The 55,033-nt window shown below is 71.9% G+C and carries 50 protein-coding genes and 8 pseudogenes (1 of these 58 cut by a window edge); 35 read left to right on the top strand and 23 right to left on the bottom strand.

Going from position 1 to position 55,033, the window contains the following annotated elements; genetic code table 11:
- Together ACIGHB_RS32425 and ACIGHB_RS32420 are read right to left on the bottom strand one after the other, a co-directional pair.
- A protein-coding gene (locus tag ACIGHB_RS32425) for an aldehyde dehydrogenase family protein (protein WP_399918154.1) crosses the window boundary here: on the bottom strand, nt 1–749 show its beginning. The gene continues 754 nt to the left of window position 1, outside the view; the window shows 749 of its 1,503 coding nt (coding positions 1–749); its start codon is at nt 747–749; its stop codon lies off the left edge, out of view.
- Between the two features lie 801 nt (nt 750–1,550).
- Nucleotides 1,551–2,570, bottom strand: coding sequence for a sporulation protein (locus tag ACIGHB_RS32420; protein WP_399918151.1), 1,020 nt, complete (start codon nt 2,568–2,570; stop codon nt 1,551–1,553).
- Between the two features lie 547 nt (nt 2,571–3,117).
- Here ACIGHB_RS32420 and ACIGHB_RS32415 point away from each other — a divergent pair.
- The 3 genes from ACIGHB_RS32415 to ACIGHB_RS32405 all read left to right on the top strand — a co-directional run bounded on the left by ACIGHB_RS32415 (nt 3,118) and on the right by ACIGHB_RS32405 (nt 5,592).
- Nucleotides 3,118–4,116, top strand: a complete 999-nt coding sequence (locus ACIGHB_RS32415) for a PP2C family protein-serine/threonine phosphatase (RefSeq protein ID WP_399918202.1) — start codon at nt 3,118–3,120, stop codon at nt 4,114–4,116.
- Nucleotides 4,117–4,248: 132 nt separating this feature from the next.
- Nucleotides 4,249–4,776 (top strand): MarR family winged helix-turn-helix transcriptional regulator, encoded by a 528-nt coding sequence (locus ACIGHB_RS32410; RefSeq protein WP_399918148.1) that lies wholly within the window; start codon nt 4,249–4,251, stop codon nt 4,774–4,776.
- Nucleotides 4,777–5,103: 327 nt separating this feature from the next.
- On the top strand, nt 5,104–5,592 hold the full coding sequence (locus tag ACIGHB_RS32405; protein ID WP_399918146.1) for a nitroreductase family deazaflavin-dependent oxidoreductase: 489 nt from the start codon (nt 5,104–5,106) through the stop codon (nt 5,590–5,592).
- 3 nt (nt 5,593–5,595) lie between these two features.
- Here ACIGHB_RS32405 and ACIGHB_RS32400 read toward each other — a convergent pair whose 3' ends face one another.
- Nucleotides 5,596–6,048, bottom strand: a complete 453-nt coding sequence (locus ACIGHB_RS32400; RefSeq protein WP_399918144.1) for a CBS domain-containing protein — start codon at nt 6,046–6,048, stop codon at nt 5,596–5,598.
- Nucleotides 6,035–7,282 (bottom strand): cation:proton antiporter, encoded by a 1,248-nt coding sequence (locus tag ACIGHB_RS32395; protein ID WP_399918142.1) that lies wholly within the window; start codon nt 7,280–7,282, stop codon nt 6,035–6,037. The genes ACIGHB_RS32400 and ACIGHB_RS32395 overlap by 14 nt, the downstream gene beginning before the upstream one ends.
- Nucleotides 7,283–7,579: 297 nt before the next feature.
- On the opposite strand from ACIGHB_RS32395, the gene ACIGHB_RS32390 reads away from it, so the two are divergent.
- Entirely contained in the window at nt 7,580–8,641 is a 1,062-nt protein-coding gene (locus ACIGHB_RS32390; protein WP_399918140.1) for a PucR family transcriptional regulator, read from the top strand.
- A gap of 105 nt (nt 8,642–8,746) precedes the next feature.
- Nucleotides 8,747–9,055, top strand: a complete 309-nt coding sequence (locus tag ACIGHB_RS32385; RefSeq protein ID WP_399918138.1) for a DUF3040 domain-containing protein — start codon at nt 8,747–8,749, stop codon at nt 9,053–9,055.
- Nucleotides 9,056–9,111: 56 nt separating this feature from the next.
- Here the strand turns inward: ACIGHB_RS32385 and ACIGHB_RS32380 are convergent, their stop codons facing one another.
- The 3 genes from ACIGHB_RS32380 to ACIGHB_RS32370 form a co-directional block, all read right to left on the bottom strand.
- Nucleotides 9,112–9,411, bottom strand: coding sequence for a hypothetical protein (locus ACIGHB_RS32380; RefSeq protein WP_399918136.1), 300 nt, complete (start codon nt 9,409–9,411; stop codon nt 9,112–9,114).
- A gap of 395 nt (nt 9,412–9,806) precedes the next feature.
- The gene (locus ACIGHB_RS32375; protein ID WP_399918134.1) at nt 9,807–10,484 is read right to left on the bottom strand and encodes a hypothetical protein; all 678 of its coding nucleotides are present in this window, start codon (nt 10,482–10,484) and stop codon (nt 9,807–9,809) included.
- Nucleotides 10,485–10,878: 394 nt separating this feature from the next.
- Entirely contained in the window at nt 10,879–11,466 is a 588-nt protein-coding gene (locus tag ACIGHB_RS32370; protein WP_399918132.1) for a DM13 domain-containing protein, read from the bottom strand.
- Nucleotides 11,467–12,091: 625 nt separating this feature from the next.
- Here ACIGHB_RS32370 and ACIGHB_RS32365 point away from each other — a divergent pair.
- From ACIGHB_RS32365 to ACIGHB_RS32350, 4 genes and pseudogenes are all read left to right on the top strand, one after another.
- Nucleotides 12,092–12,799, top strand: a complete 708-nt coding sequence (locus ACIGHB_RS32365) for an alpha/beta fold hydrolase (RefSeq protein WP_399918130.1) — start codon at nt 12,092–12,094, stop codon at nt 12,797–12,799.
- Nucleotides 12,800–12,808: 9 nt separating this feature from the next.
- Nucleotides 12,809–12,982 (top strand): winged helix-turn-helix transcriptional regulator, encoded by a 174-nt coding sequence (locus tag ACIGHB_RS32360; RefSeq protein ID WP_399918128.1) that lies wholly within the window; start codon nt 12,809–12,811, stop codon nt 12,980–12,982.
- Nucleotides 12,943–13,068, top strand: a pseudogene (locus ACIGHB_RS32355) (transcriptional regulator); the annotation flags it as partial. The gene ACIGHB_RS32360 and the pseudogene ACIGHB_RS32355, both read left to right, overlap by 40 nt.
- Before the next feature lie 54 nt (nt 13,069–13,122).
- Nucleotides 13,123–13,485 carry an alkyl sulfatase C-terminal domain-containing protein gene (locus tag ACIGHB_RS32350; RefSeq protein ID WP_399918126.1) on the top strand — a complete coding sequence of 121 codons (363 nt, stop codon included), beginning with the start codon at nt 13,123–13,125 and terminating at the stop codon, nt 13,483–13,485.
- Between the two features lie 341 nt (nt 13,486–13,826).
- Here the strand turns inward: ACIGHB_RS32350 and ACIGHB_RS32345 are convergent, their stop codons facing one another.
- Both ACIGHB_RS32345 and ACIGHB_RS32340 read right to left on the bottom strand, forming a co-directional pair.
- Nucleotides 13,827–14,828, bottom strand: a complete 1,002-nt coding sequence (locus tag ACIGHB_RS32345) for a hypothetical protein (RefSeq protein ID WP_399918124.1) — start codon at nt 14,826–14,828, stop codon at nt 13,827–13,829.
- Between the two features lie 427 nt (nt 14,829–15,255).
- Complete coding sequence (locus ACIGHB_RS32340; RefSeq protein ID WP_399918122.1) at nt 15,256–15,639, bottom strand: hypothetical protein; 384 nt, start codon at nt 15,637–15,639, stop codon at nt 15,256–15,258.
- A gap of 683 nt (nt 15,640–16,322) precedes the next feature.
- Between ACIGHB_RS32340 and sigK (ACIGHB_RS32335) the strand changes: the two genes are divergently transcribed.
- Both sigK (ACIGHB_RS32335) and ACIGHB_RS32330 read left to right on the top strand, forming a co-directional pair.
- Nucleotides 16,323–16,889, top strand: coding sequence for an ECF RNA polymerase sigma factor SigK (sigK, locus tag ACIGHB_RS32335; protein ID WP_399918120.1), 567 nt, complete (start codon nt 16,323–16,325; stop codon nt 16,887–16,889).
- The gene (locus ACIGHB_RS32330) at nt 16,886–17,647 is read left to right on the top strand and encodes an anti-sigma factor domain-containing protein (protein WP_399918118.1); all 762 of its coding nucleotides are present in this window, start codon (nt 16,886–16,888) and stop codon (nt 17,645–17,647) included. The genes sigK (ACIGHB_RS32335) and ACIGHB_RS32330 overlap by 4 nt, the downstream gene beginning before the upstream one ends.
- 123 nt (nt 17,648–17,770) lie before the next feature.
- Here ACIGHB_RS32330 and ACIGHB_RS32325 read toward each other — a convergent pair whose 3' ends face one another.
- The 3 genes from ACIGHB_RS32325 to ACIGHB_RS32315 all read right to left on the bottom strand — a co-directional run bounded on the left by ACIGHB_RS32325 (nt 17,771) and on the right by ACIGHB_RS32315 (nt 21,317).
- The gene (locus tag ACIGHB_RS32325) at nt 17,771–18,643 is read right to left on the bottom strand and encodes a DUF4394 domain-containing protein (RefSeq protein WP_399918116.1); all 873 of its coding nucleotides are present in this window, start codon (nt 18,641–18,643) and stop codon (nt 17,771–17,773) included.
- Between the two features lie 222 nt (nt 18,644–18,865).
- Entirely contained in the window at nt 18,866–19,519 is a 654-nt protein-coding gene (locus ACIGHB_RS32320; protein WP_399918113.1) for a fasciclin domain-containing protein, read from the bottom strand.
- 139 nt (nt 19,520–19,658) lie between these two features.
- A complete protein-coding gene (locus tag ACIGHB_RS32315) occupies nt 19,659–21,317 on the bottom strand; it encodes a sulfite oxidase (protein WP_399918111.1) in 1,659 nt (552 codons plus the stop codon).
- A 426-nt stretch (nt 21,318–21,743) separates the two neighbouring features.
- On the opposite strand from ACIGHB_RS32315, the gene ACIGHB_RS32310 reads away from it, so the two are divergent.
- The 5 genes and pseudogenes from ACIGHB_RS32310 to ACIGHB_RS32290 all read left to right on the top strand — a co-directional run bounded on the left by ACIGHB_RS32310 (nt 21,744) and on the right by ACIGHB_RS32290 (nt 24,953).
- Entirely contained in the window at nt 21,744–22,154 is a 411-nt protein-coding gene (locus tag ACIGHB_RS32310; RefSeq protein ID WP_399918109.1) for an ATP-binding protein, read from the top strand.
- 172 nt (nt 22,155–22,326) lie between these two features.
- Nucleotides 22,327–22,992, top strand: coding sequence for an ECF RNA polymerase sigma factor SigK (gene sigK / locus ACIGHB_RS32305; RefSeq protein WP_399918107.1), 666 nt, complete (start codon nt 22,327–22,329; stop codon nt 22,990–22,992).
- Nucleotides 22,989–23,738, top strand: a complete 750-nt coding sequence (locus tag ACIGHB_RS32300) for an anti-sigma factor domain-containing protein (protein ID WP_399918105.1) — start codon at nt 22,989–22,991, stop codon at nt 23,736–23,738. The genes sigK (ACIGHB_RS32305) and ACIGHB_RS32300 overlap by 4 nt, the downstream gene beginning before the upstream one ends.
- Nucleotides 23,739–24,091: 353 nt before the next feature.
- Nucleotides 24,092–24,316: pseudogene (locus ACIGHB_RS32295) on the top strand (transposase); the annotation flags it as partial.
- Nucleotides 24,317–24,617: 301 nt separating this feature from the next.
- Complete coding sequence (locus ACIGHB_RS32290; RefSeq protein ID WP_399918103.1) at nt 24,618–24,953, top strand: YnfA family protein; 336 nt, start codon at nt 24,618–24,620, stop codon at nt 24,951–24,953.
- 178 nt (nt 24,954–25,131) lie between these two features.
- On the opposite strand, the pseudogene ACIGHB_RS32285 reads toward ACIGHB_RS32290, so the two are convergent.
- Nucleotides 25,132–26,495: pseudogene (locus tag ACIGHB_RS32285) on the bottom strand (universal stress protein); the annotation flags it as partial.
- 77 nt (nt 26,496–26,572) lie between these two features.
- The gene (gene kdpF / locus ACIGHB_RS32280) at nt 26,573–26,662 is read right to left on the bottom strand and encodes a K(+)-transporting ATPase subunit F (RefSeq protein WP_399918101.1); all 90 of its coding nucleotides are present in this window, start codon (nt 26,660–26,662) and stop codon (nt 26,573–26,575) included.
- An 874-nt stretch (nt 26,663–27,536) separates the two neighbouring features.
- On the opposite strand from kdpF, the pseudogene ACIGHB_RS32275 reads away from it, so the two are divergent.
- From ACIGHB_RS32275 to ACIGHB_RS32265, 3 genes and pseudogenes are all read left to right on the top strand, one after another.
- Nucleotides 27,537–27,775, top strand: a pseudogene (locus tag ACIGHB_RS32275) (potassium-transporting ATPase subunit B); the annotation flags it as partial.
- 261 nt (nt 27,776–28,036) lie between these two features.
- On the top strand, nt 28,037–28,846 hold the full coding sequence (locus ACIGHB_RS32270) for an SDR family NAD(P)-dependent oxidoreductase (protein ID WP_399918099.1): 810 nt from the start codon (nt 28,037–28,039) through the stop codon (nt 28,844–28,846).
- Between the two features lie 203 nt (nt 28,847–29,049).
- Nucleotides 29,050–29,844, top strand: coding sequence for a GNAT family N-acetyltransferase (locus ACIGHB_RS32265; protein WP_360316441.1), 795 nt, complete (start codon nt 29,050–29,052; stop codon nt 29,842–29,844).
- Nucleotides 29,845–30,074: 230 nt separating this feature from the next.
- Here ACIGHB_RS32265 and ACIGHB_RS32260 read toward each other — a convergent pair whose 3' ends face one another.
- Entirely contained in the window at nt 30,075–31,469 is a 1,395-nt protein-coding gene (locus ACIGHB_RS32260; RefSeq protein WP_399918095.1) for a serine hydrolase domain-containing protein, read from the bottom strand.
- 103 nt (nt 31,470–31,572) lie between these two features.
- Between ACIGHB_RS32260 and ACIGHB_RS32255 the strand changes: the two genes are divergently transcribed.
- Nucleotides 31,573–32,250, top strand: coding sequence for a TetR/AcrR family transcriptional regulator C-terminal domain-containing protein (locus ACIGHB_RS32255; RefSeq protein ID WP_399918093.1), 678 nt, complete (start codon nt 31,573–31,575; stop codon nt 32,248–32,250).
- A 4-nt stretch (nt 32,251–32,254) separates the two neighbouring features.
- Here ACIGHB_RS32255 and ACIGHB_RS32250 read toward each other — a convergent pair whose 3' ends face one another.
- On the bottom strand, nt 32,255–34,111 hold the full coding sequence (locus ACIGHB_RS32250) for an APC family permease (protein ID WP_399918091.1): 1,857 nt from the start codon (nt 34,109–34,111) through the stop codon (nt 32,255–32,257).
- 203 nt (nt 34,112–34,314) lie between these two features.
- Between ACIGHB_RS32250 and ACIGHB_RS32245 the strand changes: the two genes are divergently transcribed.
- From ACIGHB_RS32245 to ACIGHB_RS32215, 7 genes are all read left to right on the top strand, one after another.
- Nucleotides 34,315–34,497 (top strand): hypothetical protein, encoded by a 183-nt coding sequence (locus ACIGHB_RS32245; RefSeq protein ID WP_360316449.1) that lies wholly within the window; start codon nt 34,315–34,317, stop codon nt 34,495–34,497.
- Between the two features lie 15 nt (nt 34,498–34,512).
- On the top strand, nt 34,513–34,782 hold the full coding sequence (locus ACIGHB_RS32240) for a hypothetical protein (RefSeq protein ID WP_399918087.1): 270 nt from the start codon (nt 34,513–34,515) through the stop codon (nt 34,780–34,782).
- Between the two features lie 376 nt (nt 34,783–35,158).
- Nucleotides 35,159–37,144 carry an ABC transporter ATP-binding protein gene (locus ACIGHB_RS32235; protein WP_399918085.1) on the top strand — a complete coding sequence of 662 codons (1,986 nt, stop codon included), beginning with the start codon at nt 35,159–35,161 and terminating at the stop codon, nt 37,142–37,144.
- On the top strand, nt 37,141–37,689 hold the full coding sequence (locus ACIGHB_RS32230) for a hypothetical protein (protein WP_399918083.1): 549 nt from the start codon (nt 37,141–37,143) through the stop codon (nt 37,687–37,689). The genes ACIGHB_RS32235 and ACIGHB_RS32230 overlap by 4 nt, the downstream gene beginning before the upstream one ends.
- Nucleotides 37,673–39,151: an NUDIX domain-containing protein gene (locus tag ACIGHB_RS32225; RefSeq protein ID WP_399918081.1), complete on the top strand. Its 1,479-nt coding sequence runs from the start codon at nt 37,673–37,675 to the stop codon at nt 39,149–39,151. Before ACIGHB_RS32230 ends, ACIGHB_RS32225 begins: the two co-directional genes overlap by 17 nt.
- On the top strand, nt 39,148–39,939 hold the full coding sequence (locus ACIGHB_RS32220; RefSeq protein WP_399918079.1) for a class I SAM-dependent methyltransferase: 792 nt from the start codon (nt 39,148–39,150) through the stop codon (nt 39,937–39,939). Before ACIGHB_RS32225 ends, ACIGHB_RS32220 begins: the two co-directional genes overlap by 4 nt.
- A 41-nt stretch (nt 39,940–39,980) precedes the next feature.
- Nucleotides 39,981–41,225, top strand: coding sequence for an MFS transporter (locus ACIGHB_RS32215; protein WP_399918077.1), 1,245 nt, complete (start codon nt 39,981–39,983; stop codon nt 41,223–41,225).
- A 125-nt stretch (nt 41,226–41,350) separates the two neighbouring features.
- On the opposite strand, the gene ACIGHB_RS32210 is transcribed toward ACIGHB_RS32215, so the two are convergent.
- Both ACIGHB_RS32210 and ACIGHB_RS32205 read right to left on the bottom strand, forming a co-directional pair.
- Nucleotides 41,351–42,601, bottom strand: a complete 1,251-nt coding sequence (locus ACIGHB_RS32210) for an MFS transporter (RefSeq protein ID WP_399918075.1) — start codon at nt 42,599–42,601, stop codon at nt 41,351–41,353.
- Nucleotides 42,598–43,686: a hypothetical protein gene (locus ACIGHB_RS32205; protein ID WP_399918073.1), complete on the bottom strand. Its 1,089-nt coding sequence runs from the start codon at nt 43,684–43,686 to the stop codon at nt 42,598–42,600. The genes ACIGHB_RS32210 and ACIGHB_RS32205 overlap by 4 nt, the downstream gene beginning before the upstream one ends.
- A gap of 116 nt (nt 43,687–43,802) precedes the next feature.
- Here ACIGHB_RS32205 and ACIGHB_RS32200 point away from each other — a divergent pair.
- A pseudogene (locus ACIGHB_RS32200) lies at nt 43,803–44,162 on the top strand (ArsR/SmtB family transcription factor); the annotation flags it as partial.
- 424 nt (nt 44,163–44,586) lie between these two features.
- Here ACIGHB_RS32200 and ACIGHB_RS32195 read toward each other — a convergent pair.
- Nucleotides 44,587–45,018: an arsenate reductase ArsC gene (locus tag ACIGHB_RS32195; RefSeq protein WP_399918071.1), complete on the bottom strand. Its 432-nt coding sequence runs from the start codon at nt 45,016–45,018 to the stop codon at nt 44,587–44,589.
- Between the two features lie 169 nt (nt 45,019–45,187).
- Here ACIGHB_RS32195 and ACIGHB_RS32190 point away from each other — a divergent pair, with 169 nt between their 5' ends.
- The 3 genes from ACIGHB_RS32190 to ACIGHB_RS32180 all read left to right on the top strand — a co-directional run bounded on the left by ACIGHB_RS32190 (nt 45,188) and on the right by ACIGHB_RS32180 (nt 47,812).
- Nucleotides 45,188–45,493 carry an ArsR/SmtB family transcription factor gene (locus ACIGHB_RS32190; RefSeq protein ID WP_399918070.1) on the top strand — a complete coding sequence of 102 codons (306 nt, stop codon included), beginning with the start codon at nt 45,188–45,190 and terminating at the stop codon, nt 45,491–45,493.
- A complete protein-coding gene (arsB, locus tag ACIGHB_RS32185; RefSeq protein ID WP_399918068.1) occupies nt 45,490–46,575 on the top strand; it encodes an ACR3 family arsenite efflux transporter in 1,086 nt (361 codons plus the stop codon). The genes ACIGHB_RS32190 and arsB overlap by 4 nt, the downstream gene beginning before the upstream one ends.
- Nucleotides 46,576–46,654: 79 nt before the next feature.
- Nucleotides 46,655–47,812, top strand: coding sequence for an ArsO family NAD(P)H-dependent flavin-containing monooxygenase (locus tag ACIGHB_RS32180; RefSeq protein WP_399918066.1), 1,158 nt, complete (start codon nt 46,655–46,657; stop codon nt 47,810–47,812).
- Here the strand turns inward: ACIGHB_RS32180 and ACIGHB_RS32175 are convergent.
- Nucleotides 47,809–48,036, bottom strand: a pseudogene (locus tag ACIGHB_RS32175) (GNAT family N-acetyltransferase); the annotation flags it as partial. The gene ACIGHB_RS32180 and the pseudogene ACIGHB_RS32175 sit on opposite strands and share 4 nt — an antisense overlap.
- Nucleotides 48,037–48,263: 227 nt before the next feature.
- Here ACIGHB_RS32175 and ACIGHB_RS32170 point away from each other — a divergent pair.
- On the top strand, nt 48,264–48,533 hold the full coding sequence (locus ACIGHB_RS32170) for a DUF1905 domain-containing protein (RefSeq protein WP_360316509.1): 270 nt from the start codon (nt 48,264–48,266) through the stop codon (nt 48,531–48,533).
- A gap of 120 nt (nt 48,534–48,653) precedes the next feature.
- Here ACIGHB_RS32170 and ACIGHB_RS32165 read toward each other — a convergent pair whose 3' ends face one another.
- On the bottom strand, nt 48,654–49,841 hold the full coding sequence (locus ACIGHB_RS32165; protein ID WP_399918064.1) for a serine hydrolase domain-containing protein: 1,188 nt from the start codon (nt 49,839–49,841) through the stop codon (nt 48,654–48,656).
- A gap of 195 nt (nt 49,842–50,036) precedes the next feature.
- Here ACIGHB_RS32165 and ACIGHB_RS32160 point away from each other — a divergent pair.
- A pseudogene (locus ACIGHB_RS32160) lies at nt 50,037–51,400 on the top strand (MFS transporter).
- A 591-nt stretch (nt 51,401–51,991) separates the two neighbouring features.
- On the opposite strand, the gene ACIGHB_RS32155 reads toward ACIGHB_RS32160, so the two are convergent.
- On the bottom strand, nt 51,992–52,267 hold the full coding sequence (locus ACIGHB_RS32155) for a hypothetical protein (protein WP_360316485.1): 276 nt from the start codon (nt 52,265–52,267) through the stop codon (nt 51,992–51,994).
- A 666-nt stretch (nt 52,268–52,933) separates the two neighbouring features.
- Here ACIGHB_RS32155 and ACIGHB_RS32150 point away from each other — a divergent pair.
- Together ACIGHB_RS32150 and ACIGHB_RS32145 are read left to right on the top strand one after the other, a co-directional pair.
- Entirely contained in the window at nt 52,934–53,935 is a 1,002-nt protein-coding gene (locus tag ACIGHB_RS32150; protein WP_399918061.1) for a hypothetical protein, read from the top strand.
- A gap of 16 nt (nt 53,936–53,951) precedes the next feature.
- Entirely contained in the window at nt 53,952–54,533 is a 582-nt protein-coding gene (locus ACIGHB_RS32145) for a GNAT family N-acetyltransferase (RefSeq protein ID WP_399918059.1), read from the top strand.
- 277 nt (nt 54,534–54,810) lie between these two features.
- Here the strand turns inward: ACIGHB_RS32145 and ACIGHB_RS32140 are convergent.
- Nucleotides 54,811–54,936: pseudogene (locus tag ACIGHB_RS32140) on the bottom strand (IS5/IS1182 family transposase); the annotation flags it as partial.
- Between the last annotated feature and the right edge of the window lie 97 nt (nt 54,937–55,033).

Below are 55,033 nucleotides of genomic sequence, written 5' to 3'. Positions count from 1 at the left end.
GCCACCTTCTTGACGCCGGGCGCCGCGGCCTGCGCGACCTTCACTCCGCTGGTGAGACCGCCGGTGAAGGACACCAGGTCGACGTCGGGGTGCTCGGCGAGGCGGGCGCCGACCGTGTGGCCGGGGCCCGTGACCAGGTTCGCGACACCGGGCGGGAGCCCCGCCTCGGCGAGCAGTGCGACGAGTGCCACGGTGCTGAGCGGGGTGATCTCGCTCGGCTTGATCACGAAGGTGTTGCCCGCTGCCAGAGCGGGGGCCATCTTCCAGCTCGCCTGCAGCAGCGGGTAGTTCCAGGGGGTGATCATCGCGCACACGCCCACCGGCTCGTGGACGACGACGCTGTGCACGGTGTCGCTGCCCGCGTCGACGACGCGGCCCGCGCCCTCCGCCTGGACCAGGTCGGCGAAGTAGCGGAAGGCTTCCGCGACGCAGTCGACGTCGACGCGCCCTTCCTTGAGGGTCTTGCCGGCGTCGCGGCTTTCCAGCAGGGCCAGGTCCTCCCGGTCGCGGACCAGGAGCGCGGCGACGCGGCGCAGCAGCGATGCCCGCTCGACCACCGAAGTGCCGGGCCAGGCACCGGAGTCGAAGGCGGCACGCGCCGCGGCCACGGCGGCATCGGCATCGGCAGCGCCGCCCTCGGCCACCACCGCGAACGGTCGGCCGTCCGCGGGGTCGAGGACGTCTCGCGTCTCGCCGTTCAGCGCGGCACGCCAGGTGCCGTCCGTGTGAATGGTCGTTCGTGTCAACAACAGTCAGGGCTTTCTGCTTCGGATGGGTCCACGCCGACGTCCCTGCGCTTGAGGGGGTCGGGTTCGCACGTGCCGGGACGCCGCCAGGAGAGTCACTGGAGGAGAGGGCGGCCGGAAACGCGGGGCGGATCGCCGGTGCGAGACGGCAGCGGGCCGCGGGGTTCACCAGGACAGGACCTCCCCCAGGGCCGGCACCGTCGGTCGGTCGGAGGGCAGGTGCTGGTCATGCGGGCCGAAGTTACCGACCAGAAAGCGAAAACGCATGAGCCGGATGCCTTGCACGGGGCTCATGGGGAGTGCTATCGCCAGAGTCGCCTTCACACCTCGCAAAGTGACAAGGTCAACAAGATGTTTGAGCAAATGGGTTCAAGACGATGTAAATGCCCGTCAGATAACGAATTCATAACGTCTTTGCACAGTGCCATGTTCGCGATCGGAACGTTATGCCATCGACGATGAGTTGTGGGTTTGACTGCGTGGAATGCGGAAATGCCGGCTCAGGACTCGCGATCGTGATGGTCCGGCTGCAGGGAACGCCTCCGGGGCAGAGGAGAAACCCCTCTGCCCCGGATGTTGGACCGTATCGGCTCGCATGCCGCGGCGTTGACGGATCGTGGACAGCTGATGGCGGCGTCGGCGATGGTGGACGCGTCCTTCATTTCCGGCTTCCCGCTGCCCCGGCGGGCCGCTGAGGCGTGGTGCGCGGTCCACCCTCAGAGCGCCCTCAGGTCGTGGCCGACCAACAGCGCGAGCCACAAGGAGGCCCCGCCGGCGTCCGGGTCGACGGCGGCCCTTCGCCCCTCAGCCCTCGTCGCCCTCGTCGTCGCCCTCGAAGAAGTCGCCCACCTCGTCGACGACCTCAGCCGCCACCATGCCGCCCACCACACCGGCGGCCAGACCCGCGGCGCCGGCGGCGATCGCCGTCCCCGCACCCGGGCCGGAACGGTGACCGTCGCCGTGGTGACCGCCGTGGTACTGGTCGCCGTGACCGCCCTGGGTGAAGAGCGCGCCCCCGGCCTGCCCGTACTCGCCGTGGGAACCGTACGAGGCTTGGTGCTCGACGAGCTGCCGCATCCAGCCCTCGACCTCGGTGTTCCACTCCGTCTGCTCGACGTCATGGTGGCCTACCGTGAAGCGCGCCAGGGCGTCGTGGCCCTCGGAGAAGGAGCCACCGCGCTTGTCGGCCTCAAGGACCACTTCCACTCCGGTGGGGCCGGCGAGGAAGGTCACCTCGATCTCCTGGACCTGATGGGCGTACCGCGGCGCCGGTGTCAGCTCGACCTCCTGGTAGAAGGGGAGCTGCTGACCCGTCCCCTTGATGCGGCCGAGCTCCAGGTCCACCGACTTGAAGCCGAAGCCGAGCTGCCCGAAAGCCTCCAGGACGGCCTCCTGAGCCGGCAGGGGGCGTACGGCGAGCGGGTCGAGGTCACCCTTGTCCTTGGCGCCGGCGACGCCGAGTTCGGTACGGACACCGAGGACGATGCCGAGGTCCTGCCCGTACAGCTCGGTGATCGGCGTCTCCCACGGCAGTGCGAGAGAGAACGGCACGCTGCGGTGCTCCCCTTCTACGAGGCGGAAGCCTCCCGCGACGACGTGCCGATGGAAGGCCACCATGCCCTCCGCATCGCCGTCGCCGTACTCCGCCTCGACCCGGGCGACGAGCTCCAGGGTGATGTGCTCGATCGTGAAGTCGGCACCTCCTCCCTGGAGGTGTACCTGGCCGGTGACGACTCCACCGGGCGCCACGGCGGCCGGATCGAGCACCGTGTCCACCGAGGGGCCCCCTACGCCGAGCGAGCCGAGCAGACGCTTGAACACCATCAGGCGTTCACTCCTTCATATGGCTTGTGCGGTCCGGCACTTCGGCCGCGGATCGACCGGCCGTCTACACTCGTGTAGAAGCATAGGAGGATCGGCGGCCGGATCGGTGCCGGTCGCCACGGCTACCTGAAGTCGGATCGGCCAGCCAGGCGGCCCAGGACGTCGCCGAGGCGTTCCCGGCCGTAAACGCGAATACCGGCCGTGCACGTCTACGACCACACGGCGGTCGGTGTCCTGGTCGACGGCTGGAACTCACGCCCACGCTCGGTGAATCGGCCCAGCGGTCCGGACCGGACGTCGGCTCAGGCTCCCCCAGGGGGCGAGGCCGGCCCGACCGATACCGATTCGATTCGGTAACCGGAAGGCGAAGCCCTCCACGCACACAGAATCATTGCATAGGCTAAACATAAGCTGGGCGCCTCCGTCGTCCGCCCGCCCCCATACAGGCCGGACGGAAGGCGCACACGGATCGGAACCATCGGGGAGCACCTTGTCCAACCAACAGCCCGCCGGCACCCGTGCGCTGTCCTTGCTCCCCTATGTCGTCATGGCCGTCACGGCGGTCGCGGACGTCACCGCCGGCCCGACGGTCGGTCTTCTCCCCCTGGTGGCCCTGGGCCCCGCGTTCGCGGGGCTCACCGGCGGCCCACGCCGTACGGCGCTGATCGGGCTGCTCGCGGTGGTGCTCTGCCTCGCTCTCGGCCGGTACGACGGGCTGTTCCCCGGGCGGCGGGGCACGACGGCCCTGGTCTCGGTCGTCGGGGTCACCGCGGCCGGGCTGGTGGCCGCCGTGATGCGCCAGCGGCGTGAGGCGGAACTCGCCAGCGTCCGCTCGATCGCCGAGGTGGCCCAGCGGGTTCTGCTGCGCCCGGTGCCACGGACCGCGGGCGGGCTGAGCGCCGCCGTCTCCTACACGGCTGCCGTGGCGGAGGCCCGCATCGGCGGGGACCTCTACGAGGTGGTCACCTTCCCCGGTGGCGTACGGGTCATCGTCGGCGACGTGCAGGGCAAGGGCCTCGACGCGGTGGAGACGGCCGCCGACGTGCTCGGAGCCTTCCGGGAAGCGGCTCACGACGAGCCCGATCTCGCTGGTGTGAGCGCCCGGCTGGAGCGGGCCATGAACCGGAGCCTGGACGGCGAGCGTTTCGTCACGGCGGTCGTGGCCGAGATCCGGGAGGACCGGAGCGTGGCCCTGCTCAACTACGGCCACCCGGCTCCTCTGCTCGTCCACGCCGACGGCACGGCCCGCTTCCTCACGCCGCCGACGCGGGCACTGCCGCTCGGGCTCGGTGTGTACGGCGCGGAGGGCCCCGAGACGCTGACGGCGGCGTTCCACCCGGGCGACCAGCTGCTGCTCTACACGGACGGGGTCAGCGAGGCCCGCGACGGACGAGGGGAGTTCTACCCCCTGGACTCCCGGCTCCATCTCCTGCGGGTCGACAGCCCGGAGCGTGCCCTCGACGCCCTCCACCGGGACATCGTCGAGCACGCCGGCGGGCCGCTCGGGGACGACGCGGCGATGCTGCTCCTGCGGTACCGCTCCTGACGAGGTGGCGGCCGGAGAAACCGGACGGCTCGTGGCCATGGCCGACGAGGCTTGTCCTGCCGCGGACGGCGGCGTGCCGTTCCCCGGCCCCAGTCGCGTACGCCGGGGGCGGCACGCGGTACAAAGGTCCTCATGGGAGAGCAGGAGCAGACCGAACCCGTCGCCGACGACATCGAGGCGGTCACCCGGGCCGTCATGACGGCGTCACGGCTGCTCGTCGCGGTCTCTGCCAGGTCGCTCGCGACCGTCGAGGAGAGCATCACCCTGCCCCAGTTCCGGATGCTCGTCGTCCTCTCCACGCACGGCCCGTCGAAGCTGGTGGCGCTCGCCGACCACCTCGGTGTCCAGCCGTCCACCGCCATGCGCATGGTGGACCGGCTGATCGCCACCGGTCTGATGAGCCGGCGCACCAACCCGGGCAACCGCCGCGAGACCGTGCTGAGCCTCACGGAGGAGGGAAGCCGTGTCGTCCAGGACGTCACGGCCCGTCGGCGCAACGAGATCACGGCCGTGCTGCGCCGTCTGGTACCCGCTCAGCGCAGCGCCCTCATCGCAGCGCTCGACGCCTTCAACACGGCGGGGCAGGAACCGGCGTTCGACACCGGCGCCCCGGACCCGCACCCGCTGGGCTGGTCGGACCCGGCGGACGGCACCCGATAGGACCGTACGACGGCGACGAAGCAGAGCAGGGCGAACACGAGCAGCATGATCGCCGTCCCGGCGAGTCCGCGCAGCAGGGGCCCGGGGCCGGCCGGCAGGTAGTACGCGGGGTTCCCGGCGGAATCGTGCGCGACCGCCGAGACGACCTGGGGCCGGCCCGTCCCGATCAGGCGGCGCCGAGAAGCCTCTCGCTCAGTCGTGCTCTCGGCCCCACATTTAGACTATGCAATGGTTCTGTATGTATCGGCGAGGAGCACTTGCGCCGAGCTGTTGTCGAACCGCAGCCGCCCGGTCCCCCGCCCACGGTCGCGTCAGGAGAACCGCCGCATGCATCCCGCACCCCAGCGCCCTCCCTCCCCCGTCGGCTGGAGACGCCGCCTCCTCCGGCTGCCGATCCACCTCTTCCGCGCCGGCCTGGGTCCCCTGTTCGGGGGGCGGCTCCTCCTGCTCATCCATACCGGCCGGACGTCCGGCAGGTCCCGCGAGGTGGTCCTGGAGGTGGTCGCCCATGACAGCGACCGGCTCTCCTGGACCGTGGCCTCCGGCTTCGGACCGGACGCTCAGTGGTACCGCAACCTCCGCCAGACACCACAGGCCACGATCCAGTCGGGGCGCCGCTACCGGGTGGTGACGGCCCGCTTCCCCAGCCCCGAGGAAGGGGGGATGATCATGGCCGAGTACGCCCGGCGTCACCCGCGGGCCGCCAGGGCGCTCTGCCGCTTCATGGGCTTCGGCGCCGGGCGGAACGCCGACGACTACCGCTCGGCGGGCGAGCGGATCCCCTTCGTGCGGCTGGAGGCCGACGACCTGCCCTGAGCCTCAACGGAAGTGGGCGAGTACGGCGTCCGCCGTCACCGTCCCCAGCAGGTGCGGGCGGTCGTCGGCGTCGTACGAGACCACCACGGCGACAGGGCTGCCGGTCCGCGTCATGACGGATGCCAGTTGCAGGGGCGAGGCGTGCGGGCTGACCACGGCCGGTGCGCGGCGGGGGCGTGGCAGGACGTCGGCGACCGTCAGGGAGGTCAGGTTCTCGCGGACGTCCTGGTCGAAGCGGTCTCCCGCGACGGCTGCCCGCAGTTCGTCCTCCCGTACGAGGCCGGGGAGGCTGCCGGCGAGGATCTCGCGCGCGTCCAGGCACGCGAGGGGGTGGCCGCCGCGGGACACCACCACGACGGCGTCGGCCTCGCCGTCGGCCAGGAGTTCGGCGGCCCGGGCTGCCGGGGCGTCGGCGTGCAGGGTCGCGCACGGCCGGGCGAGGTCACGTGCGTGCATGGGCGCGGGCCTCCTCGGCTGCCGGACCACCGGTCGTCGGCCGGCGCTCGGTTCCGGCCTCGACCAGGTCCTCTACGTGGAAGAGGCGGGCGATCGGAACGTCGGTGCTGCTGTGGGCGATGATCGAGAAGGCGATGCAGACGGCGATGAGTGTGTACGCCTCCTGTCCCTGCGGGATGCCGGCCTGGAGGACCAGCAGGCCGTAGACGACCGAGGCGAAGCCCTTCGGTCCGAACCAGGCCGCCACCAGCTTCTCCCGGCGGTCGATCCGGGTCCCCCACAGCGACAGCAGCAGCGAGCCCGGCCGGACCAGGACGATCGCGAGGACGACCGCCAGGTAGCCGCCGAAGGAGAGGTCTCCGAACAGCTGCGGTGTCAGCAGGGCACCGAAGACGAGCAGGGCGGCGAACTTGGCGAGCTCCGCGAGCGACTCGCCCAGCGGCTCGAACACCTTGTGGGACTCGGGCGAGACGGCGGCGAGGACCGCGCCCGCGGAGAAGGCGGCGAGGTACGGGTTGGCGTGGGTGAGGTGGCAGGCCGCGTAGAGGATCACTCCGGTGGCCAGCGTCAGAAGCGGCTGGAGCTTGGGTTCCGCGCCGAGGAACCGCACCCGGACCAGCAGGCTGACGAGCAACGGGAGCATCACGCCGAAGAGGAGGCCGAGCCCCAGCTCCAGGCCGATCTTGCCGAAAGACGCCTCGGCGTGCGGTGACGTCGGTCCGGCGGCGGCGATGAGGATCAGGACCACCGGCAGGGCGAGCCCGTCGTTGATGCCGCTCTCCACGTTCAGCAGCTCGCGGAGGCGGGCCGGTACCTCCTTGCGGCCCACGATCGCGGAGGCGAACACCGGGTCGGTGGGCGCGAGGACGGCGCCCACGAGGAAGGAGGTCGTCCAGTCCAGACCGACCAGGTAGTGGGTGACCAGCGCCATCCCGACGCATGCGAGCGGCATCCCCACGCCCAGGGCCCGTGCCGGGTTGCGCCAGTTGGCCCGCAGCTTGGCGAAGGAGACGTGCATGCCGTCGGTGAACAGCACGGCGAACAGCGCGAGGTCGGCGGTGACCGCGACGATCTCGCTCTCGGGTGTGATGTGGATCAGGCCGAGGAACCCGTCGCTGACGAGGGCCCCGCCGAGCAGGAAGAGCAGCGAGGTCGACAGGACGGTGCGGGCCGCGAGCCCGGACAGCAGGACCGCGACGAGCAGCGCGGCTCCGAAAACGGCGACGAGCACCATGGCGGAAGTCCCCCGATCGGCAGAGAAGACACGTGTCCCTTGCTCGCCGACCAGACTTCCCGGCACACCGCTACGAACCTTATACGTTCCTTACGCAACATTGACAGGTCCTTGACGGGCACCCGGCGGATCTCCCGGCTGCCGGGGTCCGGCAATGTCCAGGATTCCGTCTCGCCCTCACGGTGTACGGAAGGCATGTCCACGATGCCGGTGACGATCACGCCGCAGCCTCGTGTCAGTCTTGGTCGGCACGCGTCAGGAACTCGTCAAGGGCGCGTCGTCATCCGGGGAGGGGCCGTGACAGAGCGAGAGACCGCCGAGCAGTATCTGGAGGGGTACACCGAGATCCTGGCCAGTGTGTGCGCGACGCACCGCAGGCTCTCCCGCGACGAACTGGAGGCCCTCAGGTCACGCGGAGAGCGGGCGGCGGAGGCCGGCATCGGGCTACGGACGCTCATCCGGTCCCACCTCTCCGCCGCGCAGCGTGTGCAGCCCGCGCTGTCCTCCGCGGCCGCCGCCCATCTGCTGACCGCCGTCGGCCAGGCCGTGGACGCCTTCGCCGAGGGGCACGAGCGGGCACAGCACCTGGCGATGCGTCAAGAGGAGGCGGCACGACGGGAGTTCATCGACGACCTGCTCTACGGTCGGAGCGACCTCGGCAGGCTCGCCGAGCGAGCGGAACGCTTCGGGCTGCTCCTGTCGCATTCTCACGCCGTCGCGGTGGCGCAGGGGCCGGAGCCGTACGACGACGGCTACGCGGTCACCCGCGCGGTAGAGACCTCGCTCGTCGCCCGCTTCGGGAACCGCCGGATCCTGCTGACCACCAAGGACGGCCGGCTCATCTGCGTCGCCCCGGCGGACGAGCCCGAGGTGCTGGCCCACTTCGCCAAGCAGGCGTACGCCGCCACCGACGGCGGCCAGGTCGCCATCGGCCGGTCCCACGCCGGCGCCGGCGGCGTGGTCCACTCCTACGAGGAAGCCCTGAACGCCCTCGACCTCGCCGCCCGCATGGACCTGAACGAGCCGGTCCTGCACGCAGCCGACCTGCTCGTCTACCCCGTCCTCACGCGCGACCGCCAGGCCATGGCCGATCTGGTCCGCAGCGTCCTCGGCCCGCTCCAGCAGGCCCGGGGAGGCGCGCAGCCCCTCCTCGACACCCTCGCCGCCTACTTCGACAGCGGCTGCGTAACCGCGCAGGCGGCCCGGCACCTGAACCTGAGTGTGCGGGCCACGACGTACCGCCTCGCCCGCATCCAGCGTCTGACGGGCGCCGATCCGGGCGATCCGGTCCAGCGCTACACGCTCCAGACCGCCGTCATCGGCGCCCGGCTGCTCGGCTGGCCCGGCGAGCACCTCTGACGGCAAGGCGCGTCGGTACGGACCGATACGGGGATACTGGTATCGAAGGCGGAACGCGGAAGCCCGACGCCCGCCGCCCTCGTGCAAGGCCCTGAGGCGGTCGCCATGAGTCACCCCGGAGATGACCAGCGCATGCTCACCGAGATCGAGCGGGGCCTCACCCGCGACGATCCCGACCTGGCCACCCTGATGGCCACGCTGAACCAGCGGTTTCCGGAGAAGCCGGAAGCCGCCAGGCACGCCCGGTCCTGGAAACACGATCCTCGCCTCGTGGTCGTGGTCGTACTGACCGTCATCGCCGTGGTGGCCCTGGTCGTCACGGCGGCCCTGGGTACGTCCCCCGGACCGCCCGCCGGGGAAGACGGACGACCTGCCGCGCTCTCCGTCGCCACGGCCCCGTACTCGCCATGGTGATCTCCCGGCGCGGTGCGTCGCGCGGAGACGACAGATCGCGGAGACGACGGTGGCTGTCAGCTCCGGCGTGACCGAGAGGAGCTGCCGAGGAAGTCGAAGACGATCACCAGGGCGACCGAGCAGAAGACCAGCCCCAGCGCGACGTAGGCACAGACCTTGACCACTCCCTGCGACGCGCCGGACAGCCTCGCCGACTCATCGATCAGCACGGCTCCGTACATGCACAGTCCGGCGACGCCGAGAAGCCGTACGGGAGCCTGCCCGTGTCGAAGGAGCCGTGGCCGCCACCCCAGAAGCACGGCCACGCTCGGCGCGAGGACGAGTACGGCCCCGGCGGCGATCAGGGTCCAGCTCATCGAGGCGGTCACGCCTCGGTCTCAGCCTCGGTGTGGACGAGAAGAGGGAGGGTGAAGGACATCGGCAGGCGCTCCTGGGCAGGGGGAAGTGGACACCGACCAGACTTCCCGGCACACCTACGTCCGATCCTAGTGGACAGGGCAGGCCGGCCGGTCACGGCCTGTGGAGCTTCCGGGGTGCACAACTCCACAGCACCCGGCTCGTCATCACCGACGGCGGCTTCCGGTCGGTCGCGTTCGCACGCTTCTGCACTGCGGCCGGCGGACGCGACGCTCGGCGGGCGGCATCCGTCGGGGGCATCGGAGACGGGACGGCCCGGACTGTTCACCAGGCCCGCCCGGCCGGGCGGGCGTCGGCGCGACGCGTCGGAGCAGGCAAGGAGCATGTGGTCCGGTCAGCGGTCCACGCGCAGGGCGAAGATCGTCGCCTGTGCCGCGACCAGCACCGAGATGACCCCCGTCATCACCACGACCGTCCAGCCGTCCCACACACGGCCGGCCACGAATCCCAGGAGGAGGGGGACTCCCAGCACGCCCGCGATCTTCGCCGGGCCGAACCCCACCCGCCGGGGGAAGGACCCTCCATCGGCTCGACGCCGTGAGCGCCGCACCGCGCCCAGGGCGCCCAGGAAGCCGAGCACCGCCAGCCACAAACAGGCCAGCGTGAGTCCCGCGAACGGCCCGACCTCGTCATCGGGGCGCGGATCGACGGTGTCGCTCACCTCCCCGTGGCGAACGGAGACCCTGACATCCCGCCACACCGTGACCGAGACCTCGTCACCGGGCTTCAGGTCCTCCGACAGGTCACTGTCCGTGTCGAGGTCGAGCGGCCGATCGGCCGGAGCCGGTACCGGGGCGCGCAGCAGAACCCGGAAGTGCCGTGACTTTCCGGACCTGATCTCTTCCGTCGACAGCACCGTCGCACGGATCGTGCGCAGGCACTCCGCTGGGTCTGTGGCCGTCTCGCCGTCAGCGCAGGGCCGGGCGTCGAGGAACGCCCTTTCCTCGACGACCTTCTCGGGAACACTCGTGCCCAGGCCCGTCGCGGCGGCCAGTGCCAGCAGTCCGAGCACGGCACAGACCACCGCCCGAGCGCGCTCGCTGCGGATGACCGCACCCGAGCCCCGTTCCCGTACGGCCGGAGCCTGCTCCGACCGTGTCGTCCCCCCGCGCCCCATTCCAAGGCTCCTCTCGTCCTCGGAGATTGAGCCAGAGGTCACCCACCGGCAGCCATGCGCGCGCCCAGCAGCGTGTCAGGCTGTGCGCCTGCCCGGATCCGGCAATCCGGCCTCTCCAGCGGCGCTGGCGGCGGCGTTGGTCGCGATGCACCCCACCGGGCGTAGGGTCCGGAGCAGCGCACCGTGATCAGCCTGTCGCGGACATCCACGACCGCCGCAGAGAACATGCTCGTCCTCCGCCATGGCGCGGCCGCGCCGCGCCGGCAGAACACCCCGTATCGCTGTACACCTAGGCCAGCGCGGCGGCGCCGAAGGATACGTCGAAGCGGTCACACCAGATGGCGACGCTGGTCAGGCCGGTCAGATCGGTCCCCGCGGGGACGGTGTAGTTCTGGTCGCCCTTGTTGCCCTTGAGCTTGCCCAGGCTGACGTACTGCCCGTCGTCGAACACATGCCAGCCTGCCTTGCCCTCCTTGACCGGGGCATCGGTCAGCCACACGCGCAGATCGGGGCCGTTGCTGGTGTCCAGGTTCTCCAGGCGCACCGTGTGCGAACCGTCGGGGAGCCGGATGAGCTGCACCGTTCCGGTGGTGGTGTGCTCGTGGCTGATCAAAGTGCCCCGGGAGAGTGTTCTCGGAGCCTCCGGGGTGGGCTTCGGGGTGGGCTTCGCTGCCGGAGCGGACTCGGCCGCCTCGGAGACCGTCGGTTCAGGCGCCGCCGAGGTCGGGGCCGCCAGGCCGGGGAGAGCTTCCTGCACGGTCTCGTCCTGCCACAGCTTCCACGGCTGGAACCAGTACAGGCCGACTCCCGCCAGTGCCACCGCCACGACCAGTATCCCGGCCACAAGCGGCCCGCGCCGCCGTCCGCCTCGCCCCATGACCTTCACCTCTCCGCGTCATCGATCACCGTCGCCCCCATTCAACGTCGCGGGGGCACAGTGATGACTACACCACGAGGGCACCAGCCTGGCATCGAAGGGCAGCCGATATACCGAGCGCGAGGCCAGCACCTCGTCCTGTGTCCAGGTCCGTCGAGGAGCTCCCATGGGTGGCATGCGCCGACGGGTTCTTACCCGCTCCGCAGTCGAAAATGTGACCACTTTCGCGGGGGCCGGCAGCGGGCGGCGAGTTCGCCGCGTCAGGCGGCCACCAGGAAGGGGATCCGGCTCGGACGGATCCGAAGACCGGGGCACACTTCTTGATTTAAAAGTCAGCACTTCAGAATCAGGTAGTTCACGTTCAGTCGACGGGTCCGCATGCGCCGACGGTCCACGACCTCGGGAAGGGGAGGTCAGCGGGCTGCCGAACGGCTGTTGGGGGCGGGCGCCCGATCGGGAGGCTCGGGGCACACACGCGCCGGGGGGCGGCTCGTCGCACGGGCGCGGCCGGCAGCGCGGTCAATGCACGCCACCCGGTGGTCCAACTGGCCAGCCACGACCTCGAGGCGGCGGACCCGGAGCCGTTCACCGAACACGTCCTGCCCGTTCTGTGCGAGGAGCGCCCATGACCACGTACGTACTCGTCCACGGCGCCTGGCACGGCCCCTGGGCCTGGGAACGCGTCACGCCCCTGCTGCACGCGACCGGGGCCCGCATGCTCATTCCCGACCTCGGCGCGTCCGGCGACCGCGGACTCCACGGGGACGCCCGTACCATCGCCGCCGCCCTGGACAGCGTCCCAGAGGACGAGAAGCTCGTCCTCGTCGGCCACAGCTACGCCGGTCTCGTCGTCCGGGAGGCGGCGGACCTGCGGCCCGCCGCCGTCGACCACCTCGTCCTCGTGGACGGCTGGGCCGGACCCGACGGGGCGAGCCTGTTCGCACTGGCGCCCGACGCCTTCGTCACCGCGATCCGCGCGGCGGCGGCGTCAGGAGACGGGTGGCGGATCCCTCCCCCGCCACCGGCCGCCTTCGGCGTCACCGACACCGACGACGCGGCCTGGCTCGCCGACCACCTCGTCCCGCAGGCGCTGCGCACGTTCACCGAGGCGACACGGCTGACCGGCGCCGTCGACCGGGTCCCCGGCACGGCGATCCACTGCCGGCTCGCGGCCTACCCGTTCGACCGTTTCGCCGCCGCCCTCGGCTATCGGACGCTCCCGCTCGACGGCCCGCACGACGTGATGCTGACCGATCCCGAACGGCTCGTCAGGCTGCTCCTCGACGGGCGAGGACGTCCGATGCGCTTCGAGAACCGGAAGTTCGAAGTCTAAAATGAGGGAGTGGAGCAGCGAACGTACAACCAATACTGCGCGACGGCACGTACCCTCGATCTGGTCGGCGAGCGCTGGACCCTCCTGCTCATCCGCGAACTCCTCACCGGCCCCAAGCGGTTCTCGGCGATCTCCAGGCAGGTCTGCGGGGGCTCAGCACCGGACTGCTCGCGTCCCGGCTGAAGCATCTGGAACGCGAGGGGCTCGCCCGCAAGGTCACACTGCCGCCGCCCGCCCGTACCCCCGCGTACGCGCTCACCGAGGCCGGCGAGGAACTCGCCCCCGCCGTCCTGGCGCTGGCCCGGTGGGGCCTGACATGGGCCATGGACGAGCGCCGTGCGGGAGAGACCTTCCACGCCGGCTGGGCCGTGCTGGGCCTGCGAGCCTGCTTCGCCCCGGACGCAGCCGTGGGGCTGCGCGCGGTGTACGAGTTCCACATCGGCGACGAGGTCCTCCACGCCCGCGTCGTCGACGGTACCGTCGAGACGATCCACGGGCCGGCACCGTACCCGGACGCGACGGTCACCATGACGCAGGAGGCGTTCGTCGACGTCACCGCCCGCAGGCTGACCCTGACCGACGCGATCGAGGCGGCCACCGCGACAGCGACGGGCGACGAAGCAGCCCTGCGCAGACTGCCGGACCTCTTCCGGCTTCCCACCCCGCGATCCCGCCGGACCGACTGAACCCATGCCGAAGGCGGGGCGCCGCCAGGCCCCGCACCACCAGGCAGGCGGTCAGAAGCACTCCGGCACCCCGACGACCCGCCAGGCCCTCACGACCCGCCGGCCCGACCGGACAGAGAGCGCGAACAGCAGACTCACGGACCGGCATCCCACAGCCGTCACCACAGCCAACGCCTCGGCTCTCCCCGAACGGCCGCCGCGGCCACCCACCACGGCCGGCTCCATACCCGGACCTCCGAGCCCCTTCGGACCCGTCCCCTCCTCATGACAACCCAGGCGCCGGGCATGCGGCCGTGGCGCCTGGAGCCTCCGCGCGGGCGCCGAGGTGGGCCAGGCGAGGATCAGCCCTGCGTCTGTGCCTCGCGAGCGCGGTCGCACATGATGCGCATCAGTTCCTCGGCCTGCCTTTCGGAGCCGACGCCGTCACGGGCCGGTCCGTAATGCATCTCGATGACGACCATGCCGACTTGTGCGCGCCAAGTGAGGTAGGAACCGACATCACCGGGGGCCGCCAGGAACTCGTCCTTGACCTCGTATGAGCTCGTCGCACTCTGGTCACCAAGCGTCCGGCTGGGGAAGACGGTCTCCTTCCGGTCGGCGGGATTGCGGCCCTCCTTGGTAAGAGCAGCGAAGCCGGTGGTCGCGGTGGCCAAGTCCGGGCAGGCGTATGCGGAGTACCTCACCCGCAAGTCGCGGAAGCCCGACGCGTCCTGCTCCTCGGACTCGAATTCCGCCTCGGCGTTGTGACACTTCGTGTTGACGTTCGTCTCCACATCCGCCGCTCGCGACGTCTCCCAGGCCCCCGGCAGATCGGTCACTCCCGGCAGCATCCGTAAGGCCTCAGCCGCGCTCAGCGCCCTCGCTCTCGCACCGCCTTTCCCGTCGTTCCCCGGTCCCCCACCGGCCAGCTGGAGCACTCCGTACACGAGGAGAGCGGCCACCACCACGAGTGATGCCGCCAGGCCCAGTAACCCGGCGGTCGTGTTCGGCTTGTGCAACGTGATCGGACCGAGGGAGACCTGACTGCCACGCATCCTCGTGCCGTTGACCATCACGACGTTCGTCATGCGGGTCGGCGCAACGTTCAGGTGGGTCGCCAGGGTCTGCTGGAGACCATGGTCCGCCCGAAGGGCTTCCCGAAGTACCGCCTCCGCCTCCCGCCGGGCCCCGTCGTCGCCCGGTGCGGCGTCCACCCCGGCCAGCGCGGACTGCCCCCGCGGCGTCGCGGCCAGACTCTCACGCACCATCCGGACGACCGCGGCAACGGTCTCCTGTCCCAAGCCCGTCGCCGCGCCTGTCAGCACCCCGACCGCCAGGGCGGCAAGCTCCGTCTCCATGAACACCCCGCTATCCCCTATCACTCCGGAAACGGGTTGTTCCCCCTCAGCCGCCAGGAACACGGCACTCCGGAAAGCCGGGATGCCGAGACAGGCGCCAGCCCCGTGCTCGACCCATCCCCGCGTGAGCGGGGAGCAGTCGGAGTGTCGGACGCGGACAGCCGGAACTCGGGCGGGCGCGTCAGGCCGGGCTCAGGCCCGCGGCCGGACGGTGCTTCGCGAGGGGTGCGACAGCGGCGCCCGACCCGGGTGGCCGTCGGAACCCTGCCCTTCCGGCCGACCCGGACAGCGCCCCGCGCGTTCCGGTGTCCCTGCCTCGCTGTGTGCCACCGGTCGCCACGTCAAGTCTCCCGACGGGGTTGCCGCGCTGCGCGGAGGGCGAGGAGCGGGGCCAAGTCGCGAGGCGACCCGGCCCCTGAAGGCGGCAGTGTGGTCAGCGGTGCTTGCAGTCCCAGTGGCCCTTCACCCAGTGGTGGTCCCAATGGGCGGGGACGTAGACCCACTTGTAGTGGCGGTCGTGGTCCCAGTAACCCTTGTGCCAGTTGCCGTGCTTGTCGTGATGGCCCTTGTGCCAGCTCTTGTGGTAGGTCACCTTCTTCTCCCAGTGACCCTTCACCCACTTCTTCTCCCAGTGCCCCTTCTTCCACTCACACCTTTCGTGGCGATCGTGGGGGTCACCCGTGACGACGGTCGCGACCGATGTGGGCGCGGGAGCCGCCGTGGCGGTGCCGGACACGCCGAACGCGGCGCCACCGGCCAGCAGCCCCGTCGCGGCGGTGCCGGCCACCAGGCGGCGGGCGCGCGTGGATGCGGTCATCGGACACACCTCCCTCGGACTGATTGACGGCGGTGGACGGACACAGGGGATTCGGTGCCGGGACGCCGAAGGATGACCGAGGCGCGAAGAATCTTCCCGCGCCGGGAAGCCAGGATGGCCGTGCCCGCGTCTCCGGCCACCCCTCGGGCGTCACGTGGCCCTGGAAGTCGGCGGAGCTGCGTACATCCGGGGGCGGCTCGGCTACGAATCCCCTGTGCACGGGTCTCGTGTCCTGAGGGAGTGAGCGTTCGTGATGATCATCGCCCCGTCCCTGACCACGACACTCCGCCTCGCCGCGCTCCCCGGCGGGCGGCGGAGTCCGGCGGCTGCCCGCCGCGCCGCGGCCGCACGGGGCGAGTCGCCGTGCCACGGTGCCGGTGGCGGGGGCCGTCGAGCCTCGAGTGGGTGCGGCCTGGAGATCATGCGCGGTCCGGGCGGCCGGATCACGGTCGTGTCACGTCCACGCGGCGGGACCGAGCGCGGCGCGCTCGCCGTGTCCGCCACCCCCGGGACCAGGCGCCATGGAGGCACGAATGGCCCCTCCGGCCTCACCCAGTCGGCATCCCGATCCGGCGGCCGCGCGCCACAGGCGGCAGAGTCGGAGGCGGATGACGTCGCGCGACAGGTCGTCCGCCGCCCCGTCCGGACAGGACGACGACCACAGGCACGAGGGGGTACAGCCAGTGCGACACGGATCCGAGCCGGACGAGCCCGTCGACGCGCTCATGTCCCGGACCGCGGGAGGCGACGAGGAGGCGTTCGCCGGCGTCTACGACGCGCTGGTCCAGCCCGTCATGGGGCTCGCGTGCCGGATCCTGAGGGACGCCGCCCAGGCCGAGGAGGTGACCCAGGAAGTCATGATCGAGGTCTGGCGTACGGCCGGCCGGTTCCGTCCCGATCGCGGGTCGGCCAAAGCGTGGGTCCTCACCCTCGCGCACCGGCGGGCGGTGGACCGGGTGCGCAGCGCTCAGGCGAGGACCGAGCGCGAGCAGCGGGCCGCCGCGCTCGCCGCGGACAGGGCGTTCGACCAGGTGGCGGAGGCCGTCGAGGGAGATGACGAGCGGCGACGGGTCTACCGCTGCCTCGCCTCCCTGGCACGGCTCCAGCGGGTCCCGCTCACGCTGGCCTACTACCAGGGTATGACCTACGTCGAGGTCGCGCGGTCGTTGTCGACGCCGGAAGGCACCGTGAAGTCCCGCATGCGCACCGGCCTGGAGCAACTGCGCCGATGTCTGGAGGCCGGCTCATGACCCCGCTGGAGGATGATCCCCACCTCGACGCCGCCGCGTACGCCCTGCACGCGCTTCCGCCGGCCGAGGAGGCCGCGTTCCTGAACCATCTGGCCGGCTGCGAGCAGTGCAGCGGGGACGTCGCCGGGTTCCAGGCGACCACAGCCCGGCTCGCCGCCGTGGAGACGGCCCCCGTGCCGCCCGAGCTGCGCGCCCGTGTCCTCGACGCCGTCTCCCACACCCGTCAGGAGCAGCAGCGCGACCCCAGCGCGCACGGCCTGCCCCTCAAGGCGCGTGGTCTGCGGCTCGCGCTGGCCGCGAGCATCGCGGCGGCGGTCGGGCTCGGCGGGGTCGCCGCCTGGCAGCACGCGCAGGCCGACGACGCGCGCGCCCGGGTCACGCAGGTGCGGGAGGAGGCACGGGAGGCCCAGGACGCGATCACCGACGTGCTGACCGCTCCCGATGCCACCCTCCACACCGGCGAGCTCAGCGACGGAGCGGCGGCGGCGGTCGTCGTGTCCCGCCAGAAGGCCGAGGCCGTCTTCACCGCCCACGGCCTTCCGGCGCTGACCGGGGGCAAGGTCTACGAGCTCTGGTACGCCGAGCCGACCGGCGATCTCCGCGCGGCCGGCCTGCTGCCGGGCAGCGGCGACCGGCCGGCGCGGGTTCTCGACGGTCCCCTCGGCGACGCGGTGGCCGTCGGCATCACCGTGGAGCCCCCTGGGGGCTCGCCCCAGCCCACCACCGAGCCCCTCGGCATCGTCTCCCTCAGCACCTGAACCCCCGGGTACGACACCTTGCGGGCCTTTTGGGCCGGTGGTGCGGGCAAGGTCAGGGGGGCAGGAGAGCAGCGGCAGGAGCAAGGGCAGGGGGCAGGGGCTGCCGGATCCGGTGTGTGCCTGTCAGTTCTGGTTCAAGGGCAGGGCGATGTCGACGACCTGCCGGGCGGCGGGGAAGGCGCCGACGAGGTCGGCGCGGCCGTCGAGGACGTTGACCTTGTAGAAGCGCTGCTTGCCGTCGGTGGACAGGGCGGCGAAGCCACGGTTGGAGCCGTCGGACGCCTTGTAGTAGATGTCGAATCCGGCCGAGGGGCCGACGTCCACTCCGAGGTTTCCGGTGGGCGCGAGGGTGCCGGCGTTGGCCGGGGACTGCAGCGAGACGCGGTTGTTGGTGGTGTCGATGTCGAACAGCGTGGTCGCGGTGGCCGCGTCGAGGTCGTTGTTGGTGTACGCGGCGCCCGTGACGCCCAGCGCGGTGGAGGGCGGCGTGGTGGGGTTGGTGAGCACCCCGTCGACGGCGGTGGGGGTCGTCTGGTCAGCGACGTTGTGGCGAAGGTTCTGCCCCGTGTCGGAGATGACGCGCAGACGGTCGGCGGCGGGATTGAAGTCGACGCCGAAGTGCTTGCCCTGGAGCGCGACGGTCAGCTGGGAGACCTTGACGGCCTTGGCGCCGCTGTCGAGGGTGTAGATGCCGCCCCTGTCGCCGACGCCGTAGAGCTTGCCGTTCTGGACCCGGAAGTCGATGCCGACCAGCATCGTGTCGCCCCGGAGACCGGAGACCTTCCCCAGCACCCACGTGTCGGACGGCTTGCGGACGTCGAAGCCCACCAGCCGCTGGTCCGAGGTCAGTCCCACGCTGATCAGGCCGTGATCCGCGGCGCGGTTCCCCGGCCCGAAGGGGCCGGCGTCACCCGTGTGCGCCGAAGCGAACACGGGTGACATCAGGGCAGCGGCCACCCCGGCGGCCATGACGGCGGCGGCGATGCGAGTACGCACGAGAGAACTCCGATCGGTTGACAGCCCGCCCCACGGCGAGGCGGGTCTGCGCGTCCTTCGGGCCCGCTCCCGCGAGGGATGGGCGCCAGGACCGCAGACCACCCGGTCGGCTCGCAAAAGTCCTACCGCGTCACCCGTTCGCGGCCCGGCGGCAGCCGCTGATGGACCGCTGAGAGTGGACAGGGTCGGCGTGCGCTGCCGCTGCCGCTGCCCGGGGCGGCGCTACTTGGGCATGAGGACGGTGTCGACGATGTAGACGTTGGCGTTGGAGGTCTTGACGTTGCCGCAGACGACCTTCGAGGTGTCGTTGACGGTGTAGTCCTCGCCGGAGCCGGTGGTGGTGATCAGGCCCTTCTGGAGGGTTTCGAAGCTGCCGTTCTCCAGCTCCTTCGGGGTGACCTTCTGCCCGACGACGTGGTACGTGAGGATCTTGGTGAGCGTGGCCTTGTCGGCGAGGACCTTGTCGAGGTCGGCCTTCGGGATCTTCGCGAAGGCGTCGTTCGTCGGCGCGAACACGGTGATGTCCTCCGCGTTGTTGAGGGTGTCGACGAGCCCGGCCTGCTTGACGGCGGTGACCAGGGTCGACAGGGCCGGGTTGTTCGACGCGGCGGTGGCGACGGGGTCCTTGGCCATGCCGTCGAAGGAACCCGCGCCCTCCTTCGGTACGCCGACGCAGGCGGGGCCGAAGGGCTGGTCGCCGGCCATCGCGTCCTCCGTGGGCGTCCCGCCGGTCTGCGCCTCGTTGCCCGCCGCGCTCGACGGTGCGGACTCGGTGCCGCTGCCGCCGCCGGAGTCCGAGCACGCGGCCAGTGAGAGGGGCAGCAGGGCGACCGCTGCGGCGGCGACGGCGGTGCGGCGGATCTTGATGGTGTTCATGCTCGATTGCTCCTTGAAAGGGATTTCTCTACAGGGGTGTAGACAGGGTTGGTCGGGTGCGGCCTGCCAGTCGTCCTGGCGGCCAGTGGTCCAGGTGGCCTGGAGGTCTGGGGCTGGGGGTCTGGGGGGATCTGGGGGTCTACGTGACGGTGACGAAGACGCTGTGCCGGCCGCTCGCTCCGTCCGGGATGGTCCGGGTGCGTCGCTCGGTCTGGACCTGCCCCGTGCCGTCGGTTGCTCGGACGGTGATGGTGTGTCCGCCGGGAGTGGCACCCCAGCGGTACGACCACTGACGCCAGGTGTCGACGCCGGCCTGGGCGGCGAGATCGGCGTCCTGCCAGGGGCCGTCGTCGACGCGGATCTGCACACGGGTGATGCCACGGCGCTGTGCCCAGGCGACACCCGCGACGACGACGGTGCCGGCGGCCGGGCGGGCGAAGGGCTTGGGGGTGTCGATGCGGGACTGCGTCTTGACCGGCGCCCTGCGGGCCCACGCGCGCTTCACCCAGTACGCGTCGTAGGCGTCGAAGGTGGTGAGCTCGATGTCGGTGATCCACTTGCAGGCCGACACGTAGCCGTAGAGGCCGGGGACGAGCATCCGGACGGGGAATCCGTGGTCGAACGGGAGCGGCTCGCCGTTCATGCCGACGGCGAGCATCGCGTCTCGCCCATCCATGAGGTCCTCGACTGGGGACCCGAGCGTCATGCCGTCCACCGAACGCGCCACCAGCTGGTCGGCCTCCCCGCCCCGGGAGGGAGGTACGACACCGGCCTCCTCCAAGAGGTCGGCCAGGGGGACGCCGAGCCAGCGGGCGGTGCCGATGTAGGGGCCGCCGACCTCGTTCGAGACGCAGGTCAGAGTGATGTCGCGCTCGATGAGAGGGCGGGCCAGGAGCTGGTCGAGGGTGTAGGTGCGAGGACGGGTGACGCCGTTGCCGTGGATGCGCAGCCGCCACGTTCCGGCGTCGACCTTGGGCACCGTCAGGGCGGTGTCCACGCGGTAGAAGTCGGAGTTGGGGGTGGTGAAGGCGGTGACGCCGGGGATCTTCAATCGCGCGCCGGCCGGGACGGCGGGCGCCGGAGAGGCCGGCTGAGGAAGAATCAGGTTGGCGCGGGAGGCCACGGCTCCCTGGCCTTGCCGGCCGCTGAGGAACGTGCCCAGCGCCCCGGCCGAGGCGGATGCTGCGACGGTCACCCCAGCCGCCGTGAGGAAACCGCGCCTGTTCCAGCGTTCTGCGTCGTCCTGGCCGTCCGCATCGGCCGGGGTCGGTACGGGTTCGGGTACGGGTGCGGATACGGGTACTCGTACGGGTACGGGTCCGGGTCCGGGTACAGGTCCGGGTGCGGCCTTGGACGCCAGTACGTACAAGGCGAGCGCACCGGCGACGGCTCCGGCGATCGAGGGAAGCGCGTCACCGAGGCCGGCGGAATCGGGCCGGCTGAGGGCCGCTGCCGCTCCGACGGCCCCGAACAGCAGCACGCCACCGGATCCCGCTCGCCGGTGCGACAGGGCGAGGACGCCCAGGGCGACCGCGATGAGGGCGAGGACCGCGAGGATCCCGAGCCGCAGGGCGGTCTTGTCGTTCTCCCCGAACGTGCGGATCGCGAAGTCCTTCACCGCGGCCGGCGTCCGGTCGATCACCGCGCCCCCCACCACCGTGACCGGCCCGGCCGCGGGCCGCACAAGGCCGGCCGCGAGCGCGGCCACGGCCAGAGCCGCGAAGGCGGCCAAGAGCCCGGCCGACGCGCCCAGTACGGCGCGGAAGAGGTTGTTGCGGAAGCTGCTCACACCCGGCATTCGGCGGCACCCGCCCGGCGGATTGGTACGACCCCTGAAAGGGTGAATCGCTCGGACGTGTCGCCAACAGGGGCGTGGATCGTGACGCCCGGAGCGCGAACGCCCGGCGTCGGCGCAATCCGTCGGGCGATTCGCCACGAATCCTTCATGTGAGGCTCATACGGGGCCCGAAGCACACCGATCCCGATCGATCGGCGAGATCGAAGATCGAAGGAGGAGGCGAGTGCGGTGACCGAACTTCTGAACACACAGAGGTCGGTGCCATCGGTGGCCTCGGCTCGGCTGCCGGCCGACGCGCCCATGTCGGCCGACGCGCCCGCACCGGCCGACGTGCCCATGCCGGGCGCCTCCGCCACGGCGGACTCGACGCCCCTGTTCCCCCGGCACGGTCCGAGGTCCCCGGATCACGCGCCCCCCGGAATGGTCATGGACCGTACCCGCGTGTCCTGCGGGCGTCCCGCCACCCTCCACATCGAGCTCCCGCCGGGTGCTCAGGCCGCGCGGCGCGCCCGCCAGGTCGCGGCACGCATGCTGGCCCTGGATCCGTCCCTCTGCCCGCGGCCCGTCGCCGAAGACCTCGTGCTCATCGTCTCCGAACTGGTCACCAACGCCGTCACGCACGCCGCGGGGCCGTACGCCCTCACGGTCAGCATGGAGGAGGAGCGGGCCGGCATCGCGGTCAGTGACGGTTCCGCCGATCTGTCCTGCGGCCACGGCCACGAGGAGCGGACCGCCGAGAACGGGCGCGGCTTGAGAATCGTCCGCGCGCTGGGCGCGGACCTCTTCGTCAGCCCGTCGGACAGCGGCAAGCAGGTCATCGCGATCATGACCTGGTAGCGCGAGCGGGACGTAGCTGGAACGGGTGACGAAGACGCACCCCATCCGCAGACCCGTCCGCTCCGAAGAACAGGCGGCACACGAACGGATTTCCCCCATCGGGCCGTCTCCGTGACGGTCCACACCTGCACGAGCGACGACCGACGAGCGACGACACAAGGAGCGGCATGCGATGGACGCCCCGCCCCCCGACGGCCTGCCCCGGCCGCCCCTCCGCCTTCTCCCCACGGCCGGAGCGGCACAGGTGAACCAACGGATCCCGTTCAGCGCCCGCCGCCCCTCCGACGCCGACCCCGGCGACCTCGCCGAGAGCATGCGGCACGTGGCCCAGGGCGACAAGCAGGCGTTCTCCGCCCTCTACGACGCCCTCGCTCCCCTGGTCTTCGGCATCGTGCTCAAAGTGGTGCGCGACCGGGCGCAGTCGGAGGAGGTCGCCCAGGAGGTCATGATCGACCTGTGGCGCCAGGCCGCCCGGTATCGGCCCGAGGCCGGGTCCGTCAGGACGTGGGCGGCGACGATCGCCCACCGCCGGGCCGTCGACCGGGTCCGCTCGGCGCAGGCCGCGGCCGACCGCGAGCACGCCCAGGCGGCCCGCGAGCACACCACCGCCTTCGACGAGGTCGCCGAGCAGGTCGAGAGCCGCCTGGAGTCCGAGCAGGTACGCCGGTGCCTGCGTGGCCTGACCGAGCTCCAACGGCAGGTCGTGACCCTGGCCTACTACCGGGGCCTGACCTACCGTGAGGTCGCCGAAGCCCTGCGCACGCCTCTTCCCACCATCAAGACACGCATGCGCGACGGGCTCATCCGGCTCCGCGACTGCATGGGGGTGACCACATGAACCACCACGCCACCGACCTCCACACCCTTGTCGCGGCCTATGCCCTCGGCGCCCTCGACGGCTCCGAGGGCAGGGACTTCGACGTCCACCTCCGGACGTGTGAGGCATGCCGACAGGAAGCGGCCGAGTTCGAGGCCACCGCGGCACGCCTCGCCGCGGCCGTCTCCCAGTCGCCCCCGGCGGCGGCCAAGACACAGGTCATGGCCGCCATCGACGGCGTACGCCAGCTGGCCCCGCGCGTCCCCGCCGCCGGCCCGGCGCCCGCCCTCCGCGGCATCCTGCGCCGGCGCGTGGTGCCTCTGGCGCTGGCCGCGAGCGTGGCGGCGGCCGCACTGGGCGGAGTCGCCGTGTGGCAGACACAGAACGGGCAAGAGCTCGAACAGCAGGCCCGCCAGGCACAGGAGCAGCTCGACGCCATCAGCGCCGTACTGGCAGCCCCGGACGCGCGCACCGTCCACGGCAAGGCCGCCAACGGCGCCCTGACCACCGTCGTCTCCTCCGACCAGCAGAACGAGGCCGTCTTCACGGCCGCCGGCTTGCCCGCACCCGGCGCGGGCAAGACGTACCAGCTGTGGCTCGACCACGACGGCACCATGCGCCCCGCCGGACTGATCGACCACGACGGCACCGTCATCCTCACCGGCGACCCCGGCGACGCCGGCGCCGTCGGACTGACCCTCGAACCCGCCGGAGGATCCCCCCAGCCCACCACCACTCCCCTGCTCCTGATGACCCTGCCCGCCTGACCGACCGCGACGACGAGCGCGCAGCGCACCTCGAACTCCGCCTCACACCAGGGCTCCGGGCGTTCGCCCTCACCTACGGCTGAGAAGCCCCCCGTTATGTTTTTCGCGGTCCTGCAACGGGACCGCTGGCCTCCGGGCCCGGTATGACTGTGTCCCCTCTGTCGAACGGATGACCTGGGGGGTGGTGTCGCCGGGCCCGGCAGGCGCCGTCGGAGACGCTGATGAGAGACCCGGCCACCGCCCGGCCCGGCGCAATGCCGGGCAGTTCGCGGGCGGCAGGTCTGCATAACGTGGATGCGCGAGCACGGTGCCAACCCCGAGGCCGGCACGGTCAACACCTGCGGAAGGGTGCGATGTTAGACACCGAAGGCATAGGCGTCTTCCTCGGGATGGACGTCGGCAAGACCGCTCACCACGGCCACGGGCTCACCCCGGCCGGGAAGAAGGTCTTCGACAAGCCGATGCCCAACAGCGAACCGAAGCTGCGGGCCGTATTCGACAAGCTCAAGGCCAAGTTCGGCACCGTCCTGGTGATCGTCGATGAGGCCGCCTGCTGCTCCTTCTTCGCCTTCACCGTCACGCTCGGCGATGCCCTGACGTTCCTGGACATCGTGGTGGACCCGGCGCATGAGGCCGTGCTGGATGCCCTCTCCGCACGAACGGCGGCTCACGGCGCTCGGTGAGCGTGGGCCGGCGCGGTGGGCGGGTCGCCGCGGCGGCCCCGGGTCGGAGACTGCCGAGATCGCCACGCTCGGCAGCCTTCGCGCCGCCCTGACCTGTGGCGGTTCGATGACGAAGGTTCGATGACGAGGGCGGCCGGATCCGGGGGCAAGGGCCCGGCGGCTTCCCGGCGCCCTGTCCGTCGGTAGTGTCTGCGGCATGGTTGTCGCTCGTTCCGTCGCATTGTTCGCCGTCGCCGCGCTGTTCGAAATCGGGGGCGCATGGCTGGTCTGGCAGGGCGTCCGCGAGCACAAGGGCTGGATCTGGATCGGCGCCGGAGTTATCGCTCTCGGCCTGTACGGGGTGGTCGCCACGCTCCAGTCCGACGACAACTTCGGGCGCATCCTCGCCGCCTACGGCGGAGTCTTCGTGGCCGGGTCGATCGCCTGGGGCATGGTCGCCGACGGCTACCGCCCCGACCGGTGGGACGTCATCGGCGCGCTGATCTGCCTCGCGGGCATGGCCGTGATCATGTACGCGCCCCGCGGCCACTGACCGCCCCCGGCCTGCCCCACCGGACCGGTTCCACCGCCGGCTCGGCCTGGGGCGGTCGGCGGCTGTTCAGTCGCGGCAATCGGAGTCGCGGGCGCCCGCTGCTGGGGGCCACGCTCTCGGCCGCTGCGGGCGGGGGCGCGCAGCAGCCCTTGCCCAGCCAGGCGTCGCGGCCTTCCTTCAGCAGCAGGGAGGCCGTCACCGCGGCGACGAGGGCGGAGCCGATGCAGCCGAAGCACGCTACGCCGACCACGTGACCAGGAAGAGCAGGGCCTCGCTGGTGAGGTTGACGCTTCCCCGGGCCCGGTCCAGCAGCAGCGTCAGCAGTGCGGGCATGACCACGCCCGCGAGGGGACCGGCGATCCGTCGGGACAGCGGGTGGGTGCGCCGCAGCGAGGGCAGCAGGCGGCCTCGGCCCGCCCGCTCGTGCGTGACCATGTGCATCGATGCCGCCGGGGAGGGTGACCGCGGTCTCGCCGATGCCCCGCCCGGTGAGGAGGCGTTCCAGCCGGCTGCGCCGACTGGTGCCGAGGACCAGCTGGGTGGCGTCCGACGCCCGGGCGAACTCCACCAGCGCCGTCGGCACGTCCTCGCCGACGACCGTGTGGTAGCTGCCACCGAGGCACTCGACCGGACGTCGCTGGCGGGCGAGCGCCCCGGAGGAGGCTCCCGCCGCACGCCCGTCGCCGCCCGCCACGTGGCCGGCCGACAGTTCGCCGTGGGCCGAGCGGGCGGCGATCCGGCCCGCCCGCCGTATGAGCGTGTCGCCCTCCTGGCCCCCGTCAGACCGACGACGACCCGTTCCCGGGCCTCCCAGACGCCGCCGATGCCGTGGTCGGAGCGGTACGTCCGCAGCGCGTCGTCGACCCGGTCGGCGACCCAGAGCAGGGCGAGCTCGCGCAGCGCGGTGAGGCTGCCGGGGCGGAACCAGCCGGCGAGCGCCGCGTCCACCATCTCGGAAGGGTGGAGGTTGCCGTGCGCCATCCGGCGGCACAGCTCCTCGGGGTCGACGTCGACGCGGACGATCTGGTCGGCGCGGCGGACGAAGCCGTCGGGGACGGTCTCGCCCGGGGGCACCTTGGTGATCCGCTCGACGACGTCGCTGAGCGATTCCAGATGCTGGATGTCGATGGTGGAGACGACGTCGATGCCGGCCGCGAGCAGTCCCTCGACGTCCTGCCAGCGGCGGGCGTTCCGGTGACCCGGCGGGGTGGTGCGTGCCAGGTCGTCGATGAGGAGGAGTTCGGGCCTGCGGCGCAGGGCGGCGTCGAGCTCGAGCGTGCCGGGATCCCCAGATCCTTCGCCCGGGCCGCCGGGCCGGTTCCCGCTCGCGTGCTCCGGCCGGTCCGGCCGCTCCAGCCGCTCCGGGCGCTCCGGCCGCTCCAGCCGCTCCAGGCCGTGGAGCAGGGCCTGGGTGTGGGGACGGCCCCGGCAGTCGGCGGCGCCGACGACCATGTCCGTGCCCCGCGCCGCTCTGCGGTGGCCCTCGTCGAGCATCCGGTAGGTCTTGCCGACGCCGGCCGCGGCTCCGACGAGGACCCTCAGCCGGCCGGGGCGTGCGGCGGGCGGGCCCGCCTCCCGGCGCGGGGCGGAAGGAAATGTCCCCGGGCGCCGGGTCACGGTCAGAAGTTCTCCGGGCGGATGAGTGCGGCCACGAGGTAGCCGGCGAGGGAGTGGGCAACGAGGAGACCGACCACGTTCTCGATGCTCACGAACGATCAACTCCCGTTGGAGTGCCGGCCTGGGCCGATGTGCGGATGTCTGCTTCCATCGAATGTCTGCTTCCATCGAACCGGGCGATGTGGCCCGCTTCCGTGGTCTTGACGACGTCCTGTCGCCGTGCGGGCGGACTCTGATGCAGCCCTGACGGCTCCAAAACGCGTGACGCACGCGTGATGCACGAGTGACGCCCGCGGACGGATACGGGGCACTGCCTCACCAAGGCCGGGCACGCCCGGAGCGTGCGACCGGACTCGTCCGGCCCGCGGCCACCCCCTCGGGGCCGCGGGCCGGAACGTCCCTCGCGTCGGACGGCGTCGTCGATCGCGCCGAGATGTCGGTCCGGGCCGTCGGTCACGGGCCATGCGCGCCCCTCGTGCGACGGGCGGCGCGTTCCCTCCCACCCCGGGCCGTCGAACGTTCGCCCGCTCCCCCGTGAGGTGATCATCGTGTACCTGTTCCGGTCCCGCTCCGGCCGTCGTTGACGGTCTCCTGACGTCGCGTCGGCCCGCTTTGACGAGCCTTTGACGAGGCCGTCGGAGACCCCGTAAGAGCCTCGTCAAAGCCCCCGCCAACCCCCTGGTCCGGCGGCTCCGGGCGTCTGGAGTCACCCTCGGTCGCTCACCGACCGGGGACGTCGGTGGCCTGACAGTCCCGGGCCACGGGGGCGCGGGACGCCCTCCCATCCGGCGCCCGTGCCCCCGCACCGCGCGACCGAGCCGTCCGTCCACAGCCGCGCCAAGGGGGCCGGGGCACCCGCCCCGGCCCCCATACAATGTGCCCCGCACAGCGGGCACCCCCCGGTGTGGGCCGGTGGCCCCAGCCGTCCCTTTCCGGCCTCCGCCGCACGGACGGCCGGCTTCCCAGGGACTGCGCAGTCCGACCTCGGCGATCACCTCAACGATCACCTCGGCGATCATCTTCAACGCCCTCATCATCGTCGCGCTGATCCCGCTCGCCCTGCGGGGCGTTCGCCACTCCCGGCGTCCGCCCACGACCTGCTGCGCCGCAACCTGCTGGTGTACGGACTCGGCGGCCTCGTCCTCCCCTTCGTCGGGATCAAGGTCATCGACCTGCTCGTCTCGGCGATCCCCGGTCTCGGGTGAAGTTCCGTCAGGGCCGCGTCAGGGAATGCCCGTCGGTCTTGAAGCCGGCCGCCCGCACCGCTTCGATGGGGAGCATGAACAGCGCGTGGCTCCTGCTCGACCGGCCGCCCCATCGGGCGCCCCGTCGCGAGCCCCGCTGCCCGGAGACCGCAGCACTGCGCTGACCTTCTCCGGCTCGGCCCGGGGGCGTCGCGGCTCTGCCGTCCGGCGCCCCTTCTGCGTACCCGTACCCACCCGACACCCGTAAGGGACTGACCAGTCATGTCCGTTTCCGACCTTTCCTCCCTCACCGTCCTGGTGACCGGTGCCACCTCCGGCATCGGCCACCAGACGGCCCGGCTCCTCGCCGAGCGCGGCGCCACCGTCCTCGTCCACGGCCGGACCGCCGAGGAGGCGCACGCCGCCACCGACCGGCTCGTCACCCTGGCCGACATCGACGAGGCCCTGCTGTGCCCGTTCGGCGCGGACTTCACCCGCCTGGAGGAGGTCGAGCGCCTCGCACACCGCGTCCTGGCCGGGCACCCGCGCCTCGACGTGCTCGTCAACAACGCCGGCATGGCCGCACCCGAACGCCACACCGTCACCGCCGACGGCAACGAGATCGCCTTCCAGGTCAACTTCCTCGCCCACTACCTCCTCACCCACCTCCTCGAACCCGCCCTCACCAGCGACCCCGGCGGCCGGGTCGTCAACGTCTCCTCCGTCCTCCACCGCACCGGCTCCATCCAGTGGAACGACCCCAACCGCGTCCGCCGCTACTCCCGCCTCGCCGCCTACGCCCAGTCACAGCTGGCCCTCACCGTCTTCGCCGCCGACCCGCGCGTCACCGCCGTCTCCGTCCACCCCGGCATCTGCGCCACCAGCCTCCTGCCCCTGTACGCGCACGAGGGCGTCGCCCCGGCCGAGGGCGCCGCCCACGTCGTACGCCTCTGCGACCCCGCCACCGAGATCGTCAACGGCGCCTACTACGACCGCGACCAGCGCGTCACCCCCGCACCGGTCGCGACCGAGCCGCGCACGGTCAAGCGGCTCACCAAGCTCGCCGACCTCCTCGTCGGCCAGAACGCCTGAAGGGGGGCCGGGACATGTCGAAACGCGCCCGCAAGAAGAAGGCCCGCCGCAAGAAGAAGGCGAACCACGGCCGCAAGGCCGGCCAGAGCTGAGCCGGCACTCAGTCGGCATCGGGTCAGAGCCGGGCCGGCGCTGACCCGCCCCCGGGGCGGCCCGCGCGGTGACGGCGGGCCGCCCCTCCCCCGTACACCCGGAGATTCCCCGTGCTGATCCCCCATCCCGCCCACCAGCCCCCGTCCTGCGCGCGCTCCTTCCCCGTCGGCGCGCCCGGCACGGCGGCCCTGGCCGAGCACGTCCTGACCACGGGCCACGGCACCTGGTGGACCGACCGTCCCGTGCGACCCCGCGTCGTCGCCGTCACCAGCGGCCGCCACGCCCTCCTGGCCGGCGACCCGACCGCTCTCGCCCCGTCCGGCCTCGCCCCTCTGGCCGGTCACTGCGTCGAGGCGTCCGCCCGCTTCCTGCCCGTCCTCACGGCCGCGTTCGACCTGCTCCAGCCGTGGGACCGCATGCTCTACCTCCACCAGGGCGATCCGGCCGCCGCACGAGTCCCCCGCGGCACGGCCGTCCGCCGGCTGCGCGCCGACGACGGCCCGGTGCTCGCCGCCGCCGGCCCCGCCCTCGGCTGGACCTTCGCCACCTGGGGCGGTGCCGAGGGACTCGCCCGTTCCGGACACGGCTGGGCCGCCTTCCGCAAGGGCCGCGTCCTGGCCGTGGCCTGCACGCGGTTCACCGGCAGCCGGTACGAGGACGTGGCCTGCGCCACCGACCCCGGCGAGCGTCGGCAGCACCTCGCCCTGGCGTGTGTCGCGGGCCTGACCGCCGACGTCTCCGCCCGCGGCCGGACCGCCACCTGGAGCTGCTCCCGCGAGAACCGGGCGAGCCGCCTGCTCGCATGGACGGCCGGCTTCCGGCTCCACCGCGAGTACGTCCACCACACCACAGGACCCGCCGCCGTCAGCGGCAGCAGCACGTCGATTCCGCGGGCCGCCGCGTAAGGAGCGCGTAGCCGAGGTCCCGCCCGAACCTCGGCAACAGGGCCGCGAGGGGTGTTCGGGACGGAGGAGCGCGCCCGCGCGTCTCCTTCTCGTGGACCGAGGGCGGCCCCTTCGCCGACTTCTTCCGCTTCTTCCTCCTCGGCCGGGGCGAGGTCGCCCCCACCACCCGTGAGGTGCTCCGCGAGGCGGAACCGGGCCGTGACCGCCGCCCCCGCGTCCACGTCGGCTGACTAGGCGGCCTTCCGGTTGAAGAGGCGGCCTCCGAGGTCGACGCCCGTGACGCGGCCGTCGGCGTCGCGGGTGAAGAAGCCCCGCTGGCCGGCGAGGACGCCCTCGGTGAGGACGTACTCGTCTCCGTCGCCGGGCAGGAAGCCCATGGCGGCGGGGGCGATGTCCGGCGGCATGTCCGCGTCGGACGACTGCCGGAGCTCGGGCTTGATCTCCACGGCCAGGGTGAGCCGCGCCCCGTCGGTGGCGATGTCGAGGTTCATGGCGTCGATCTCGTAGCGTCCGGCGACCTCGCGCGCCTTGCCCTCGTCGTACGGCACCGGCTCGGGGTCCTTCTCGACCAATCCGAGGAAGTGCTCGAAGGCGGCCCGGACGACGGCCTGGTTGAAGAGATAGCCCTCCTCGCTGTTGGCGAGGGTCACGACGGCGAAGTCGTGACCGGGCGCGAGGTGCAGTTCGGCGTACTGCCCGTTGCCGGATCCGCCGTGGCCGATCGTGCGGACGCCGTCGACGGCGCGCAGGAACCAGCCGGTGCCGAAGCCGTCGCCCAGGGTGCTGCCGCGGAGCTCCACCGTCTCGTCGCGCATCCCGTGGAGGGTGTCGGTGCGCAGCAGGCCATCGCCGTCGCCGAGGTGGAAGCGGGCCCAGGCGAGGAGGTCGGCGGTGGTGGAGGCGATGCCGCCTCCGGGGTTGTCGCCCCGTGCCCCGGCGCAGTGGGACTTCCAGGGACGGGCGGCCCTCAGGGCACCGTCGGCGTCGTGGACGTGGCCGACGACGAAGGGACGAAGCATCACGTCGTCCGCGTCGAAGACGGTGTCGGCGAGTCCGAGCGGTTCCAGGACGAGCTCGGCCATGGCCCGCTCGAAGCTCTGGCCGGTGATCTTCTCCACGATCCGTCCGGCCAGGTTGTAGCCGGCCTGGCTGTAGGAGGCGCGGGCGCCGGGCGGGGCGACCAGCGGCAGCCGGTCCAGCTTGGCCACGAACGCGGCCAGGGAACCGTCCTCGTCCTCCGCGTCGATCAGGTTCCAGTCGAAGCCGGCGGTGTGGTTGAGCAGCTGGAGGACGGTGATCCCGGCGGCGGCCTCCTCGTCGGCGAGGACGAGTTCGGGCACGTACCGCCGGACCGGCGCGGCAAGGTCGACGTCGCCGCGCTCGGCCAGGCGAAGCAGGGCGGTCGCCGTGAAGGTCTTCGACACCGACGCCACGTGGAAGACGGTGCGGTCGTCGACCGGGCGGGGGTGGGCGAGGCTGGTCACGCCGTGGTGGACGAAGGTCTCCTGGCCTCCCGACAGGATCCCGACGGACGCGCCGGGCACGCCGTGCTCCTCGGCGAGGGCCTCGACGATCGCGGTGAACGCGCTTGCGCGGTCCTGCTGGTCCTGCTGGTGCTGCTGCATGACGGGAGTTCCCCCTGGCATCCGACTGCTTGAACTAAGTACAGGAGCACCGTAAACCAGAGCTGCACTATGTTCAAGTACTAAGTTCAAGTACGGTTCGGGCATGGCCAGGAACACCCTCACCCCCGACCAGATCGTCCGTGCCGCGTTCCAACTCCTCGACGAGGAAGGACTCGACGGCCTGAACACGCGCAGCCTGGGCGCTCGCCTCGGAACCGCCGCCACCGCCGTCTACTGGCACATCAAGACCAAGGACGAGCTGGTGCGGCTGGCCGGGGACGCGGTCTGGAGCGAGGTGGAGCTGCCCGACCTCGACACGATGGACTGGCGGCCGGCCGCCGCCGCGATGGCCGGCAGCATGCACGCGATGCTGACCCGGCACCCGTGGCTCGGCCAGGTCTTCGGCAGCCACCTGCTGTACGGCCCCGGCAAGTCGCGCCACGACGACCACAGCCTCGCCCTGTACGAGAAGGCCGGCTTCGCCCCCGAAGACGCCGACCGGGCCGCCGCGACCGTCTTCGTCCACGTCCTCGGCAGCGCCCTCGGTGCCGCCGCGCAGGTCTCACTGACCCGGCGCCTGAGCCGGAGCGGCGACCCGGAGAAGGCCCTGGCCGACACCATGGCGGCGGCGACCGAGGTGGCCATGCACTTCCCCCGCCTGCGTGAACGTCTCGACGGCAGCGCCGCGGCCGAGTACGCCGCGGCCCCCGACCGCACTTTCGAGTTCGGCCTCGGCACGATCCTCGACGGCTTCGAGGCGCGGCTGACGAAGGAGAACTGACCGGCTAGCGGGCCCCGAGCCGGAACCTCAGCCGGCAGATCACGGCGTCGGTGTCGCGGCGGACGGCGTGGGCGACGACCGCGCCCCGCTGCTTCTGCAGCAGCCGCTGCCACAGGTGTTCCGGCTCCGCCTCCGGAATGAGGACGGTGACCCGGGTGCCGGGCTCGGCGGTACGCAGGGTGCGGACGTAGGCGCTGACGGGCCGTCCGAGGGAACGGCGTTCGGAGGGCAGCCGGACGAGGGCGACGCCCGGGTTCCACAGGGCCCAGTCCCGCTCCAGCGCCTCGGTGGCCGCCTGGTCCTCGGCGTCGGGGTGGCAGACGGTGACCGCGCGGACCTCGTCGCCGAGGGAGACGGCGGCGGTCAGGGCCTCGCTGGTGAGCCGGGTGAGGGAGGAGACGGGCACGAGGACGAGGGAGCGCTCGCGGTGCGGCGTCTCGGGGACGCGGCCGACGCCGAGGCGCTCGCCGATCCGGCCGTAGGCGCGGTGGACGGCCTCGAAGGCGAGGACGAGCAGCGGCAGGGCGATCACGATCAGCCAGGCCCCGTCGTGGAACTTGGTGGCCGTGACGACGATCGCGGAGACACCGGTCAGGACGGCGCCGAGGCCGTTGAGGACGGCCTTGCCCGCCCACCTGGGTCCGCGTTCCCGCCGCCAGTGCAGGACCATGCCGGTCTGGGCGATCGTGAAGCCGACGAAGACGCCGATGGCGAAGAGCGGCACCAGGGTGTTCGTGTCGCCGCCGGAGAAGACCAGCAGCGCGGCCGAGACCACGGCGAGCCACACGACGCCGTGCCGGTGCACCTGCCGGTCCGCCTTCAGGCCGAAGACGTGCGGCACGTAGTTGTCGCGGGCCAGTAGCTTCAGCAGGACGGGCAGTCCGCCGAACGAGGTGTTCGCGGACAGCGCCAGCAGCACCATGGTCGCGAACTGCACCACGTAGAAAGCCCCGTTGTGGCCGAGGGAGGCGTCGGCGAGCTGGGCGAGCACAGTGACGCCCTCCACCGGCTGGAGGCCGAAACGGGAGATCAGCACGGACAGGCCGATGAGCATCACGCCGAGGAGTGCGCCCAGCGCGGCCTCGGCGCGCATCGCCCGGCGGGCGGCCGGGGCACGGAAGGACGGCACGGCGTTGGCTATCGCCTCGACACCGGTGAGGGCGGAGCAGCCGGAGGCGAACGCCTTGAGCAGGAGCAGGGCTCCGACCGTGGTGGCGTCGTCGGCGAGGACGGAGGCGTGTCCGTCGGCGGTGGCGGTGGAGACGGGCGCGTCGCGGAAGAGTCCGACGGCGATCATGACGAGGATCGCGCCGACGAAGACGGCCGTGGGGACGAGGAAGGCGCGGGCCGAATCGACGATCCCCCGCAGGTTCACCGCCGTGATCAGCACCAGCACCGCCAGGCAGATGACCAGCCGGTCTCCGTACAGCCCGGGAAAGGCCGAGGTCAGGGCGGCGACACCGGCCGTCACGGCCACGGCCACGTTCAGCACGTAGTCCAGGACCAGCGATCCGGCCGCGACCAGACTGGTGCGCCGGCCCAGGTGCGCCTTGGCGACGGCGTACGACCCGCCGCCGTCCGGGAAAGCGGCGATGACCTGCCGGTACGAGGCGACCAGCACGGCCAGCAGTCCGGCGATGGCCAGTGTGACGGGGAGCGTGAACCCGAGCCCGTACCCGCCGGCCGCGGCCAGGACCAGCACGATGGCCTCGGGCCCGTAGGCCACCGACGCCATCGCGTCCAGCGACAGCGCGGCCAGACCGGTGACGGCGGTCAACTTGTGCCGCGCACCGGTATCAGGGGGCTCCTCGGCACCGGGTACGGCGTCCTTCTCGGTGGTCAGGGTGGTCAGGGTGGTCATGCGGGCGTGCTCCTTCGGATCGGGCTCCGCTCAGCGTCCGTCCCCGCCCTGGGCATGTCTGCCCTTCCTGGCGCGTTCTTGGCGCCGCCCGCCCTTCCCCTGACAGCTCCTTGACACCGACCTCCACGGCGCGGGGCGTCAGGGTCGCGTGAAGACTTCACGGGCAACGGCCCACCTGCCCGACCGAGCCCTACAGTTCGGCCATGAGCCGACCCGCCGGACGCCTGCCTTCCGACCACCGCGTGCGGCGCCGCTCGATCGCGCTCGCCGGCGGCGCCTGCCTCACGAGCGCCTTCGGGCTGGCCCTCGGCAGCATGTGGCTCCTCGGCGCCGGCGCGTGGCTACTCATGGCGGCAGTCCTCCTGGAGCTGGTCTACCGCCCCTGACCCCCGGTGCGGATCGTGGCCCGGGCCGAGCCCCACAAGGGCCTCGCCGAACTGTTGAAGGCGTACCCGGCCGGGCTGGACAGGCCGGTGCAGATCGTGCCTGCCGAGGCCGGATCCGAGTACTGGCCGGCCATGCGGATCGACGGGGTCACCGAGTGCCGAGCGCCGGCCGCCGGCCTGCCCGGCGTGGAGATCCTTCCGGCCATGCCCTGGCAGGAGGTCCCGAGCTTCCTCGCGGCTGCGGCCGTGACGGTCGTCTCCTCGGAGGGACGGCCGGGCGGATGACCGGCAACCACACCCTGTCCGCCACCTCCGTGGCCACTGAACTCCCGTGCAGGCACGCCTTCTTCGATGTCGGCGTTTCGGCCACTTCCGGCATCGAGGCGGACCCCTGTGCCGTACGGGTCGATGCACAGCACACGAACGCACTTTCGCCTATTTCCGGGGTTCGAATGCCGTCCGATTCACCTGTGCTCGCAGCACGTCCCGGCGTCGTTGAACCACCTGACACCCCCACTCGACTTTCGGAGACCGCGATGTCCCCTCTTCCCGTCTTTCATGCTCAGGGCGATCGGCCCAAGCCCGGCGCCTCCTCGGCGGGGTCCGCGCGCCTGGCTGACACGTCCCTCCGCACAGCACGAGCGGATACGAGGTGGGGGGCATGACGAGTACCACGGAGACCGAGTGGCCAGTCGAAGAGGACGCGTCAGAGTCGGAGCAGCTGCTGTTCGGGGGGAAGCTCACCTACGATCAGGGCTTCGCCGCACACTCCGGCGCCTGGGCGGCTCTCGGACTGTGGGAGATGGGCCGCTCGCTGCCGCGGCAGGTCCTCCTCGCCATCCGTCTCGCGCGGGGAGCCGACCACCGGGCGTTCGTCACCGTCGCGCTCAGCGAGATCACCCGCGGCATCGCGCAGGCCATCTCCCTGATCGCGGTCAACGCGCTGCTCGTGGAGCTCCTCGCGTCCGGAGGTATCTCCGGCAGACTTCAAGCCGCGCTGCCGGCCATCGCCGTCGTCGCGGTCCTGTCCGTGATCGGCTCGGTCTGCACGTCCGCCTCGGCCGCGGCCACCGGGATCCTGGAACCGAAGGCGCAGCGAGTGGCGACCGAGCGGTACCTCGGACTGGTGGCGAAGGTCGAGCTCGAGGCGATCGAGGACGACGCCTTCCACCGGCTGATGGACACCGCGCAGTGGGGCGCGGACGCCGCCCGACGCATGGTCGGCTACTGCACCGCCGTGGTGACCTCCCTGATCTCGCTGATCGCCGCGGCGGGCGTGCTGACCGTGCTCCACCCCCTACTGCTTCCGCTTCTGGTGCTCATGGCCCTGCCGAACGCGTGGGGCTCGCTCACCATGACCCGGCACCAGTACACGAGCTGGCACCGGTTCGTGCAGCACGTCCGGGCCGCAAAGCTGCTCAACCAGCTGCTGATCGACCAGAGGGCCGCTGCCGAGGTCCGCGTCCACGGCGTCGCTCCCCTCCTGCTCGACCACTTCCGGCTGATGGCGGAGACCAGCGAGGTCGAGCAGACCCGGCTGGCCTGGACGGGCGCGCGCGTCCATCTGATCGCGGACTCCGCCCGCGGACTGGCGACCCTCACCACCTACGGCGTGCTCGGGTTTCTGCTGTGGTCGGGGCGGATGGACCTCGCGATCGCCGCAACGGCGGTGCTCGCGATCCGTACCAGCTCCGCCAGCATCACCGACCTGGTCGTGCGCATCACCGACGTTCAGGGCGAGGCCCTGTTCATCGCCGACCTCGAGCGCCTCTGCGAGGAGGCCATCGAACGTGCGGTGCCCGATGGCGGGCAGGACCTGCCCGAGGTGGCGGACGAGATCCGGTTCGAGAAGGTCACCTACACCTATCCCGACAAGGACACGCCGTCCCTGCAGGACGTCGACCTGGTCATCCCACGTGGCAGGACCGTCGCGCTGGTGGGGAAGAACGGATCGGGCAAGTCGACCCTGGTCAGCCTGCTCAGCGGAGTGAGGCTGCCGACCTCCGGGGAAGTCCTGTGGGGCGGTGTCAGCACCACCGTGGCCGACCGGGCGCAGATCTTCAGCCGGGTGGCGATCGTCGCCCAGGATTTCTTCCGCTGGCCCTTCACCGCTCGCGTCAACGTCGGCATCGGCCGCAGCGACGTGCAGTGGGACGACGAAGCCATCCAGGACGCGTCCGCGTACGCAGGCGCCGACGATGTGATCGCTGGGCTGCCACGCGGTCTGGACACGCTGCTCGGCCGGGGCTACAAGGGCGGGCAGGAGATTTCCGGCGGTCAGTGGCAGAAGCTGGGCCTCGCGCGTGCGAGGTTCCGTCACGGCGAGGTACTGATCGTCGACGAGCCCACCAGCGCCCTCGACGCGGCCGCTGAGCAGCGTGTCTTCGATCAGATCCACCGGCTCGCCGACAAGGGCCAGACCACCGTCCTGATCACCCATCGCCTCGCCAGCGCCCGCCACGCGGATGTCATCTACGTCCTCGACGAAGGCCGCGTGGTCGAGAGCGGAACCTTCGCCGAGCTCATGGACCCCGGCACCGGGACCGGCGCGTTCCGCGACGCCTACGAACTCCAGGCACGCCAGTTCGAGCCCGCCCCCGTGCCGGCCCAAGCCGGCCGCGCCGACGAGCCGGAGGCACGCCGATGACGCCCACGCTCCGCGCGCGGGAGCGGATCGAACTGGTCACGCTGCTCCTGGCCGGCGAGTCCGGCATCACCCCGACCGCTGTCGAAGCCGGCCCCACCGGGACGACGGTCACCCACAAGTTCCTCGCCACCGGGCAAGGCGACAGACAGTGGTTCGTCAAGACCTACGCACCGGGCACGAACGCGTGGACAGCCGAAACGGCCATCAGGCTCAGCGAGTACGCCCGCCTGTGCCGCGTGCCGGTCCCGGCCGCCTTGCCCACGGTCGATGCGAACCGGTTCGTCGCCACAGGCCGCGGGCTGCTGCCGTCGGTGACCCGGTTCGTGCCCGACGCGGTGACGGCGGACAGACCTCCAGCCACGGAGTTCGGCCGTTGGGCCCATGCCGCGGCCCGCTCGAAGCCGAGGAGATCCTGCGTGCGCACACGTTCTGACGCTCGCCCCGCGAGCCGCCGACCCCCGAACACCCCGGCATGCCCGCATCGTCCGCTGTTTCCGTTCCGTCGTCCCGATCCGGTGAGGTGCCGACATGCCGCCATCCGCTGACCACATCCGCGACCTGGTCGCCGAGTACCTCGACCGGCACCCCGTAGAGCGGAGCCTTCTGAGCGGACTTCCTTCCGCTCTCGACGCCTGCGGCGCCCCGACCAGCCGGACCACGCTGCCCGGGCACATCACGTGCAGCGCCGTCGTCATCGACTCCACTGGGCGCGTACTGCACATCTCCCACCGGGCCAGCGGGTTGCTGCTCGCCCCGGGCGGTCACGTCGAGGACGGTGACGACACGCTGCTCGGCGCCGCGCTGCGGGAGGTCCAGGAGGAGACGGGCATCCCGGCGTCCCTTCTCGTGCTCACGCCTGAGTTCGGGCACGTGCCGATCGACATCGACGTCCACGACATCGAGGGGCGTCCTTCCAAGGGCGAACCCGCGCACCGGCACTTCGACTTCCGGTTCGTCATGCGCCTGACGCCGGGCGCACCGGCGCTCGCCCTTCAGGAAGAGGAGGTGGCAGGGGCCGTGTGGCTGGCGCAGGACGAGGTCCGATCGCCGACTCTGCGCGCGAAACTGTGCGCCGCCGGGCTGGACGGCACGATCACGCCGGTGAACGCGTCGGCGGTCATCCACGACGGCCAGGGCCGGTATCTCTTGCATCTTCGGGACGCGAACAAGCCAGAGATCTGGGCGCCGGGATGCTGGGACCTGCTCGGCGGCGGCCGCGAACCGCACGACGCCACGCTGCGGGACACGGTCACCCGTGAGCTCCGCGAGGAGGCCGGTCTCGTCCTGGCGGACCTGGAGCCGTACCGGGTCGACTCCGTCATCGGCGCCGACGGCACGCGTGTTCCGGTCGAGCTGTTCACCGGAGAGTGGCACGGGGACCCGTCGGAGCTGGCGCTGACCGAAGGTGTCATGCTCGCGTGGTTCCCTCCCGAGCAGCTGACCCACCTGACCATGCTGCCCTCCACCCGGGCCCTGCTCGAGACCCACGCGGCCGATCGTCCGGCCCCCGCCCCCGCCGCCGACCGGTCGGCGAAGACCGCGACCGCCGTCGTGGGCACGCCGGCGGGAACCGAGCTCCACATCATCGGTGTCCACCTCTACCTCGAGCATGACGGCAAGGTCCTGCTGGGCCTGCGTCACCCGGACTCGGCGTACGCGGGGGACACGTGGCACGCACTCGCGGGCCATTGCGCGTACGAGGCAGCGACCGACTGCCTGGTACGCGAGGCTCGCGAGGAGGCCGGGCTGGTCCTCGACCCGGCCGATCTCGACCTCGTCCACACCGTGCACATGATCGACAAGCCGGGAGACCCTCCGCGCATCGGCCTGTTCTTCCGCGCCCGGTACGGGGAGAGCGAGCCGGAGGTCCGCGAGCCGGACAAGTGCGTGGCCTGGGAGTGGTTCGGGGTCGAGGACCTGCCCGAGCGGGTCGTTCCGTACACACGGGCGGCGATCGAAGGCATCCGGGCCGGCCGGACCTACACCGAACTCGGGTGGCGGCGATGAGCGACTTCGCCACGGTCGGCGCCGCATCTGACGCGCATTCGAACAGCGGGCGGGGCCGACTCCGGCACGACCTGGTCTTCCACCGGCTGCCGGCCGAGCTGCCGGACCGGCCGGTCCGGGTCCTGGACGCCGGCTGCGGAACCGGCGACATGGCGCTCCGCCTGGCTGCTGCCGGGCACCCGGTGACCGCGGCGGACGCGTCCGACGGCATGATCGCCGCCGCGGCAAGCCGGCTGTCCGCCCGCCCCGAACTCGCCACGCGCGTCCGTTTCCTCAACGCCGCCGTCGAGGTGCCGGATGGCGGCGGCGAGAGGTTCGACCTGGTGTGCCGCCACGGGGTGCTGACGTACCTGGACGAACCGGCGACCGCGGTCGCCCGGCTGGCGGGGATGGTCTCGCCCGGGCGTAGACGCGGCGTGCTGAGCGTCCTGACGAAGAACCGCGGGGCCATTGGAATCCGTGAGGCGCTGCGCGGCGAGCACACCCTGGCGCTCGACCCGATCGAGAGCGGCTCCGACGCGAGCGTCGGCCACCTCGGCGTCCGCCCCCGCGGAGACACTGCCGAGGAGCTCGACCGCCTCGCCACCGAGCACGATCCGACTCCTCTGCCGTGGCAGGGAGTGCGCATCCCCAACGACCACCGCGCCAAGGAGTGGGCACCGGGGCCCGACGAGTGCGCGTCGGCCCTGGCGACGGAGTGGGCCGCCTCGACACGCGACCCGTACCGGCAGGTCGCGCGCCTCGTGCACACCCTGGCCCCCCGCGCCTCGGACAGGAGCTGCCCGTGACGGCCCCGAGCGTCGTACCGGCCGCCGGGGCGCCTACCACTATGGCGTCGCTTCGGGGCAACGGCTCCTTCCGCGCCTACTGGCTGGGCGAGGGAAGCGCCCTTGCCGGCAGCAGCGTTCACGCCGTGGCGCTGCCCGTCGTGGCCGTACTGGAGCTCGAAGCCACGCCGGGGCAGGTGTCCTTGCTGACCGCCGCGGCGACGGCGCCCGCGTTCCTGCTCGCGCTGCCCGCCGGCGTGGCCGGAGACCGGTGGTCGAAGCGCCGGATCATGATCGCCACCGATCTCGCCTCCTCCGCCGCGGTGGCCGTGATCCCCGCCACGTGGGCGGCCGGGGCCATGAGCATGCCCGTCCTCTACGCCGTGGCACTGCTGTTGGGGTCGCTCACGGTCCTGCACCAGGCCGCGTCGATCGCGATCGTTCCCGAACTGGTCGAGCCGAGGCTGCTCCACCCCGCCAACACGCGGATCGCCTCGGTCTTCTCGGTCTCGGATGCTGTCGGCACCTACGGAGGGACTCTCGTGGTCGCCGTGGCGGGCGCCGTCCGCGCGCTGTGGCTGGACGCCGCCTCCTACCTGGTGAGCGCCTGGTGCGCTTCCCGTATCCGCCCCTCCGCCCCTGCCCCCCTCAGGCGGGGTGGGATGGCCGGGGCCATCTGCGAGGGCGTCGGGTTCGTCATGCGCAACCCGCTCCAGCGGCCACTGGTCCTGTCCTTGGCCACGCACGCCTACGCCGACACCGTCGTGGTCACGTACGTCGCCTACACCCTGCTCACCCGCCTCGACGCCGGCAGTACCGGGTTGGGCCTCGTCATGGGCGTCACCGGCGCCGGCGGCCTGGTCGGCGCGCTCGCCGCAACGCGCCTCGTCGCCCGGTTCGGGCCCGCCCGCGTGTTGCTCGCGGGGTTCCTGGCGTACGCCGTGTGCGGGGTGCCGCTTCTCATCGCCCACCCGGGCCCGGTCTGGCTCGGGGTGATCGCGCTCGCCGGAGCCGCACGCACGGCGGCCGCGGCGGCGGCCGGCACGACCCAGCGGTCGATCCGGCAACTGACCTGCCCGGACCGGCTGCAGTCCCGCGCGCAGCAGACCTCGGTGTGGCTGGTGGCGGGCGCACGGCCCTTCGGAGCGATGACCGCCGGCGGGATCGCGGCCGCCTTCGGGGTCCGTGCCGCGTTGCTGGCCGGAACCGCCGCCTACCTTGTCCCGGCCTCGCTGCTGTGGGCCTCGCCCATCCGCCACCTCACCACGATGCCGACCCCACGGAAGGGCCGCCCCGATGCCTCCTGACACCCACACTCCGACCGTCGGTCGGCGCGCCGCGATGGCCCGCCGCCTCGAGACCGACAGCGGTCTGACCGGCCCCCATCTGCGGGAGGCATACCCGTCCGTGCGCCGGGAGGTTCTCCTCCATCTCATGCGACCTGGCCTTTGGGTGAGGAGCCGGTGGCGATGACCGCGGCGGCGCCCGCCAGGGCCGCCAGTATCAGGAACAGGGCCGGGTAGCCGCCGACGGTCGGCGCGAGGGCCGCCGCTGCGAAGGGGGCCAGGGCGGAGGCGGTCGTCGCCGGGGCACCGAGGAGGCTGGAGAGGCGGCCGTAATGGCGGGTGCCCCAGCGGTCGGTGACGGCGGTGGCCTGGAGGAGGGTGAGGTTGCCCCGGACCATGCCGGCGACGACCGAGACCGCGATCAGCAGGCCGTACGGGCCGGGGGTGACGGCCAGGGCGGCGGTGGTCAGGCTGCCGAGGGCGATGAGGGCGACCGTGCGCGTGGTCGTGCCGGTGTGGCGGGCCAGTGAGGCGTAGAGGGTGCGGCCGAGGGTCTGGCCGGCGCCGCCGAGGCCGAGGACCCAGGCGGCCTGGGCGGTGGTGTAGCCGCGTTCCACGAGGAGGGGGACGAGGGTGACGACCACCGCGTACATCGCGAACGCGGAGAGGGTGAGGGCGAGTCCGAGGAGGAGGAAGGGACGGCTGCGGATCACCGCGCGGGGGGTGTGGCCGGTGGCGGTCGGCGCGGGTGGGGCCGGCGGCCAGGGGGCGCGGAGGGCGAGGGCGTGGGCCGGGATCGTGAGGGCCGCCAGGATCACGGCGAGGACGAGGTAGGTCGTCCGCCAGGTGTAGTGGTTCGCGAGGACGGCCGTGAGCGGGGCGAAGACGGTGGAGGCCAGGCCGCCGGCGAGGGTGACGATCGTGAGGGCGCGGACGTGGTCGGGGGCGTACCAGCGGGTGAGGGCGGCGAACGCGGGCTGGTAGAAGGTGGCGGACATGGCGAGTCCGGCCAGGATCCATCCGCCGAAGAACACCGTCGGGTTCGGGGCGAGTGCGACGACGGTCAGGCTCAGGGCGCCGGTCACCGAGCCCGCCGTCATGATCGCGCGGGGGCCGTGCCGGTCGATGATCCGGCCGACCCGGATGCCGGCGATACCGGAGACGACCAGGGCGAGGGAGAAGGCCGCCATGGTCGTCGAGGCGGGCCAGCCGGTCGCCGCCGTGATCTGCGGGTTCAGGACCGGGAAGGCGTAGTAGACGATCCCCCAGCTGGTGATCTGGGTGACGCAGAGAGCGGGCAGGACGGCTCGGGGCCGGGTCCGGTCCGCAGGGCCGGTCCCGGCCTCGCGTGCGCCGGCTGCGGCACCCGCGTCGGTGTCGGTGTCGGTGTCGGTCACGAGCCGCAGCAGCCGCCCGCCGGGCCCGACTCCACGACGGTGAGGGGCTGGAGGACCGGAGCGGCGGTCAGCGCGACGACCGGCTGGGGGGTGGGCGCGCAGCAGCCGCCGGCATCGCTGGAAGCGGCTTCGGGGGCGTCGTACAGGCCGGAGCCGCCGCAGACGCCGGTCTCGGGGAGGGTGAGTTCGACGCGGTCGGCCGAGTCGAGGTCGCCGGCGAGAGCGGCGGCGACGGAGCGGACCTGCTCGTAGCCGGTGAGGGCGAGGAAGGTCGGGGCGCGACCGTAGGACTTCATGCCGACGAGGTACACGCCCTGTTCGGGGTGGGCCAGTTCGCGGTGGCCGTGGGGGGAGACGGTGCCGCAGGAATGCTGGTTGGGGTCGATGAGCGGGGCGAGGGCGGTCGGGGCCTGGAGGCGGTCATCCAGGCCGAGGCGGAGTTCGCCGAGGAAGGAATGGTCGGGGCGCAGGCCGGTGAGGACGATCACCTCGTCGACCGGGTCGAGGCGGCGGCCATCCTCGGCGACCAGGACCAGGCGGCCGTCGCCGTCCCGCTCGATCGCCTGCGTACGGAAGCCGGTGACGGCGACCGCGTGGCTGTCGTCCACGGCGGCCTTGGCCGCGAGGCCCAGGGCGCCACGGGCGGGGAGCTGGTCGGCGCTGCCGCCGCCGAAGGTGGAGCCGGTCATGCCCCGGCGGAGGATCCAGAGTGCCTTCGTCCCCTCCTCCTCGCGGGCGAGGGCGGCGAGGGCAGCGAGCGCGGTGAAGGCGGAGGCGCCGGAACCGATGACGGCGGTGCGCTTGCCCGCGTACCGGGCGCGGACGGCGGGGTCGTCGAGGTCGGGAACGCGGTACGAGATCCGGTCGGCGGCGGCGCGCTCGCCGAGCGCCGGGAGGCCGTCGGCGCCTGCCGGGCTCGGGACCGCCCAGGTGCCGGAGGCGTCGACGACGGCGCGGGCGGCGACTATCGATAGACGTCGACATAGACGTTCATCGAATTTGTGAGCGTTCCCGTGCGCCTGTACGGCCGTACGGCCGTCCGTTCCGGCGCATGCGGGCCCGAGGCAGACGACGCGGGCGGTCACGGAACCCCGAGGCGGCCTCGACCACACGACCCGGCACCCGGCACCCTCCGCCCAGCCCGAACCTCGCGTCGACGACGAGCCCCGGCGCCTGTTTTGATGTGTGTCAACATAGGCGTATGTCGAACACGAAGGCGCTCCCGCTGCTCCAGCCCGCCGTCGAGCCGTGCTGCCCGCCGCTCACGGAGCGCCCGCTGACGGCCGAGGAGGCGGAGCGGACCGCGGCCATGTTCAAGGCTCTCGGCGACCCGGTGCGTCTGCGACTCTTCTCCGCCGTCGCCTCCCATGAGGGCGGAGAAGCGTGCGTCTGCGACATCTCGGACGTGGGCGTCTCCCAGCCCACCGTCTCCCACCACCTGAAGAAGCTGAAGGAAGCCGGGCTACTCACTTCCGAGCGGCGTGGCACCTGGGTGTACTACCGGGTAGAGCCGGGGGTCCTCGCGGCGATGGGAGCGCTGCTGAGCCCGGCGGCAGCCTCGGCCCGAGCCGGCGGAGGCGGCTCTCTTCAGCGCCTCGCGCTCGGGGGGGGTTCGGGCAGGCCGCCCTCATGACGGTCGGGGTCACGGATGGCCGCGAAGCACCCCAAATACGGAATCAGCAGTTCAGCGCACCCACGAAGGCGGTGGCGCACCAGGAGGCGCCCCGACCGGACAGCTCATCCTTCTCGGGGGGGCCGAGCTTGCGGTAGCCGGTGACGATGACGGGTGCCGGTGGCGATGACAGTGCCAGAGGTGGGGCGGCGAGGGGGCTCGACATCATCGGCGAGGTCGACGGGGACGATGGCGTCGTCGATCATCTCGGCGCCGAACTTCACGGCCTGCGCTCGCGTGTTGCCCAGGGGGCCGGGCCGTCGATGCCCTGGGGAAAGCCGGGGAGTTCTCGCCCTCGGTGGTCGTGGTGAGCTCAGCTCTCCTGCTTCTCGGCGCGCGTGGAGTCGATCTCCGCGACGAGGCCCTCGATGAGTCCCTTGATCTCGTCCCGGATGGGACGGACGGCCTCGACCCCCTGGCCGGCCGGGTCCTCCAGGACCCAGTCGAGGTAGGTCTTGCCGGGGAAGTAGGGGCAGGCGTCGCCGCAGCCCATGGTGATGACGTAGTCGGACGCCTGGACGGCCTCGGGGGTGAGCACCTTGGGCCGCTGGTCGGAGATGTCGATGCCGAGCTCGGCCATGGCGGCGACGGCGGCCGGGTTGACCCGGCCACCCGGGAGGGACCCGGCGGAACGCACCTCGACCCGGTCGCCCGCGAGGTGGCGGAGGAAGCCGGCTGCCATCTGGGAACGCCCCGCGTTGTGGACGCAGACGAACAGGACGGACGCGAGCGGGGTCTCGGACATCGGTTCTTCCTTCGTGCTTCACGACGGACGGACAGGCGCGCAGGCGCGCAGACGGGCAGACGGGCAGACGGGCAGACGGGCAGACGGGCAGACGGGCAGACGGGCAGACGGGCAGACAGACATCAGCCCGGACTGGCATCAGCCTCCACTGATGTGAAAGTATCACTCCATGCTGACGTCAGTCGACACTGAGCTGTTGAAGGTCCTCGCCGACCCGCTGCGGCTCCAGATCGTGACCCTGCTGGCCCGCGAGACCCTGTGCACCACGCACCTGGTGGAGGAGACGGGAGCCCGGCAGACCAACCTCTCCAACCACCTCAAGGTCCTGCGGGAGGCCGGGGTCGTGGAGACCGAGCCGTGCGGCCGGTTCACGTACTACCGGCTGAAGCCCGAGGTCCTCGAATCGCTCGCCGGGCAGTTCGCCGGCCTCGCCGCCACTGCCCGCGCCAACGCCGATACCAAGAGGTCCTGTTGAGCCCCACCGCCCCCACGATCACGAGCCCCGAGAAGTCGGTGGTCGCGAAGCTGTCGACGCTCGACCGCTTCCTCGCCGTCTGGATCCTCCTGGCCATGGGTCTCGGCCTCGGCCTCGGGCGCCTGATCCCCGGCCTGAACGACGCGCTCGCGCAGGTCGAGATCGGGGGAATCTCGCTCCCCATCGCCGTCGGCCTGCTGATCATGATGTACCCGGTCCTCGCGAAGGTCCGCTACGACCGTCTCGACGCCGTCACCGGCGACAAGAAGCTCATGGTGTCGTCGCTGGTCATCAACTGGGTCCTCGGCCCGGCGGTCATGTTCGCCCTCGCCTGGACCTTCCTGCCGGACCTGCCCGAGTACCGCACCGGCCTGATCATCGTCGGCCTGGCCCGCTGCATCGCCATGGTGATCATCTGGAACGACCTGGCCTGCGGCGACCGCGAGGCGGCAGCCGTCCTGGTCGCCCTCAACTCGGTCTTCCAGGTCATCGCCTTCGGCCTGCTCGGCTGGTTCTACCTCGACATCCTCCCCGGCCGGCTCGGCCTGGGCGAGGGCGAGACGCTGGACATCTCCATGGGGAAGATCGCGCTGAACGTGGTCATCTTCCTCGGCGTCCCGCTCCTTGCCGGCTTCCTCACCCGCCGCGTCGGCGAGAAGCGGTCGGGCCGGGAATCGTACGAGGCGAAGTTCCTGCCGAGGATCGGCCCCTGGGCCCTCTACGGCCTGCTCTTCACCATCGTGATCCTCTTCGCCCTCCAGGGGAAGACGATCACCTCGCAGCCACTCGACGTCGCCCGCATCGCGCTCCCTCTGCTCGTCTACTTCGCGATCATGTGGTTCGGTACCTTCGCGCTGGGCAAGGCCATCGGCCTGCACTACGACCGCACGGCGACCCTCGCCTTCACGGCGGCCGGCAACAACTTCGAGCTCGCCATCGCCGTCGCGATCGCCACCTTCGGCGTCACCAGCGGCCAGGCGCTCTCCGGCGTCGTCGGCCCGCTGATCGAGGTGCCCGTCCTCGTCGCCCTGGTCTACGTGTCGCTGGCCTGGCGCAGGAAGTTCGCCCCCGCCCAGCAGTAGGCGCAGTCCCCAGCGTCACCCCCAGGTGCCCCGCCCCGCCGTGCGGGCCGGGGCGCCGTCGTCGAGAAGGGCTCCCGGCATGACCCAGCACCAGACCGCCGCCATCGACACTGCCATCGACTCCGAGACTGACACCGACACCGACACCGGCATCGGCATCGGCATCGGCATCGGCATCGGCATCGGCATCGACACCGACGTCGTCGTCATCGGTGGCGGTCAGGCGGGACTCGCCGCCGGCTACCACCTGCGCCGGGCGGGCCTGGACTTCGTGATCCTGGACGCCGGTACGGCCCCCGGCGGCGCCTGGCGGCACACCTGGGACTCCCTCCGTCTCTTCTCCCCCGCCGCGTACTCGTCCCTCCCCGGCCGCCTGATGCCCCCGCAGCCGGGCGAGACCTACCCCGGCGCCGCCCACGTCGTCGCGTACCTCACCGACTACGAGCAGCGCTACGACCTCCCGGTCCACCGCCCCGTCCGGGTCTCGGGCGTTCACCGCGACGGCGGACGCCTCCGCGTCGAGACCGACACCGGCACCTGGCGGGCCCGCGCGGTCATCAGCGCGACGGGCACCTGGTCCCGCCCCTTCCTCCCGGCCGTCCCCGGCCGCGCCGAATTCCGGGGCGCCCAGCTCCACACCGTGGACTACCAGCGCCCGACCGACTTCGCCGGCCGACGCGTGATCGTGGTCGGCGGCGGCAACTCCGCCGCCCAGATCGCCGCCGACCTCGCGTACGGCTCCGAACTGACCTGGGTCACCCTCCGCGACCCCCGCTACCTCTCCGACGACATCGACGGCCGCGCCCTCTTCGACCACGCCACGGCCCGCCGCAAGGCCCTCGACGAAGGGCGGACCGACACCGGTGGCGTCGCCTCCCTCGGCGACATCGTCGCCGTCCCTCCGGTCCGCGCGGCCCGCGACGCCGGACTCCTCAAGCCCCAGCCCATGTTCGCCCGGCTCACCGCGACCGGAGTGGAATGGCCCGACGGCACGACGGCGGACGCCGACGCGATCGTCTGGTGCACCGGCTTCCGCCCCGCCCTCGCCCACCTCGCCCCGCTCGGCCTGCGCGGCCCCCGAGGCCGCGTCCCCACCGCCGGCACCCAATCCCTCGCCGAGCCGCGCCTCCACCTCCTCGGCTACGGCGACTGGACCGGCCCCGCCTCCGCCACCCTCATCGGCGTCGGCCGCCCCGCCCGCGACGCGTCCCGCGCCATCGCCGGGCTCCTGGGCTAGCCGACGCCCCGGCTCCGGCGCTCCAGCACCGTGTCCCGCCAGCGGCCGTGGTGGCGGCGGACGCGCTCGCGCCGGCCGATGACGCGGAAGCCGGCACGCTCGTGGAGGGCGAGGCTCGCCGCGTTCTCCGGGAAGATCCCGGACTGGAGCGTCCAGATCCCGGCCGCCTCGGTGGAGGCGATCAGGGTCCGCAGGAGCGCGCCGCCGAACCCACGCCCGCGGGAGATGGCGCTCCCCCGCGCGGCTGAAGCGCCGACCGGCAGTCGGCGCCTCTGTGCGAGCCTCGTTCGGCCGGGCTTCGTGGGCCGCCGATGAGTTTCCCCGCCGAGACCCGTCTGCCTTGGTGTACACCGAGGAGGTGGGGCACGTGATGCGCGCGATCATCCCGTGCGCGTCCCGGGCCGCCACCGCCTCGTCCTCACCGAGCGCTCCCGAACAGGCGGTATCCATCATGGACAAGCAGTTCACCGCGACCCTGCGGAAGAGCCCGAACAAGGGCGGCTGGACCTACGTCGTCTGGCCCGAGTCGGTCGAGTTCTTCGGCACCCGGGGCCTGGTCAAGGTCCGGGGCACGATCGACGGCCATCCGTTCCGGAGTTCCTTCATGGCCCTGGGCGACGGCACGCACAAACTGCCCGTGAAGGCGGAGGTACGCAAGGCCATCGGCAAGGGGGAAGGGGACACGGTGACGGTCCGCCTGGAGGAGCGGGTGGACGACTGACGACGGCGTCCCCCACTCCACACCAAGGCCGACCAGGCCGCCAACCCTCTGGATACGCAGCCTCCCCACCGGGTCCGCGGCGGACGGCTCACAGACGCCGCGGACCTCTTCGCGGACGCCTCACGAGATCGCGCGGAGGTGACTCCCCACCCGCAGGAACGCCTGGACGAGCGGGGCGACGGGCACGTCCGGGGAGATGACCTGGGAGCCGAAGTGGACGGCGACCAGGTCGAGGCCGGGTGAGACGAAGAGCCGCTGGCCGTGGATGCCGCTGGCCAGGTAGGAGCCGTACGGGTCGTTCGGGATCCACCACAGGTCGTGGTAGGAGAGCGTGGCCGGCGAGTCGGGCGGTGCGGCGGGAAACCGTACGCGCCGGGGATAGCCGTCGGGCACGCCGCTGGTGATCGTCGTCGCGACTTCCTCGGGTACGACCTGCCGGTCGCCGACCGCTCCGCCGCGGCGGAGCATCTCGCCGAGCCGGGCGACGTCGCGTGCCGTGGCGCTGAAGCCGCCGCACGCCGCCTCCACGCCGTCGCCGTCGAGGATGTAGTAGGCGTCCTCCTCGGCACCGATCTTCGACCAGATCATCTCGCTGAGCAGCGCGGATGTGGTGAGACCGGTGACCCGGCGCAGGACCTCGGCCAGCGTCTCGACGTTGCCGTTCTCGTAGCGGAACTCGGCGCCGGGGGCACCAGTGGCGCGGGCGGTCAGCAGGTGCTCGCGGATGGTGGTGGGGCCGCTGTAGCCGAACGGGCGCAGCTGGGGGGCGATGACGGAGTAGTACCGCTGCGCCTCGATCGCCTTGTCGAAGGGCCGTCCGGCGTAGCTGACCTGGGTGCCCATGTGGAGCAGGTCTTCGACGGCGGCATCTCCGAAGGCTGTGCCGGCGAGTTCGGGAACGTAGGCGGACGCCTTCGCCGATCGGTCCAGAAGACCCTGGTGCGCCAGCGTCGCCGCCATCAGGCCGACGTAGGACTTGGCTGCCGAGGCGTTGAAGTGCGGGGTGTGCGCCTCGGTGCCGTGCCGGTACGTCTCGTAGACGACGGCACCGCGGTGCATCACGAGCAAGGCGTCCGTCTGAGCCGTCGTGAACAGGTCCTCCAGCTTGAACGTCGTACCGCCGAGCGCGATGTCGAGCGCGTCGAGGTCGGCCGGCCGGCCGGGCAGAGCCCGGGCGGGAGCAGGGCCCCGCCACACCCGGCGGCTTGGGGAGAGTTCACGCCCGGCGGACGTGAAGCGGCGAATCCAGGCGGGGTCCGTGTAGCCGCGGCTCCACAGGAGGTCCCCGAGTCGGTCCGTGGCGTTCATCGACAACTCCCTTCACTCCAAGGTCTTGAACAACTGCGCCGTTAACGTACAACCTGTTGGACATCGGATGACAGACATCGTCAGCGAAAACCGTGTCCCGCCGTTGCGTGCCGACAGCGCGATCCCCCGGGGCCGGTGCCCGCGCCGACGTCTCTGCGCCGTCTCCGCGCCCCTTCCAGAGCAGCAGGAGTGCCCATGCTCGAACCCTCCTCGCCCGCGCCGCCCCGTGCAGCCGGGGCGGCGGCGCCGGCCGGCCCGGCGTTCGACCGCCGTAGGGCCTGGCTGTTCACCGCGATGATCGTGGCGTTCATGCTGATCAACTACGCGGACAAGTCCGTTCTCGGGCTCGCGGCCGTGCCGATCATGGATGAGCTGGACATGAGCAACAGCACGTACGGGATGGTCTCCAGTTCGTTCTCGCTGCTGTTCAGCCTGTCGGGGCTGATCGTCGGCTTCGTCTCCGCGCGTGTGACCAGTCGCGTCCTGCTGTTCACGATGGTCACCCTGTGGGCGGTCGCCCAGCTGCCGGTGCTGGTCGTGGCGTCGGTGCCCGCGCTGGTGGCGGGCAGGCTGCTGCTCGGGGCGAGGGACCCGCGACCTCGATGTCGATGCACGCGCTGTACAAGTGGTTCCCGGCCGACCGTCGCGGCCTGCCGTCGGCCCTCCAGATCAGCGGTGCCGCGCTGGGCATGCTGATCGCGGCGCCGGTCGTGACCTGGCTCGTCACCGATTTCGGCTGGCGTTCCGCCTTCGTGGTGCTCGCGGTGACGAGCCTGGTGTGGAGCCTCGTCTGGTGGAGGGTGGGCCACGACGGCCCGTACCGCCAGGACGACACCTCAGGCACCCGTGCCCCCGCGACCGCCGGCCCCACCGCGCCAGGGGTGCGGCTGCCGTACCGGCGGCTGTTGCTGAACGGCACGGTCCTCGGCAGCATCGCCGCGGCGTTCGGCGCCTCCTGGGCCCTGGCGCTGAGCCATGCCTGGCTGCCCGTCTACCTGCGCACGCAGCTGGGCATGACGCCGGGCGGCGCGGCCACACTGATCAGCGTGATCTCGGGGTTCAGCCTGATCCTGCTGCTGTCGGTGCCCCCGCTGGTGGACCGGCTCCGCCGCCGCGGGCGCTCCGCGCGGTGGTCGAGCGGCGCCCCGCAGGGGATCTCCGTGACGGTGGCGGCCCTGGCCATGGCCGCCTTCCCGTTCGTCGACGGGCGCGGGGCCCATCTCGTCCTGCTCGCGGTGGCGTTCGGTGGTCACGCCATCGTCTTCCCCCTGCACTACATGACCGCCTCATCCGTGGTCCCGCCGATCCAGCGAGGGGCCGTGTTCGGCATCGTCGCCGCGACCGGCACCCTTCCGGGACTCGCCGCCCCGTACCTGACCGGACATCTGCTGGACTCCGCCTCCTCGCCCGGCGCCGGCTACACCCACGCCTATCTGGTGTCCGCCGCGGTCATGCTGGTCTGCGGCCTGATCGCCCTGGTCGCCATCCGGCCCGAGCGGGACGCGCGCCGGCTGGGCCTGACCGCTCAGGCGGACGCCTCGAAGCCACCGGCCCGGTAGCGACCACGCAATCGCCGGGCCGAGCGGCATCCGCACGCCCTCCTCTGCGGGCGGCGACGGAGTCTCCTGCTCCACGCACCAGCGCAGTACGGCGATCTGCTCGCCCGCCCAGACAGCGGGCGAGCAGACAGACCGAGCTCCTCGCGCGCGTGGCGCAGCATCTCCAGCACCGGCTTGCCCATGAAACCCCAGCTCCGTCGGCCACCGTGCTGCCGTCCACCTCGGGGGTTGAGCCGCCCGGAGAGCTCGTGCGATGCGCATGGTCAGGCGAGACGACGCTTGACGCTTAGCTAATTAATGAACACTTAGGCTGCAACTGATCAGTATGTAGCCTTCCACGGCTCGTGGAAGTAGGCCCTCATAAATCAAGGTCAGAGGCTCGTTGAGCGTCCGACCTGGACGATCGCCACGAGCGCGCGGAGGGCGTCCGGCGACGCATCGCGCCAGGAGGGGAACCGCGCGGCGAAGGCGAGCGCCGAGTCCACCGAGTGGCCGGCCTACCCTTGCGCGCGAGGCCAGGTGCGGTTGCCGCTCCTCAGGTGCGGGGCCTCATAACGCACCGACCGACATGGAGCACGGCGGCGGGAGCGCTCACTGCTCGCTTCGGCCGGCTGTGTACCGCATGAGCACGCACGCGGCCTTCCCCAACAGGCGGAGGTTCGTGCGCGCGCTGCCGCCCCGGTCGGCGGCGACGCTCAGCGCGTGTTCGACGGTGTTCTCCGCGATCTCCCGGGCTCGCTCGTCCGTCAGGGAGGCCGCGTACTCCCGGGCCGGCTCGGCCAGGTGGTCCTGGATGTAGCTGCGCAGACGCGCGCGGAGCAGGTCGGAGGTCGGGCCGGGCGGGATTCCGTACTCCGAAAAGGTCAAGGCCGTGGCGCAGTCGCGCGCCATCACGTCCCGAGAGGGGAGCGCCGGCCTCTCGGGCACCGTCGGTCCTCCCGCATCCGTCGTCCCCTGGGGGCGGCGGGTGGGGCTCACCGGCTGGCTCATGGGTGTCTCCGCAGCGTTCGTCAGGTCGGCCGCGGCCTGGCCCCAGACGTTCGGGGTGACAGGTCGGCCGGAGAGAAACCAATGTCTCTCCGCGCGGAGCGGCCAACGAGGTCACCGAGCGGCCATTTAGCGGCCATTGAACGGCCGCGACGAGGCGCGGAAGGAGTGATTCGCGCCACGGACAACCCTCGTCGGCCGTTACGCCCTACCGTGAGCTCACGAGCAGAATTCAGGGGGTCGCCGATGAGAACTCCGGCAAACGAGGCGCTGTTCGCCGCCCGTGTCGCGAGGGGGTGGTTCTCCCAGGAGAGCGCCGCGAAAGGCGTCAGCAACGCGGGAAGGGAGGCCCTGGGCGACCCTCACTACGAGGTGTCCGTGCGTACCTTCCGGCGGTGGGAATCCGCGAGTCCCGGGTGGCCCCGACCGGACCAGGCGACCGCGATTCGAGCCGCTTTCGGGCGGGGTCCGGAGTCCTTGGGGTTCCAGCCGCTGTACGGCACGCCGGTTGACATCCCCTCCGAACCGCCCGTCATCATCCCCCCTGTGAAACGCCGCACCGCTCTCGGTGCCGGGGTCGCCGCTATCGGCCTGCCCTGGCTCAACGCCTCCACGCCCAGCCGCACGGGCGCCTCCGACCTGCGCATCGGGGAGGAGGAGATCGCCGTGCTCCAGGCCACCGCCGCCGACCTGGACGCGATCGACCAAAGATGGGGCGGGGACCGGCTGTGGCGCAGCGCCAAGTTGCACCTGAGCTACATCCACTACGTGATAGACCACGGCGTCTACACCGAGGAAATCGGCCGGCGCCTCCACGCCATCGCCGGGCAACTCACCACCAGCGTCGCGTGGTTCTGCTACGACGCGGACGAGCAGACCGAAGCGCGCGTGTATTTTTCGGAAGCCCTCAACGCGGCCATGCTCACCGGCGACCACCCCCTGGCGACGCGGACCCTGTCCAACATGTCCCGCCAGTGCATCGACCTGAACAAGCCGAGAGAGGCCGTCCGCTTCGCCAAGACCGCCGAGCAGTACGCCAAGAAGTGGGGCGCCCCGCCCCGCGTCAGCGCGCTCCTGCACATCCGTGCCGCCCAGGGGTACGCCAGTGCCGGCGACGAGCTGAGCGCCTCCGTCAGCGTGAAGCGCGCGTGGAGCTCTTTCGACCAGGGCCCCACGGACCGGGATCCGGAGTGGACGACCTTCCTGAACGAGGCGGAGTTGACCTGCTTGGAGGGGATGGCCCGGGCCGACCTCGGGCAGCACAAGCGGGCAATCCGCCTCCTGGACCGCTCTGCCTCGCTCCAGGCCATCGAGCACTCCCGCAACCGTGGCATGTGCCTGGCCCGCCTCGCGAGGGCCGCCGTCTCCGATCGCGACTACGACCGCACCACTGACGCCGCCCTGGAGTCCCTGCGCCTCATCGAGGGCGGCCAGTCCTCGACCCGCACCCGCCGGCAGCTCGCCGTCGTCCGCGACAACCTCGGCGGGCACAAGACCAGCCCGCCCCTGCGCGAGACGTTCGACCTGCTCGACCACCACATCGCCTGACCCGAGGAGTCCACCCGTGCCCGGCCGCACCACGCCCACGCTCACCTTCACACACCGCAACGGCCGCGACGCGCCGGACATCATGGACGAGCTGACCGACGTCTACGCGAAGGTTTACGACGTACCGCCGTACATCGGCGACCCGTTCTTCTCCGTCGAGACGTTCCGCTCCCGGCTCACGGCCGCCTTCGAGATGCCGGGCTTCGAGGTCGTCACCGGTCACCTCGAGGACGGAACCCTGGCCGGGTACGTCCACGGCGTCACCCTCACCACAGACCGTCCGTGGTGGGGCACCATCCAGGACATCGTCCCGGCCGAGGCGAGGAAGGCCGCGGAGGCCGGCGACGTCTTCTGGCTCCGGGAGCTGATGGTCCTCCCCGACCACACGCACCAGGGCATCGGGCGGGCCCTCCACGACGAGGTGCTCGCCGGACGCGCGGAGTCCTGGACGACGCTCACGTGCATCTGGGACAACCAGCCGGCCAGGGACGCCTACCCGCGCTGGGGGTACGAGGTCCTCCCCCGGACGATCAAGCACGCCGAGGAGTCGCCGGTCTACGACCCGATGCTCCTCCGCCCGGAGGCCGGACCCCACTGACGCGGGTTCCTCGGTTGCGCCGAGCGAGGCGCCTTCATCACACTCCGTCGACGCCGGAGGCGTGCCCTTCGCCCTTGGTCCGGTCGGCCACGGCGAGGGCGCGGCAGGGCGGGCGCAGAGGGTTCCCGCTGTGCCCGTACCTGTGAGTCCGGCTCTGGCAGCGGACACAGAGGCCGATTCGCGTGAATCCTTCGTGATCACGGCGGGCCTCCCGGCCGCGAAAGCAAGGTAGGGCACGCGCTCCCGGGTGCGGGTGCGCACGTCCCTGTCTGTCCTCCGTGGTGAGGCGGACGAGTCGCTGTAGCAGCAGATGGCGGCGGCGAGGCAAGGAAGCCAGGTAGTGGCGGGGATAGCGTTCGTAGCGGTGGTTGAGCCGGCGATAGCCCGTGAGCCAGGACATCGTGCCCTAAGGGCTGTCCCGTAAAGATCTTGGCTGCGGGTCCGGAGCGGTCTGGACAGCTGGTGGGGTGCTCAGCTGGTGGTTCGTGAGGTGCTCAGGG

Source organism: Streptomyces sp. NPDC085460 (assembly GCF_044541975.1).
Taxonomy (GTDB): domain Bacteria; phylum Actinomycetota; class Actinomycetes; order Streptomycetales; family Streptomycetaceae; genus Streptomyces.
Note: the sequence above shows the minus strand (reverse complement) of the source record. Positions and strands in the feature narration are given on the sequence as shown.

Excerpts from the sequence above, each read along its gene's own strand:
- ACIGHB_RS32420 (WP_399918151.1), bottom strand. The coding sequence starts at position 2,570 with ATGGTGTTCAAGCGTCTGCTCGGCTCGCTCGGCGTAGGGGGCCCCTCG.
- ACIGHB_RS32415 (WP_399918202.1), top strand. The coding sequence starts at position 3,118 with ATGGCCGTCACGGCGGTCGCGGACGTCACCGCCGGCCCGACGGTCGGT.
- ACIGHB_RS32410 (WP_399918148.1), top strand. The coding sequence starts at position 4,249 with ATGGGAGAGCAGGAGCAGACCGAACCCGTCGCCGACGACATCGAGGCG.
- ACIGHB_RS32405 (WP_399918146.1), top strand. The coding sequence starts at position 5,104 with ATGCATCCCGCACCCCAGCGCCCTCCCTCCCCCGTCGGCTGGAGACGC.
- ACIGHB_RS32400 (WP_399918144.1), bottom strand. The coding sequence starts at position 6,048 with ATGCACGCACGTGACCTCGCCCGGCCGTGCGCGACCCTGCACGCCGAC.
- ACIGHB_RS32395 (WP_399918142.1), bottom strand. The coding sequence starts at position 7,282 with ATGGTGCTCGTCGCCGTTTTCGGAGCCGCGCTGCTCGTCGCGGTCCTG.
- ACIGHB_RS32385 (WP_399918138.1), top strand. The coding sequence starts at position 8,747 with ATGAGTCACCCCGGAGATGACCAGCGCATGCTCACCGAGATCGAGCGG.
- ACIGHB_RS32380 (WP_399918136.1), bottom strand. The coding sequence starts at position 9,411 with ATGAGCTGGACCCTGATCGCCGCCGGGGCCGTACTCGTCCTCGCGCCG.
- ACIGHB_RS32370 (WP_399918132.1), bottom strand. The coding sequence starts at position 11,466 with ATGGGGCGAGGCGGACGGCGGCGCGGGCCGCTTGTGGCCGGGATACTG.
- ACIGHB_RS32365 (WP_399918130.1), top strand. The coding sequence starts at position 12,092 with ATGACCACGTACGTACTCGTCCACGGCGCCTGGCACGGCCCCTGGGCC.
- ACIGHB_RS32350 (WP_399918126.1), top strand. The coding sequence starts at position 13,123 with ATGGACGAGCGCCGTGCGGGAGAGACCTTCCACGCCGGCTGGGCCGTG.
- ACIGHB_RS32340 (WP_399918122.1), bottom strand. The coding sequence starts at position 15,639 with ATGACCGCATCCACGCGCGCCCGCCGCCTGGTGGCCGGCACCGCCGCG.
- ACIGHB_RS32330 (WP_399918118.1), top strand. The coding sequence starts at position 16,886 with ATGACCCCGCTGGAGGATGATCCCCACCTCGACGCCGCCGCGTACGCC.
- ACIGHB_RS32320 (WP_399918113.1), bottom strand. The coding sequence starts at position 19,519 with ATGAACACCATCAAGATCCGCCGCACCGCCGTCGCCGCCGCAGCGGTC.
- ACIGHB_RS32315 (WP_399918111.1), bottom strand. The coding sequence starts at position 21,317 with ATGCCGGGTGTGAGCAGCTTCCGCAACAACCTCTTCCGCGCCGTACTG.
- ACIGHB_RS32310 (WP_399918109.1), top strand. The coding sequence starts at position 21,744 with ATGGACCGTACCCGCGTGTCCTGCGGGCGTCCCGCCACCCTCCACATC.
- sigK (WP_399918107.1), top strand. The coding sequence starts at position 22,327 with ATGGACGCCCCGCCCCCCGACGGCCTGCCCCGGCCGCCCCTCCGCCTT.
- ACIGHB_RS32300 (WP_399918105.1), top strand. The coding sequence starts at position 22,989 with ATGAACCACCACGCCACCGACCTCCACACCCTTGTCGCGGCCTATGCC.
- ACIGHB_RS32290 (WP_399918103.1), top strand. The coding sequence starts at position 24,618 with ATGGTTGTCGCTCGTTCCGTCGCATTGTTCGCCGTCGCCGCGCTGTTC.
- ACIGHB_RS32270 (WP_399918099.1), top strand. The coding sequence starts at position 28,037 with ATGTCCGTTTCCGACCTTTCCTCCCTCACCGTCCTGGTGACCGGTGCC.
- ACIGHB_RS32260 (WP_399918095.1), bottom strand. The coding sequence starts at position 31,469 with ATGCAGCAGCACCAGCAGGACCAGCAGGACCGCGCAAGCGCGTTCACC.
- ACIGHB_RS32255 (WP_399918093.1), top strand. The coding sequence starts at position 31,573 with ATGGCCAGGAACACCCTCACCCCCGACCAGATCGTCCGTGCCGCGTTC.
- ACIGHB_RS32250 (WP_399918091.1), bottom strand. The coding sequence starts at position 34,111 with ATGACCACCCTGACCACCCTGACCACCGAGAAGGACGCCGTACCCGGT.
- ACIGHB_RS32245 (WP_360316449.1), top strand. The coding sequence starts at position 34,315 with ATGAGCCGACCCGCCGGACGCCTGCCTTCCGACCACCGCGTGCGGCGC.
- ACIGHB_RS32235 (WP_399918085.1), top strand. The coding sequence starts at position 35,159 with ATGACGAGTACCACGGAGACCGAGTGGCCAGTCGAAGAGGACGCGTCA.
- ACIGHB_RS32230 (WP_399918083.1), top strand. The coding sequence starts at position 37,141 with ATGACGCCCACGCTCCGCGCGCGGGAGCGGATCGAACTGGTCACGCTG.
- ACIGHB_RS32225 (WP_399918081.1), top strand. The coding sequence starts at position 37,673 with ATGCCGCCATCCGCTGACCACATCCGCGACCTGGTCGCCGAGTACCTC.
- ACIGHB_RS32220 (WP_399918079.1), top strand. The coding sequence starts at position 39,148 with ATGAGCGACTTCGCCACGGTCGGCGCCGCATCTGACGCGCATTCGAAC.
- ACIGHB_RS32215 (WP_399918077.1), top strand. The coding sequence starts at position 39,981 with ATGGCGTCGCTTCGGGGCAACGGCTCCTTCCGCGCCTACTGGCTGGGC.
- ACIGHB_RS32195 (WP_399918071.1), bottom strand. The coding sequence starts at position 45,018 with ATGTCCGAGACCCCGCTCGCGTCCGTCCTGTTCGTCTGCGTCCACAAC.
- ACIGHB_RS32190 (WP_399918070.1), top strand. The coding sequence starts at position 45,188 with ATGCTGACGTCAGTCGACACTGAGCTGTTGAAGGTCCTCGCCGACCCG.
- ACIGHB_RS32180 (WP_399918066.1), top strand. The coding sequence starts at position 46,655 with ATGACCCAGCACCAGACCGCCGCCATCGACACTGCCATCGACTCCGAG.
- ACIGHB_RS32170 (WP_360316509.1), top strand. The coding sequence starts at position 48,264 with ATGGACAAGCAGTTCACCGCGACCCTGCGGAAGAGCCCGAACAAGGGC.
- ACIGHB_RS32165 (WP_399918064.1), bottom strand. The coding sequence starts at position 49,841 with ATGAACGCCACGGACCGACTCGGGGACCTCCTGTGGAGCCGCGGCTAC.